The sequence below is a fragment of the Bradyrhizobium sp. Ses1 genome (assembly GCF_059512365.1).
On the sequence record NZ_JCAMOQ010000035.1, the window covers coordinates 1 to 57671 of the forward strand.

Sequence of the window (57671 nt, forward strand, 5' to 3'; positions counted from 1 at the left end):
CAAAGCAGCCCGATCATTCCGCCAGCTTAGGCGATTCCATTACATCATCAACTCGGATGAGGTTTTCGGTACACACAACTGCCGCAACCAGGGCATTCCATTCTTCGCCTACATGGTGTTCGAACAGGGCGCGCTGAGCGGCAAGTACAGCCCCGACAACCCGCTACCGGAAGGCACCAACAGGGCGCAGGCTTACAATGGCATGCTGCCTCAGCTGAAGGCCCTGACGGACAAGCTCGCCTCGATAGGCCAGAAGCAGGGTGCAGCAGTTCCCGATGTCGCGACGGCTTGGGCTATCGCGAAGGGCACATCGGCGTCACCAGGCCTAGCTATATCTATGGGCTCGTCCGGGCCAACCACAAGGCTCTCCGGCGACGACATTGCAGAGCTGGAAGCGCTCGCTGACGCGGCTGGCGTGAACACCCGCGGTTGGTGGGAATAAGAAATGTAGTTCGAAGGGGCGATTCCGGGAAGGATGACATTGCCGGTGAGCGCGCCTGAATGTCGCCGATCTGCAAAGCCTGAACGACTCAGGCCGAGCCGGCATCATCAAGTCATGCGAAGCAGACATCGTGCCAGCCGACTTCATGGACAACGAATGCGAGCAACAAGATCGCCCGCTTCGTCACCGCCGAGCAGAACGCGGTAGCCCTGTCCGACCTCGGGCCGCGTCGAGAGCGCTCGCGCGGCTCCGTAGTTTCGCGGGAGGGAATCCGCTGTGGGAAGCACCGCATGTTCATGGCGAACTGCTCAAGCTTGGGTTCGAGATCGCGCAATCAAGCATTGCCAAGTACATGGTCAAGCGGCGAGGACCGCCCAGCCAGGGTTGGCAGACCTTTTTGCATAATCACGCCCCAGACAAACGATGCGGCGATGAGCGCCAAACTTATCAGGACAGTATTTCGGCCTCTGGAGGACAACCGGACAAAACCTTTGCAGCCACCAATTCCGAGTCTGGCCTGGCCCTGGCTATGTGAAAACGCTGTGCGGCTGTTATGCCTCTCCCGTAATTCTGGGTGGGGAATTGATGAGGCCCTTCGAAGAAGCGGATCGTGGGCAATGGCCGTTATTGCCCGCATGCCTCGATGATTTCATTGACGAGAGCAACGCTGCTCGCGTGATCGACGTGCTTGCCTAACCACATTTTGCTTCGTCACTGGTCGACTTCTGCCATAACATCTATTTTCGGAGTTGAGATTTCTACCTGCTGCTTCTGTGGCTGGAGGGAAAGCATCTCTAGATTGACTCACCGCACTGCTTCTAAGCCCGACGCGGACATTCCGCTTTCCGGCGTGCCAAATGCCGGAGCTGTCCGACAGCATCATTTTTATTTTCAGTGGCCAGTGGGGACGCTTCGGCCTGATCTGCATCTGCTTGACCGATTTCGCCTTTCGCCCGCCATGCCGTTGCTCGATTCGTATAGGCTGGAGCGTAGCAGCCGCGCCTTGTTTGGAGCGAAATGTGCGGCTCGTCTCGGCCAGATGGTCGGCCCGCGCTAAACCTCGATCTTGGCTATCTGACGCCGCTCCGATCGCAATTCTCTCGAAGCTTATTTGGCAAAGGCAAGGTCAGGCCCGATCGGAAATCCTGGCGTGCTTTAGACGAGTCTTGGTTAAGCAAAACTTAAATTATTCCTCGCCGAAGCCAGCACCCGACTGGAATATCGTTAAAAAAAGGTTAATCTACAACTCTTAGGTGCCATGTGACAGTTCGCGATGTACCTCTCTCGCCGAAACTTTGTGCAAGGAATCATTTTGGGCGGAGCGGCGTTGGGCGCGGTCGGCGCGGCTCAAAGCGGGCGTCCGTTGTTGCCGCTTCCCCATATGGCCGATGTTTCAGGTTTGGCGCCGCCGCCTGCGGTATTGAACTCGCAATTTTTGGCTTTGGCCAAGCTGTTTCCCTCCTTGGTAGATCCCGACGCCGAAGAGGGGCCTCTCATCATCAACACGCGCGCCCGTAAAGACTCTTTCGCCGGATACAAGCGCCTAGGCGATCCGGGCAATTCCATTTTCCTGAAGGATGCCGAGGCCCGCGCTATCATTCCCTGGACCCCCATATTTGCGCGGGAAAACCACCTCTTACAGTTGCCACCGTCGGTGACGCGACAAATCGATTGCGCTGAACTCTTGGTGGTAAATGAGAGCAGTGCGCACTATCCCGTTTTTGGTAACAAGGCCCGCAAGTACGAATTTCTGTTGCCAAACTTGAAGTGGTCCGGCTCTCAGCACCTTGGGACCATCGGTGCGGTTTCCAGCAATCACGCGTTGCAATTTGCTCTCGCCAACCGCATGGCTGATTTGACCGGCGACGGAGAGCCGCTGAACTGCGCCCTTGATTTGGTGCTTTTTGAGGTACCGGGAGCCGCCACGGACATGGCGAGGCTGGCCATTTTGCAGAGCCTTGTTCAGCGCGTTGCCATAACCAAGAATGACGTCGAATTGGTGGGCGAGGCGGCTTACGAATTTGCAAGGCACTGGCTGCATCCGGACACGGATTCCGTTGTTCCGCCAGGCGGTTCGAACGAATTAAGCGTGTTGGGGCATATGAATGCGGTCGCCGAGCTGGCGCAGTGGCTCGACGCCGCTCAGGCATGGGAAACGCCGCCCGATGTGATCTTTGTTCCCATGGGCAGCGGTTCGACTGTGCTCGGCCTGCTCTTCGGCGTCCACCTGATGGGATGGCAAACCAAGGTGGTAGGGGTGGCCGATCAGGACAGACCTTATTTGACGCGATGGTTGGTCAATCGGCAGCCCTCTCTGCCCTTTGTGGAGGGAAACGTCACCCAGCTCGCCCGCAGCACGGCGGCTTGGCTGCAAAAGATCCGCTTTCCAGGCATTTCGCCCAACACTCTTCGTCGTGTGCGGGAGGAAATTTTTGTCCCGGATTCTAACAGCTGGGGTCCTGGCTACGGTTTGGTCGAAAGCGTCGATACCTCGTGGGCGGAGGAATTGAAGGAGGCAGGGCTCAATCTCGATCCGGTATTTACGTTGAAGGCTTGGCGGTCGCTGCTCGCCTTGTCTCGAACTGGGACACTGAATAACAAGAAGGTCTTGTTCTGGAACACCTACAACAGCTTTGAATATACGCCGCCTCTCTTATCCGGTTTAGGCTAGTGTTATGCGTAGTCACAAAGCGGTAATCTTCTATTTGTCGGCTGTTCTCCTTCTGTCGTTGGCGTATTTTGCGTCACCCATGTCGAGAGAGGGAGCCTCGCAGCTGTTCCCAGGCTTGTCGACAATGGTGGAAGCGAATCCACTCCTGACAGCTTTGACGTTTCTGCTTGCATCAGCCGCGCTTGCCTTTCTGGCGTTTCCTTCCATGCCCATGGTTTATCTGGCGGCAGGCTTTTACATGAACGGATTCGCCGGAGGTGCAACGGTGTTGCTCGGCAGTACCTTTGGTGGCTTGAGCGCGTTCTTGTTTTACCGGAAACAGATTCAGCAACGCCTCAGCGCTCGCTTGGATCACTATTCCGCTGTCAAGATTTGGCTGACTTTGCTCGGATTGCGCCTCTCGCCCCTCGTGCCAGCGCCGTTGGCGAACTTCTTTGCTGCAGTCTTTCGTGTCTCACCCCTCCAATACCTGACAACGAGTGTGTTAGGCAGTGCGCCGCTCGTGCTGCTTTATGCGCAGATAGGACAGCAAGGGCACCAATACTTGTCTCGCGTAACTCCTCATTGGCACGAATTTTCAGGATACGTCGTCATATTAACCTTAAGTACGTTATTGAGCGCGATCGGTCCTTGGAGGTCGGTGCTGAACGAACTCAAGAACCTGAGGGATTCGCTTCCACTACAGCCAGCGACGAGCCCGTAATCCATCGCCGCCAAGCCAGCTTTTGGTGGCCAAATTGGATTGCACTTAACTGTTTTTCGCTATCTTTTCTTAATGCCGGACTTTTACGGTGCATTTTTATCGCTGTAAAAGCAAAGTGCACCTTCATGTTCTCGAAGCGTTTCGTGCTTGGGCCGCTCAGCGGCGCAATGGCTTGTTTGTTTGTGGCCTCTAGCTGGGCAGCTGATCTCGCGGAGATCAAGAAGCGCGGCGAAATTCGCCATATCGGTATCCGCTACGCTAATTTCGTTACCGGCGCTGGTGACGGTTTCGACGTGGAATTGATGCAGGGCTTCGCTAAACGGATCGGCGTATCTTACAAGCTTGTCTACTCAGATTTTTATTCGGTGATCCGCGATCTGCTCGGCAAAGATGCGGTGCGCAAAAATGGCCAGGTGGCGCTGACAGGCGACTATCCCATCAAGGGGGACGTGATTTCGAGCGGTTTCACCATACTGCCATGGCGAGAGGCCGTTCTCCTATATTCCGAACCGACCCTTCCCTCCCAGGTTTTGTTAGTGGCGCCAGCCGAGTCTGATCTAAAGCCAATCGAGGGTAGCGCCGATCTCGAGGCAGATATCGCTGAGACGCGCAAAGCCATCGGTTCCAGGAGCGTGCTCGTCATGGAGCGCACCTGCTTGGACCCAGCCAATTACGACCTGGTCAATGTCGGTATCGACCTGAAGGCCTACAATAAGAGTTCGAACCTCAACGAGATGGTGCCGGCTATGCTCAACAGGGAAGCTGAGCTGACGCTGCTTGACGTGCCGGACGCCATTCTCGATTTGCGAAAATGGGCTGGCAGGATCAAGATTCTAGGGCCGATCTCCGGCCCGCAGCTGTTGGCAACTGCCTTTCCAAAAGATGCGCCGGCTTTGCGCGACGAATTCAATGCCTATTTGAGAGACCTCAAAGTTTCCGGCGCCTATGACCGGCTCGTGAACAAATACTATCCTGGCATCCGCCGCTTCTTTCCGGAATTCTATACAAAGACGAATTGATGCAGCCTTGGCTGGCCAATTTTAATCGATACCTGGCTCCGCGGTGGCCATTGATAGCAGCCGCAGCCTTTCTGCTGCCCATGCTATTTCTGATTGTCAATCTCTACACATCGCAAGTGGAATTGCGTCAAAACGCCGATGCGCGTTTTCTATCAATCGGTGAAGCGCGCACCAGCGAGATTGGCGAGTTTTTGATCGAGCGCCGGCAGGCCGTCGCGCGGCTCGCCGCCAGTGAGGACATCTCCAACTATTTCAGCAACCTCGATCTCGGAATGTCCGTCAAGTATGGACTCTTTGCTAATTTGGCTGCAATCGAAGGTCGTTTGCAGGTCACCTTGGATGAAGATAAATATCGGGGCCAGCCCTCCTATTTGCGCCTGACTTTCTTCGACAACGACGGCGTGCCGCAAGCTGATGTCGGCGCATCCGGCGTGCCAACGCTCTCGCCAATTGGGCACCTAGTCGAGCCGAACATTCAGATCGACGAGAAGCGCCGCCTGCTCGTAGCCAGCGCGCCGGTGTTGCAGAAGGGCGGGGTACGGGGAACGGTGCAGAGTATAAGCGATCTCAATCTGCTTGCATCATTGGTACCCAGCAACGACCTCGGACAGCCCCATGAATTCCTGTTGGCCGATGACGGCGAGGTGTTGTTCCCGATCGAGCGGGGACACTCGCCTGTTGCTGCCAGCGGCCCCGCGCTTGCCGCTCTGCCGGCTGGCCGCATTCAGGCCCTATCAGTTGTCCCGGCTCCCGAGCTGAAGGGATATCTTGCGCTACGCTCGCCGGTTCCGGGCACACGGCTTTCCGTCCTGCGTCTGGCGAGCGAGGAAGAACTTTACGGCACTACGCTTTCGCCGACCTCTGTGTTTTGTCTGGGTCTCCTCGCTATCGCGCTGTTCGTGTTGGCCATCGGCTTCGAACGAATGCGTCAGAATTCAGTGCGGCTGCAAATCAAGTTCGTCGAATCCGATCGTCACAGAGCCGAGTTGGCCGAACATAACCTTGCACTTTCGCAAGAGATCAAACGTCGCGAAGCTATTGAGATCGACCTGCAACGGCAAAGCGATGCGCTTGACAAGTCAAATGCTGAATTGCGCATCGCCGCTGCCGCCTTCAATGCTCAAGAGGGAATGATCGTCACCGATACCAAAGGCGCGATCTTGAGTGCCAACCGCGCTTTCGTCGCCTTGACTGGTTATGCGATGGAAGAGTTGGTTGGACAAACGGCGCGCCTATTCCGGTCGCATCGTCGCGCGCCTGGGTTTTACCAGAGCTTGTGGAACTCCCTTCAGAGTACCGGTGGCTGGCAGGGCGATATGAGCATCAGGACGAAGAGCGGAGAACATTGCGCGCGCTGGCTGACGATATCCGCCGTGAAAAACGAGGCCGGGGAAGTTACCAATTACATTGGCTCTTACTATGACATTTCCAAACTCAAGCACGCTGAGGAAAAGATCCGGGAATTAGCTTTTTTCGATCAACTTACAGGCTTGCCGAACCGTGTCTTATTGATCGACCGGGTGCGTCAGGCGCTCAATGCCAATACGCGTCATAAATCCTACGGCGCTGTGCTCTTCATTGACCTCGATAATTTTAAGACTCTGAACGACTCGCTCGGCCATGACATGGGCGATCTCCTGCTGAAAGAGGCGGCTCAGCGCATCGCTCGATGTGTAAGGGCAGAAGATACAGTTGCCCGCTTCGGCGGCGATGAATTTGTGGTTCTTCTTGCCAATCTCGGTACCCAAAAGGCAAAAACCGCTGCTTTGCAAGCAGAGGCAATCGGAGAAAAGATTGTTGCCGCCTTCACTGATGCCTTTCGCCTTCACGCATATGAATATCCATGCACGCCCAGCATCGGTGTGACTCTATTTTCTCCCAAGGATAACAATGTCGACGAACTGCTAAAAAGGGCAGATTTAGCGATGTATGACGCAAAAACCGCTGGCCGGAATGGTCTCCGGTTCTTTGACCCCGTTATGCAGACCATGATTTCGGCGCGAGCTGCCCTTGAGACAGATCTGCGAGAAGATCTCAAAAGGGAAGCGTTTCTGCTGCATTATCAGCCGCAGGTCGATCATGGAGGAAGGCTATTGGGCGCGGAGGCGCTGGCACGCTGGCCACATACGCAGAAAGGCATGGTTTCTCCAAGCGAATTCATTCCGGCGGCGGAGAGCGCAGGTCTTATCCTGCCGCTCGGCGCTTTGATGCTCAAAATCGCTTGCCGGCAGCTAGCTAGTTGGTCGTCAGATCCCGCAACCGAGCATTTAAGTGTTGCGATAAATGTCAGCGCACTGCAGCTGCGCCAGAAGAACTTCGTCGAACAAGTTCGTACGATCATCGAGCAAACCGGCGCCAATCCTCGTCGCCTAAAAATTGAACTTACCGAAAGCACACTAGTCAGCAATGTCGACGACGTAATAGCCAAGATGGATAAGTTGAAAGCAATCGGTATCAGCTTTAGCCTCGATGATTTCGGAACTGGCTATTCCTCCCTCTCATACCTAAAGCGTCTTCCTATCGATCAGCTCAAGATTGATCGCAGCTTTGTCAAGGATGTCGTAGTCGATCCTAATAGTGCCGCGATAGCCAAGATGATCATCGCACTTAGCAGAAGTCTTGGTCTTTCCGTCATCGCCGAGGGCGTGGAAACGGAAGAGCAATATACCTTCTTAGCGCGGTATGGGCGGCTCAATTACCAAGGCTATTTGTTTGGCCGCCCTCTTCCGCCGGAGGATTTCGAAACGCTCGCGCGAGCTTTCTCGCCGCGTCAAGCTCCGAATCAGAAACCCGCTTCTGCCAATCGAACGTACGCATAGCCTATCACCTGCGCAAGCGTTCGATCTTCGTGATAGCTTACCTGATGTCTTCGCATCAGCTACCGCAATCGGCACCGAGGAACTAGCAACCCCTCAATATCCCTAGCAGCGCCGATGCGAACCTGGGTGGTTCCGACAACTTGGCCCTGCTAGATCCCGGAATGTACGATCGGCCATTTGCCTTCGGGACTACCCCAGGCGATACCGTCGACAGACGCGGCGATGAATTTCAGATTTTCCGATGCAGACGCGGGGCAAGTTAGCGCCAACGGCAACGGCAAAGATAACTATCCTCGCGGAGGATGAGGGTCCATCAACGCTCTAATCGATCATAGCGGTTTCAGAGCGGCAACCGCAACCGACGCGTCCACGCATGGCGAGCATGGCACGATACAGGCGAGCGCGGGTAACGATTCCAATCGTGGGCAATCGCAACCTGATTTGCACGCCTGTGTGTACCGAAAACTTAAGCTCGGGCGTAGTGGTGATGAAGTCCGCCCAGGATGGCGCGTGAGCTGATCGCACCGGTTCGCTGAACCGGGCGAGAAATCGGCGCGTCCTTATCCAAGGATCGATGCGTTCTGACGTTATTGTAATAGTCGGCGTAGGATTGCAGGACCCGACGCAGATGCGCCTCGCCCAAAACAATGACGTGGTCCAAACACTCACGCCGGATCGATCCGATCAGCCGTTCGGCAAACCCATTCTGCCAAGGCGAGGCTGGTGCGGTAGGCTTGTCCCGGATACCCATGGCGCGCAATCGGCGCGTGACGACGCTGCCATAGATCCGGTCGCGATCGCGGATGAGGTAGTGCGGAGCCTCATCCCAAGGAAATGCCTCCTGATTTGACGTGCAACCCATTCCGCCGTCGGATTTGCTGTGACGTTGATCCAGACGAGGTCGCTGCGGTCGAGCCGGACGATCACAAAAGCATAGAGCAGATCGAAACCGACGGTGGGAACAACGAACAAGTCCATGGCGGCAATGTCCGGCGCGTGATTACGCAAGAAGGTGCGCCATCCCTGGCTGGGTGGCCCGCGTCGCTTCACCATGTACTTGGCGACGCTGGACTGCGCGACCTCGAACCCGAGCTTGAGCAGTTCGCCGTGGATGCGTGGCGCGCCCCAAAGCGGATTTTCGACGCTGATCCGCCGGATCAACGCGCGCAGCCTCGTGTCGATCGGCGGCCGATCGGGCGCGACTTCCAACGCCAATAGCCGCGAAAGCCGGCCCAGTGCCAACGCACGACCGTCTCGGGCCGGATGATCGTGAGGACCTGCAAGATCGATGGATACCAGCGATACAGCTGAATGAAGAACCAGCGATCATCGTTGGTGAGCCGGACACGACAGCTTACGCTTCAAGACAATCAACTGATGTCTGAGCGCCGCATTCTCTGCTTCAAGTCGGCTCTTCGACTTGAGGGCGAAGCCAAGACGGCCAGTACGAAACAGAGCAGCCCGATCATTCCGCCAGCTTAGGCGATTCCATTACGTCATCAACCCGGATAAGGTTTTCGGTACACATAGGTCGTCGCCGGCTGCGGGGAGCCTTCTTTTGCGATGGAAGTCGGGGATCTCTCTCGATCCGATAAGCGGTCGACGCGCTGAATGACGCCTTGGCCGCCGCCACTGGCGGACTATCGGTCTGACGGTACTTCATGTATAGCCTCATCTGGTGATCTGTGATGTGTCGGCCGGGCAAGCGAGTGATTCCTCTTGGCGGAAGAACCACTTGCATAACCTGCCGGCCGCGATCACCAGTCGGCGCGGTCCCTCGCGGATCGCGCCGACGCCGGGCTCGTAACTCCGGTCGGGCTACGCCCTCCCTACGTCACGAGCCCGGCGAAACTCTCTCACCTTGATTGACGCGCTCTTCCATCCAGATCGCCGCGCGACACCATTCCGGACTTCAGGCCCCAAGAACTCCTTCCGGAACGGCAGGCTACCGTTCACGACGTCGGGGTTGCGAGGACGAGTCCAATTTTGCCTTTACACTCTCACCCTACAGGCAGGATACATTGAACGACTGTACCCGGGGCGGCAGTAGCAGAGGCCGATATTCGTCCCCCATGAGCTTCCACGATCGATCGGCAGATCGCTAGTCCCATGCCCATGCCACCGGGCTTGGTGGTGTAGAATGCGTCGAACAGGCGGTCAAAACTCTCCGGGTTCAGTCCCGGGCCCGAATCCCGCACGGCGACGAGCACCCCGCCCGATGCATCTTTTCCGGTGCTGATTAGCAACTCTCGCGCCCCTTCACCGACCTCACTCATCGCTTCGACGGCGTTGATGATCAAGTTGAGGATCACTTGTTGCAGTTGGACTCGATCTCCTTGAATGAGCGGTAAGCCCTCCGCGAGCTGTGTCTGCACCGAGACGCCGTTCTTCACAAGTTCGCCACGGGTCAGGGCAATGACCTCAAGGATTGCTCCGTTGATCTCCAAGGCATCCTTCCGTGGGGGCGCCTTCTTGATTAGGGCACGGATCCGGCCTATGACGTCGGTGGCTCGGTTGCCTGCCTTGACGGTGTTGCCGAGCGCCTGCCGGGCCCGCTCCAGATTTGGCGGCTGGGCGTTTAGCCAGCGCAAGCCAGCTTGGGCATTGGTAACTGTCGCCGCGATTGGCTGCATGACTTCATGGGCAATCGAGGCCGACAGCTCTCCCATCGTCGTGACGCGATTGACGTGCGCCAGCTGCGTCTGCGCCTCGCGCAATGCTTCCGACGCCAGCATCAGCTGGTTGGTCCGTTCTACGACACGTTGTTCGAGTTCCTCATTGAGCCCCTTGATTTCGGCCTTGGCTCGCTTGAGCGCGGCGGTTTCGACAATGTCCCAATTCCCGTGTCGCCTTGCGAGGACAAACTGGTGTGTACGCACCACGTCCAGGATTTCATGAGCTCCGCACGTCGCAAGCGGGTACGTGCACAGCAGGGCAAGGCTCTGATTGCCGATAACCTCGTTGAGACCATCTTCATAGTCGCAAAAGTGTCTCCAGAAGTCCTTCTTTGCGACCCAGGTGGTATCCGCGGTCGCTCTCATGCCGGCGTACCCTCTGCCCGATACGCGAGCGAATTTCTCATACAAAGCGTCTGTCACTCTCTTGCCATCAAACGTGCCGCCCTGGAGAAACCAATCGCGGGCCGACCCAATTTCCATCCTGGAGTCCGCCAGGTGTCGATCAAGGTCAGGCACCGCGGCTTTCAACGCAGCTGTCGCTTCTTCGATCGTCAAAGGCGCGGCAACAACCCACAGGCAGTACTCCTCCCTTCCCAAACCCGACTTGAAGTATTCGATCAACGTGTCGAGGAGATCCTCTCTCGTGTCATAGAAGAGGCAAAAGTGGGCACCCCAGGCCACCATGTCGCCAACGACGTCGATACCGGTCTTCCGCATCTCTGTTGTCATTGGGGGTCACCTCCAATTTCCAACGTTCCGGTTGCGCAACCAAAGTTCTACTGCGGCCGCAGCAGCGGTAGCGATTGGCGTTTTGATCATAATGGTGCTCTAGGTCAGTATCGAATTCCGACCGGAGCGATCAGGAAGGTTAAGCCGACTTCTTGTGGTCGGCCATGAATTTCCTCGACGAACCTTTTTGTTGCTGAGGCACGTCAGTGATGCTGACAGTAGATCCATCGTCTGAAACGAATCGGGGCTTTACCACAGGGCGCATCCTCGTCGGCTACGGTCGTGGGTTGCTCATCCCCGCATCCACCAATGATCGATTAGGCGACGACATCCGCTTGTGGCCCATGGCCGAAATCCGGATTGAAGATCGCCACGTCAACTCACCGGGGTAGACGAGACGCCGCTCAGCGCGAAGTCAAATGCCGCTTTTGACCCTGGCTGTGCAAAAACGCGAAATATCGAAACGCGACGAGAATTGCATTCTTCAGCTCGTTCTTTAAGTTCAGTGCCGTTGCGAGTTGGAGCGCTAAGAGGCTCTTGGACGAATAACTTGTTCTATGGCGCATCAAGTGCTGAGCGTTTTCACCAGCCAAGACCCGGAACGGACATTGACCCTGCCGTCCCGGAAACCGGTTCACTAGCGGTCTAGAGCAGCACGGTCGATGCGAATGATACAGGAGGCGGAGTTTCGGTGACCCACCCGGCCGCCATAGATGGCTCGGGTGCACCATGTCAATCTGGCAGGTCGTTTTCAGGATGAGTCCAGGCATCAAGAACTGTCATGCTCACCTGCAAGAAGGCAATGGAAATTAAGAAACCAAGACTGACCGGGTTAAGCGCAGCTTCCCACGAGCTTTCGCTCGGCGCTGGTTTCGCTCGCGCCGCCCGATCAATAACCAGAGGTCGGAAGCTGCGGCCGTGCCGCCGGTACTTTGCTCCCGGCCGGATACCGCTTGAGCAATGGATCAGTCGTAGACGTGGGTTCGACATGTCAATCATCCGTGAGCATTGCGCAACTTAGTGCCTTAGCGGAAATTTTGGCTAGGCCGCCCGTCGCGATCGCGCCTTCTATCTCTGGAGCGAGCGTGGCTTGTGTGGTGTGAACCTGGAGAAGATCGGCCCACTGCATGTCTCTATAGTTGAAGCCGAACGCGAGCGTGGGCTTCACCACCATGAAGTAGGGCGAAATATCGAAGTCGCGCGGCGCGTAGAGTGACGAGTGACGGGTCTCGGCGATTTCGCGCCGCGCCGTCTGGCTTTCGATGCGCGTGATCTTGGGCAGGATCGGATAACGCACGGCGTCGAATGCTTGCGCAATCAGCGACGAACAGATGATGCGGCTCGCATCGCCGGAGCCGAGTGCGATCGGTCGGCGACGCCAACGCGGCGCCACCGGCCATGGGAATAGATAGCGCATCAGGTCGATGACGTTCCTGAAATCGTAGCCGAGGCCAATGCGTTCAGAGGCGTAGCGGCAAACCTTTTCGCGGTCGGCTTCGCTCAGGCCAACCGGCCGGCAGATGCGGGTTTGACAATGCAGATATTTCGACAGGGGCGCCGACACGACACCTTCGTCGAGATTGGCTTCGACCAGGACGTGGGGCTCGCCCTCGGTTGCGGCGCCCGCTATCGGCCCGACGTACAACGCCGAATGCGACCAGGTCGATTGAGTGAGATATTTGATGCCGCCGGAAATACGACCTTTGCCTTCGACCAGCAAAACGTCACCGGGGCGAAGAGTGTCGCGTAAGGCCGCCGAATCCTTCGAGGTGAGCGGCTCACAGTGGTTGGCCGGCTTCTGCAGCCAAGCAATCAAACGTCCCACGTTCTCGAACATCCAGCCCATCACTCGTCGCTCGAATTTTTGGTGATTTCCCGCATGGCAGTTGCAAGTCAGCTTTGTCATTCGGTTACCCAAGTCACGCTCAGAGCGTAATCATAGAGAGATGGACTGGACAATTGGACGAGAGGGTTGATCCGTGCGTACATTTGTCTGAGACGCGTATACCGAGGTTTAGGATCGACCACCTTTGCGAGTGATGGGAACGTCGCACCTCGCTCGGCAGCTACCGAGCGACATCGGTCCATCAGACGGGTGACGCTGTTGTTCACCCAGTACGTTCGCGAGGTCGGCGCCGCCAAGCGACAAATCGAATCGTCCGCGCGCCCCAGAAGAAGCACGGCGCGTCTACCGGCTCGCCGTTGGTGCTGATTTCGGATTTTGGCCCGCAACCGTCCTTCCGACCGTCGTGTGGAGTGCCGGTTATCGGGGTAAGGCGGAGGTCGTCGGGTGATGCCGTGAAGTCGCAGTTTGACCCAAGGCGGAAATGTGCGGGACTACGGCTGAGGTCTTTAGACGTAAAACCGGAGTGGCAGAAGCTACGGGGTTGATCTCGGCTATTCGGGCGGCAACAATGGAGTAGGCCCCGAGGTTTCGCTCGATGACTGACTTCAAACTGCCCGAGACGAGATATGCCCAGAGCGGCGACGTTAGCATCGCCTATCAGGTGATGGGCGACGGGCCAATCGACCTGATTTTGGTTCCCGGCTTCATCTCACATATCGAATTCCAGCACGAACTCCCAGGATACACCGCTTTTCTGCGGCGGCTCGCGGGCTTCGCCCGGGTCGTGACCTTCGACAAGCGCGGACAAGGGATGTCGGACCGGATGTCGGGTGCGCCGTCGCTCGAGGTGCGTATGGACGATGTCCGTGCCGTCATGGATACCATCAGCTCCAAGCACGCGGCGCTGGTCGGTTTCTCCGAAGGTGGTTGCATGAGTGTGCTGTTCGCCGCGACATACCCTGAGCGCGTGTCGCACCTCATTCTAGCCGGCTGTTTCAGCCGATCCGCGGACCGTCTCTCGGATGAGGCATGGGAGGCACGTTTCGAGCAGATCCTGAGGCTGTGGGGTACCGGCGAACTGGCCAAAACTATCGCTCCGAGCGAGGCGGTCGATCCAGCCGTGATCGCGCAATATGCTAAGTGGGAGCGGTTGGCGAGTAGTCCCGGTGCACTGCGAACACTCTTACGACTCAACCGCCAGATCGACGTGACCGCGATCCTGCCGACGTTGCAGGTGCCGGCCCTCGTCTTGCACAGCAAAGCCGATCTCCAAGTGCCGGTCGATCTCGGCCGAAAGCTCGCAGCCGCGATCTCGGGCGTCAAATACATTGAATATCCAATTGGCGACCACGCGGTCTGGACCGCCAACAACGAGACCGTGCCCGGAGATATCGAGGAGTTCGTCACCGGTCGCCGCGATCATGGCGCGGTTGAGTTTGAGCGCGTGCTGTCGACCGTGCTATTCACCGATATCGTTGACTCCACGCGCAGCGCCACTGCGATGGGCGACGAGCGCTGGCTTCGGCTGCTCGACAATCACGATCAGATTGCAAGAGACATGGTCGGTAAGCACCGCGGCAATCTGGTGAAGAGCACTGGCGATGGCATTCTAGCAACCTTCTACGGTCCTGGACGAGCGGTGCGCTGCGCGCTCGCCTTTGGCTCGGCGGCGAAACAGATCGGACTCTCCGTTCGCGCCGGCCTGCACACCGGGGGAGATTGAGACTAGAGGCAATGACATTGCTGGCATCGCCGTACACGCGGCCGCGCGCGTGATGTCGCAATGCGTCTCCGATGACGTTTTGGTTTCGCGCGTCGTCACCGACCTCGTCGCCGGAGCCGGGTTGAAATTCGCCGAACGCGGTTCTTACGAACTCAAAGGACTGCCCGGGAAGTGGGATCTGTTTGCGGCGAGCGGATAGTCATCGAAACCGAAAACCATTGCGCTCCTTATTAGGCAGAAAGAGCTGAGTGCCGGAGACGTCAGCTTCTGGCCCCAACCGAGACATCGCAGGCAGCTCGGCGGTTGTCCGGTTATCAGGGTAGACGGAAGTCGCGGGCGGCAGGTCAGAGCGGCGCGATTGGCCCGAAACGAAGCCGGACCGCTCAGAAAAGGATGGCCGCTGCTGAGGGTTAGAGCGGACATCACCGTTCCGTAACATTTGATTTGCGTGCAGTCGCGGTCGTACCATCGCTTCCCCGCAACTTACGAGGCCATTGATCTCACGCGTACGTACGAGCCCGGCGCGTTTTCGATAGCCGGTAACTTGCCGCCGCCCGGTTCGCGGGCAGGAACCCGGCCTGCATCAAATTGCGTTACCCATTCGTCCCAAAGCGGCCACCAGGACCCTTGATGAGGCGTAGCGCCGGCGAGCCACTCGTCCGGACTGGGCGGCACGTTGTCGTTCGCCCAGTGGCCATATTTGCTGCTTGGCGGGCTGATCACGCCAGCCATATGGCCCGCAGCGGATAGAACGACTTTGACCGGCCCGGAATACAAGCATGTCGCCGCATAGGTCGACTTCCACGGCGCAATGTGGACTTCGCGCGTGGCCAAAATGAAGGCCGGGGTTCTGACTTTCGACAGATCGATCGGCGTATCCGCCAACGTGATGCCGCCGGGTTTTGTCAGCAGATTTCGCTGATACATCTTGCGCAAATAGAACGAATGCATCGCCGCCGGCATGCGCGTCGAATCGGAATTCCAAAACAAAAGATCAAAGGGCATTTGCTCTTTGCCGAGCAGGTAATTGTTGACAACGAAAGACCAGATCAGGTCATTCGCGCGCAGCATATTGAACGCCGTCGCCATATCTTGCGCTTCCAGATAGCCGCGCTCGCGCATCCGTCTTTCAAGAGACGCCAGTTGTTCCTCGTCGATGAAGACGGCCATATCACCGACTTCAGTAAAATCGACGAGCGTCACGAAATAGGTGGCGCTTGCAATCCGGTCGTCGCCCTTCGCGGCCAGAAAAGCCGTCGTCGAGGCAAGCAGGGTTCCGCCGAGGCAATAGCCTATCGCGTTGACGCTACGCTCTCCGGTCGCGGACTCGATCGTGTGCAGTGCCGCCAACGGTCCCTCGAGCATGTAATTTTCAAAGCTCATTTCAGCGAGCCTCTCATCGGGATTCACCCAGGAGATGACGAACACCGTGTGTCCTTGATCGACAGCCCATTTGACGAAAGAGTTCTTCGGCTGAAGATCGAAAACATAGAACTTATTGATCCACGGCGGCACGATGAGCAGTGGCCGCCTCCGACATTCGTTTGTCGACGGAGCATATTGGATCAATTGCATAAGCTCGTTCTGGTAGATGATTTTTCCTGGCGCCGTTGCGATGTTTTCGCCGAGGCGGAAAGCCTTTATGTCGGTCATTGTAATCGCAAGCGGACCATCGCCGCGCTCCAGATCGACGAGAAGGTTCTCCAAACCACGTAGCAGGTTTTGTCCGCCAGACTCCAGGGTCGCGGTGAGGACCTCCGGATTGGTCGCGACGAAATTGGAAGGCGACAAAGCATCAATGAATTGGCGCGTGTAGAAATCGACCTTACGAGCGCTGGCCTCATCCATGCCTTTAGTTTCGCTGATTGCAGAAAGAAGCGACTTCGCCGCAACGAGATAGCTGTCCTTCACAAAGTCGAAGATAACGTTCTCGCTCCAGTCCGGATGCTTGAAGCGTTTGTCTTTCGGGGGACCGGCCTCGCGTGCACGTAGCATGAGCATGCGTTCCGCAGTTTTCTGCCAGATACCTAGCGTGTCGTAGAATAGGTCGATCTGGGCGCGAGCGACTACCACCGGGTCGGCCATCATCTTTGTCATGAGCTCGAAAAAGTCGAACCCGAGCGTCGACGTGTCGCCCATGCCGAACTTAACCGCGTCCGGCTGATGTGACACAAAGCGCTGCATCAGCAGCTGGCTTTGTTTCGCGATGTTCTGCAGTTTGCGCCGCAAGGGCAATCGGATCCCAAGTGAGCTGCACCTGTTTCTCGAGATAGCTCTCTCCTGCCGTTGTCAGGCTTTACCAGAGCCGTTTGGATAGGTTCCAAAAGATTAGCACCTCACCGGATACGGTTGGAGAACGATGAATCTCGGATTCGCCGTCAGGCCGACCTCGGGTGATTGACCAGCGCAAACATCACGGGTGTCGGGAGACGATCGGGCGGGAGCCGCGGAGCCGTTGTTGCAATGCAGCTAAACGTTGTGCGTTGCGAGACCTCCTCCTTCTCTCATCGCTATTTTGCCCAATGCAGGAAGAGGGCCCGCGAAGCTTCTGTCTCCGCAATCCAAGGATGGAGCACGCAATTTGTCGCGAGTCGAGCTTGTTCTTCGCCGCTGCAATTCTCCAAACATCAGAATCACGCATTTGAGAATGTGAGACTATGACAGGAAAAACTGACTAAGCTCGCGCCGGAAGGCACTTCGAAGCCTGACCCAATGTATGGTCCGGCTGTGCGGTGCAAGAAGATTTCGACGATCCGGTAGATGCGGTCTTGCGTCAATGTATCCGGCCTCTGCTTGGAGCACAGTGCTCCGGGCCATCCTGGATATCAGCGCGCATGTGATCTGGTTAGCGGACAGGCCTCGACCGGGCCATTTGGGTCACCAGGGTTCGCATGCGCCGGGAAGACACCGCCAAACTCATCCTGATCAGTCTTGCGCTCGGCGTCCCCCCGGAGCTGCATGCGGCGGCGCTCGACACCGCCGACACGGCGGATGAGAAAGGCATGCGGGGGATTGACAGCGATGTCTTCCCGAAAGCTTTTCCGGATCATCTGTGGACGAACGACGGCGCCAGACGCAAAGCTCGAGCCCGCTGGCTCGGCGCCGACCCAAGAGGCTATGCCGCCGCATACCGCATGCTTGTCAGCGCCGAGACGCGCAAGGAGCTTGCTGACGTCGCCTGCCCGGTTCTGGCGCTCGCGGGAAAATACGTGGCTTTAGAGGGCGAGCGCATAAACCTTCGTATCGTATCCGGGACCCCTTTAGATGCCGCAGGGTTACCTACGTTCAATTGAGCCGCTGATCGCGATCGTCTTAGGTTGGATGCATTGGAAAGGTGCACAGGCTCATAAAGTGCGACAGTGGAAATGGAATAATGGACGAATAGCGAACGACATTGGGCGCGAGATGAACAATCACATTTGGCATGCAACACTGGTAGCATTCACGGTCATGCTGTCGGTTTCCACAATCGGTCACGCTCGCGCCCACGATCATCAACGCCCTGAGTTGAACAGTTGGTATGAGAGCTTGTCCAGTGGCAAGGGGCCCTGCTGCGATGGCAGTGATGCGAAGCGCGTTGATGACGCCGATTGGGAAACGAAAGACGGTCACTATCGCGCGCGCATTGATGGCGAGTGGGTTGATGTTCCGAACGACGCTGTCGTGGATGGACCGAACCGCGCTGGTCGCACGATGGTCTGGCCCTACTATCTGCACGGCGCTTTGGTTGGCGTCAGATGCTTCATGCCGGGGAGCATGGGTTGATGCGAGCGCAGGGCGATCACGCCTTGCACATAAGCGTGAGTGAGACATGTCCAATCCCGTCGCAAAGATTATCGATCGGCACCTGAAAATCTGGAACGCTCGACATGCCGCTGAGCGCATCACGGGCATCCCTTTAACCTATGCAGAAGACGTGGTCATCGGCGAGCCGGCCGCGTGGTTTTCTGGTTTTGCGGGCATTGAACTCGCGATTAAAACGGTACAGGCGCAGATGCCGGAAATGGAGCTCGCCGTCACCGGCCCGATCCAGACAACGGGGGAGATGTCTACGTACACTTGGGCGCTCGCGGGGAAAGACGGCAACCCGGTCGTCAAGGGCCGGGATGTAATCACGGTAAAGCACGAACGAATCATCAGTCGATACGTTTTTTTCGACACCTGACCTTTAGGACGCGCGCCGCCTTTCCTTTGTGTGCACCCCCTCGCTTCCGGGGCCTTTGGGGCACAGAGCAAAGTGCCGGTTGGCGCGGTGTCAAGATATTTGCAAATCATATCGCTGTAACGTTTGTACCAGCTCGTACAGAATAGGCGGCGGTGCGCGATGTGGCGCATGTCTAACGCTCAGGCGCTTGTCTTCGTCGCGACGGTCATTATGGTCGCGCTGGCGGTGTGGATGGCCCAGTAGCCAACTGAGGAAGGCAACGATGGCGCATTGATCAGAAAACCCGGCCTATGCGGCGCTGCCCCCAGAGCGCGCGCTGGGTGTTCGCGGCGATCGAGGCGGCCATCGGTGACGGCAGCAAGGCGAGCGTGAGCTACGTCGCGTTCCGGCTGCACAACGACACCGCACGGCCTGCGGTGTCGCGGTCGCCGAAGTTGCTCGACCGTCTCGGGATGATCGCGATTTCGCCGGGCCGCATCTGGTCAATGCGTTCCGGCTCCCGTACGGCTGGCGGTTTCCGCCAACCGTGGCAGCTCAACCCACCAGGAGCTGGCGTCTGGGTTCGCGGCTTATTTAATGACTTCCACGTGAAGGAGATTGCAATGACCAAAGCTAGCACCACTCCTCCGAACGTCACCAAAGCTAGCACCACTTCTCCTATCGTGACGAACGCTGAAAGACATTCACGCCTTGCGTACTCATTGTTTTTCCCGCGCTATTGCTGCGTGGTCTGTATGTAGCCTTCACCGCCGGACCAGCCGTGCCGACTTGGTCTCGCGATAGCAGAAGAAAATCGTGACCTCTGTGCGAAGTTTGGAATGCGCGCCGCGATCAGCGAGTTTCTCGCTTGCGTCAATGAGCTAACTGTTATCCGGCGAAAGCAGGTTGACCGCGACCGCGCGGCCGAGATTGGTTTGCTCTGGAGCACGGGTCCTTCATCACCATCCCCACTTCTTCGGGCATGATCAGCCCCGATGGCGGGTCGCGATGCTCTCAGGATCAGTCAGTTCGCGCCTTGCAGCAGGCGCAGAACTGTGTCTGCTTCCCCTAGGCAATCGTCGCAGCCTCGGGATCAGCGGGATCGCGTTACGCTGTCACGCCGCCGCGGTGCGTTACGGTCAAGCGTTACGATGCGTTACGTCGCGGGCCGTTACGAAAAAGCGTAAATGCGTCCGGCAAATTTGAGACAGGCTCCACCCTGTGGGGCGATCTTCTGATCGATACCAAAGAGCTTCCTGGTCTACACTGGCATCTATAGACGCCGTCCGAAGAAGCACACGATGAGCAGGGCTCATTCAAGATGAGACTGGATCACGACCTCTAACAGGATACGTAATCGCTCATCGCTCCGGTTCGCGGTCAGCAGCAATTTCGAGCGCGCCGAGATCCGGTCGCGCCGCTCCCGAACCTCAAGCGGCTTTCCTTTGAGTTTACAAATAAGTCGAAACGGGGATATCCAAAAGTCGCAGCCCTGCTCCGCCAAACGTCTAACCCGTTTCGCCCTTCCTGTCAGACGTGCAAACGCGAGTGCAATTGAGGACTTGCCTGTCGTAGGGCAGGATCACCTCGTATCGCTTGTAGCAGCTTTCGGGCGAAGGAAGCTGCCGCTGACGCGGGGCCTACTACCCCCAACACGGGCACCGCGATCGCGACAACGGAATGGATGAATGAAATCCTGAATAGGACCCGGAGTTCGTCTCCATGCGTCTAGCCGATGATGACCAGTTGACAGCACTCCAATTCAAGCGAACCCGAAAAGCGATAGCAGAAGGCCGCCCACCACATTCGCCCTCCACGCTGCGAGCCGAGATCCAGCAAGTCCGTTTAGGCGAGAATTTATCGAAACCACGCGATTCGCTGAACGGCACTGAAGATCTGCAACAACTTTCAAGATCACAAGTGTTGCTTCCGATAACTCGATCCCCGATCATTGCACGTGACCATGACTCGTCCAATTTCGATCCAGCTCGCCAATTGGATGGTTACGTCGCGGCGGACGGGATCCATCCTGTCGTTGAAATCTCTCCTTCCGAGGCTGTGACACGCCTCACTGTAGCGGGGCAAGGCATGGCGGCCGAATCTGTGCGATTCGCCAGCCGAAGCAAAATCCAACATCATTTTCGGGCTCCAATGCATATGCTCGTGATGTACGAGAAGGGAGAGCGCCGCAACGGAGAGACATTTGTGGAAGGTCTGCCGCGATCAGCGATCCGGAACCTCGAGCGGAAGCTGACATTCGTGCCGGCTGGCCGCGAATTTCATGATTGGCACGAGCCACGCGGGTCGCAGATGCGGCTCATGTACTTCTACTTCGAACCTGAGAAGCTGAAGGCTCTTTCCAAGCCTGGCATCACCGACCTACCGGACGCTCCACGCCTACTATTCGAAGACGAAACGCTATGGCACACCGCGCTCAAGCTGAAGACGTTCGTCGAGAGCTCTGCAGGAGACCCGATCTCCTTCGGGAGTCTCGGTACTCTGCTCATACATGAAGTCGCGCGTTTCACTTGTGGGATGCCCAGCATTCAACCTCAACTCCGAGGTGGCCTTGCACCGTGGCAGCAACGACTCGTCACTGCCTATATCCACGAACATCTCAATGAGCGGATACCGATTGGCACGTTGGCGCAGCTCGTTCGTCTGAGCCCGTATCACTTCTGCCGGGTATTCAAGCAATCTCTCGGAATGCCGCCACATCGGTACCAGACCAGCCGTCGTGTTGAGCACGCCAAGGTACTGCTGGCAAAACGCGCAGGCTCGATGGCGGAAATCGGTTTGGCGGTAGGCTTCAGAACTCCTAACGCGTTCGCCACGGCGTTCCGGAAGGCGACCGGAATTGCCCCCACGGATTATCGCCGAAGTGTGGCTCCTCCTATGACACATGAATGAGCTGCGTGCGTTGCGACCAATTTTGCTATTCGGAAAATGGAGGCATCTCGGCCTCACATTGCGATAAGGATGATCGGGCTTTCGGTGCCGCTAGAAAGCAGCTCACGAGCCTGAGGAAGACATGCGTCTACGAGTGATGGCCCTGGCAGCATCCGTTCTCGCGACCGTAGCGGCGAGCACGGTATCGCACTTAAACGGATCATTTCGTCTGAAGACGCCGAACCAGTTAACACGCAGCAAATCGGAGATCTGGCCGTACTCGATGCTCCCCATAGCCCATCGGCAACCGGCCAAGACTGCTTTGCCATCTTGGCTCCGCGAGCTGGAAGACTCTTGGCGAACAGGAAGCGGAAAGCCCGGAGCGGGAGTTCAGCAAAGCGACTGAAGGCTGAAGCGGCGCAAGGGGAACACCCTTGCCCAACGGCCACAGAGCGATGCGAGGGGCGTTCCGCAATCTGTCGCTGCTAACGGAGCGTGAGTTGAGCTGACATTTCATCGGTCGGCTTACACCAAGGGTCCTGATGACCATCGACCTGGTGAACTTCTCGTGGCCACGAACGATGGCGTTCTACACTGGAACTCTCGGGAGGCGTTGTGCGTTGAATGGCCCTCGTGAAGGTGATATTTTTACACTGCAAGTCGGCGCGTATCGGAAGAGTATCTCGTGGCGCAGCATTCTAATCAAAAGCGTGCCGTAGCCGAGGCACCAACTATCGTCATCGTTGACGATGACAAGGACTTCCGCGACTCTCTCGGAGATCTGTTCAACTCGGTCGGCTACAAAGTCAAATTGTTTGGGTCGGCCGCAGAGCTACTCGAAGGCGAGTTGTTACGCGAGGTGGCGAGCTGCCTCGTGCTTGACGTCAGATTGCCCGGCTTGGGCGGTCTCGCTTTTCAAGCCGAGCTGTCGAAAGTGAACGCTTCCATTCCCATCATCTTCATGACCGGCCACGGCGACATTCCGATGTCGGTCAAGGCGATGAAGGCAGGAGCTGTGGATTTTCTGACCAAGCCGTTCCGCGATCAAGATATGCTGGATGCAGTGACGATCGCGCTGGAGCGCGATCGAACGCGGCGGAAAGCCGAGCAGCGGCTCACGGAGCTGAAATCGCGTCTCGAGCGTTTGAGCCGGCGCGAGCGAGAGGTGCTGGCTCTCGTGACTACCGGCTTGAGGAACAAGCAGATCGCTTTCCAGCTAGACGTAGCTGAGATCACTGTGAAGGCGCACCGCAGCCACGTGATGCAGAAGATGGGTGCGCAATCGCTGGCTGAGCTTGTGAAAATGGCGGAGGCGCTTGGCATAAAGTCGCCGCGCTCCTAATCGCTTCATGATGGCACGTGGCTCCATCCGCAAAGACGTTCTTGTTTGCGTAAGCCAATTCATGCTTTTAATCGGCTGCCGAAAGGGTGCTGCGGCCGCGTCAAGCGCATCGACGTGGCATCAGCGTACGCGTTCGGACGTGGCCCAAACCGGGCTGAACTATTCAGAAGTTCTGCATTGATTGTTCCAGAGTATAGCATCGATTATTCCGAAGTGTGGCATCGCCCGTCCACAATATAATCGCCAAGTCGAGGCCCTTGTCGTTACACTTTCACTGCTGGGGATGCGGTCCGCCGCGCGATGATTGGATAGCCGCGCAGTGTGCTTCTTGAAATGGACGCGGAACGCGAGATGCGGGATATGCCCAGCAAGAGTCAAATTTCGATCATCGATGATGATGAGCAGTTTCGCGCGGCGTTAGCGGATCTCATGCGAGCAATGGGTTTCACGATTGAGGCCTTTTCGTCCGCAGTGGATTTTTTGGCGTCTCCCAACGTACGCCATACGTCCTGTTTGATCGTTGATGTCCACATGCCGGGCATGACTGGGACTGAGTTGCATAGCAACTTGGCAGGATCTGGCTATAACATACCAACAATTCTGATCACCGCTTACCCCGATGACCGCACGCGAGCTTGGGCTCTAGGTCATGGCGTCGTTGGCTACCTGACCAAACCCATCGACGAGGAGGTTCTGCTCGGATGCGTCGAATCGGCTCTGCAGCGCGCCAAATCGGATGAAGATCCGTCATGACCGCTCAATCACCTGCCGGCGCGCGACCAGGAGTTCGGTCATATTGTGGTTTGCGCTCGGGCCGACGATCGTGAACTATACCGCCTTCGGACAGCTGGAAATCGCATCTGCCTTCGCTAGGCTCCACGAGCGCCGCAAGCAAATTCGAATTTCAGCAATAATGATCAAGCAATCGAGCGCAAAAACGGCAAATGGGCTAGGACGACTGGAAATCGGACATGTGGAACTGGGGATGATTTCTTATCTGGCTCTCGCGGCCTGACGGCGAGATATTTGGAACAATTTGCGCCGGAGCAATCCTCGAGGTCGTCGCCGTGACCCATGGCGAAGTCAAGAAAAATGGCATTTCGGTGCAGACGGTACTCGCGGGCGGCTTGCCGTCCGTTCAAGGGATCGAGTTCACCTGCAGCAGGTGATCCTCAGCTTAATTGGACGGCACCTAAGCAGACAGGACGAATGAACCGGTCTAGCGATGCCCGGACTGACCTTTATGCACTCGTTCATCCTTATGTTGTTGTTCTGATGAAGTCGTACCTGTAGGTGAAATAGTCTAACGATTGGCTTCGAGCAGCCGTACTTGAGAGCGACCCATATCTCCAGCGTCCCGATGTTCAGCTCGAAGATCGCTGCTCTTTGAACGGGTCGCCGTAGACGTGATATCCGTTAAATTCCCATAAGCCCGGCGATTCGCGATCCAATAACTCGATCCCGCGCACCCACTTCACGCTCTTATACGCATAGAGGTTTGGTGCCACGAGGCGCAGCGGGTAGCCATGCTCAGCAGTAAGCGGTTCGCCGTTATGCCGCAGCGCGAAAATCGTCGTCGGGCGCAGAAAATCCGAGAGTGGCAGGTTTGCCGTGTAGTTGTTCTCGCCATGGACCATCACATGCCGCGCCTCTGGCCGCAACTTCACTCGCTTCATCAATTCTGTGGCGAGCAATCCTCCCCAATGGTTGTCGAACCGGCTCCAGCCGTTGACGCAGTGCATGTCCAAAAATACCTCGCTCTGCGGCAGATTGGAGAGCTCTTCCCACGAAAGCCGCAGCTGCTCCTCTACCAGGCCGAATACGCGAAAATCCCACGTCCTGGGACGAAAGAGCGGCACCGAGCCCACATGCAGCACCGGCCACTTGAGCGTCAGCGACTGTCCTGGGGGCAGCCGCCCAGCGTCACGCATCTCACGCTCCCGTTCACGTCGCTCGTTCGATCGCACAGCTAGCTCCATCGCAAATGTATGGCGCGCGCAAAAGCACCGCGCGCCCTAGTTAGCGTACTTGTAATTTCCAGGGCCCGAAAACGCGGTCAGCCGGGTGCGGCGGACAAACATTGAGCTTCTGGTACGCCACATGCCGAGAAGGTCCCTATGAAGAACTACGGAACCAGAAGCGGCGAAGGGAGCCTCACTGCTCCTCCCCCTCACCGATCTCGGAATCGGAATTATTTGCAGACTCGGAGAGTAAGCCAGGGACAGTCTTGCTGGTATTGTGACGGAAAATGTTGACGGCTCCGATCACCTCGTCCTCGTTGTCACGAATTGGAAAGACATTAACGAGCGCCAGAAGACGATTGCCGTTCGGATGCTCGCAAATCACATCGGCGTTGCGAACGGTGGCGCCGTTGTTGATCACCACGGATGGTGGTGCAACTTCGTGCGGCATCACTTCTCCTGAAGGGTAACGCAGAAGGTGTGACCCGCAATACTTTTCCGAGGTTCCCAGAGACGGCGTGCGTCCCCAACCCGCGATTGCAGCTTTGTTGCACTTGACGACAGTGGCATCCTTTTCGAGAACGTATATCCCTACTGGGATAGAATCCATTGCCGCTTGGTCTGCAAGAATTCCTTTTGTGACGAGGTGCCCGTCGACGACTTCTCCTCGGAAGTCGATTTTGTCGAAGTCGCCATCCAAAATCATCGTGCTCGTTGCGTTGGTTGCCATTTTCAACCTCCTTTGCGTACTCACATTGTTCATAGGATCTATTCGGCCTTACACTCGAATTTGAGTAAGCATAGTCTCGCAGGTCACTACCGTCGTCTCACCGTGCGCCGCACGATGTCTCATTTTGCGCCGATCGCCATTCGGTTGTTGTTCAGTTAAGGCCGCGGAGAGGCGGGTGCGGTGATCAGCTCGCCCGCTGGAATCGAGACGCAAAGGAACTCTCCACATCCGCTTTAAAAAGTGGCAGCCCCAAAGTCTGGCACCCTCGCTTTGCCCATGTAACCGGTCTAAGGTTAGGTTTCCAAGGCATTTGGTCGGCCCACGGGATGGTCATGCAAGTCCATTTTTCCACGGACCATATTGCGCCGCGCGACCGCGTGAGGTTCTGGTGCGACTATTTCGCGAAGCAGGCCCATAGCATCACGCCGGGCGAGATTCCGGATCCCGCTGCCTTTCGCGCGGAAGCGAATGGATCGATTGCAGGCGAATTTGCGCTGCTGGAGATAAGTTCGGGACTTGAGAGGGTCCAACGGACGGCGGCCGACGTTGCCAGGGACAAGATCGAAGCGTTCTTCGTCCGCCGATTTCGCGCGCCGGTCATCTGGAGGGCCGCGGCACGCAGCACGCCAGTCGACCTGATTCATGAGCCGGGTGATTTCTGCATAAGCTCGACCGAATGGCAATTCAACGCGGAATGGAAAGGCCCAGCGTCGTTCGACATGCTGATCATCCCGCGGGCTGCACTCTCGCCGATTATAACCGGGGGCCGACTGGAACGCCCGTTTCGGTTGGCCGGTGCCTCGCCGCTCGGCTCGCTGCTCGGCGCAGCTATTGATGCGGCGAAGGCGCAAGCCCCGCTGCTCTCCAACGAACACGGTGAAGCCGTGCTGCGCAATCTCTGCGGTCTCGTGGCACTGAGCTGTAACATCTCCAACGAAGGCATCAATCGGGGGCGGGATTCGCTACAATCGGCGCGGCTCGCGGCCGCCAAGCGTTACGTCGACCTGCATCTCGCCGATCCTTCCCTGACCGCCGCCAGCGCCGCGGCCGCACTCGGCATCTCGGCGCGCCAGTTGCATCGCCTGTTCGAGGCAAACAATGTCAGTTTCGCCCGATACGTTTCGCGCGAGCGACTGCTCCGGTGCCGCGACGCCGTCGCCGACGCGACGGGAACCGGCCGATCGGTGATCGATATAGCTTTTGGCTGGGGGTTCAACAGTATGGCGACGTTTTATCGCGCGTTCGCAAGCGAGTTCGGTAGCCCGCCCACCATGCTGCGTGCGGCATCGCAAGGACGAGTGAATGGCCAGCGCACGACAGGAAAGGACACATCGTGAATTGCTCGGGGCGATCTCCCGCTTGGCGCTAAATGAGACGTTGCTTGGCGCTAAATGAGGCGACATCGCAACTGCTTCCGTGTGAATGACCCACGGAAATCGCGCGCCAATGAGATGCATCAGGTTGCACGACGCTTCTATGCGCCTGAGCTGTCGCATCCGATTGCTATCATGTGTCGCGCGCAGCCGAGTGAGCCGCGCCCGCGCGCAAAGGAAATGACATCGTGGATGCTGTGCAGCAGGAGCTTGTTCAGACCACCTTCGCCCGGCTCGCGGCGATGCCTGAGGTCGCCGGGGCGTTGTTCTACGAGCGGCTATTCGCCACCAATCCGAATTTCCGGCCGCTATTCAGAAACAACATGCGTATTCAGGGCGTCAAGCTAATGACCATGCTCGCTATGGTCGTCTACAATCTACCCGCGCTGGATCACCTTTCGCCCGCGATCCATGACCTTGCCCTCCGCCATGTCGAGTACGGGGTTAAGCTCGCGGACTATGACGCGGTGCGGGAAGCGTTGCTCTGGACCCTCGAACAGGCGCTTGGAGAGGATCTCACGCCCGCCGTTCGTGAGGCGTGGACGGTCTGCTACGATGAACTCGCGGGTGAAATGAAGGCGGCGGCCGGCGTCTGATTTACGATCTCCCGCCTGGCACTAAGCGCCTTTTTTCCTCTCTGGAAGCGGTGATCCCGATATGTCCGTTCCGGGTCTTGGTTGTGTGCAAACGGATAGGATCGGCGCGCGGCCGTTGTCGGCCGACGTTTATGACCTCGTGCGTAACAATCAGATGGTGTCGCGGTGTCCACCGCGACCTGGACATTATAGCCGACGACACCCGATCCGCGTCCGCTGGTGGCCATCGAACGGGCATCCGGATCGGTCAGCGATATCTGTTGATCCGGCGTATTGCGCATCGTACGCATACGACGAAGACCGCCTGATTGACGCATGCGCGCGAGAGCCGGGTAGCGCTATGATAGCGCTGCGTGAAGGTTAGGCAGCTTGCTGAACTGGTGATGCTGTGGCAACAAGAATGTCACCTATCCCGGGGCTCTCGGGGTACGTGCTGGTGCCCCTGCGGGAAAGCGCGGACTTTGCCCTTTACCGCGGCCGAAAGCACGACGACCCCTCGCCAGTCCTGGCGATCGCACTCTTTGAACAGGCGCCGCCTCACAGTATCAGGCGGCTCATGCACGAATACTCGTTCGCAGCCGAACTCGATCCCGCGTGGGCTGCCAAGCCTCTGGCCATTACTCGTCACGAAGGGCGGACGATCCTCTTACTCAAGGACCCCGGCGGTCAGCCGCTGGATCGGATTCTTGAGCGTGACCAGGGGCAACCGCTCGACCTGACTCGCTTCCTTCGTAATGCCATTGGGTTGGCAAGAACACTCGGTCAAGTCCATCAGCAGGGCCTCATACATAAGGATATCAAGCCTGCGAATGTCCTCGTCGACGACTCCGGCAACGCATGGCTCACCGGATTCGGGATTGCGTCCCGACTTCCGCGCGAGCGCCAGTCGCCCGAACCTCCCGAGTTCATCGCGGGAACGCTCGCCTACATGGCACCCGAGCAGACGGGACGAATGAACCGTTCCATCGATTCTCGGAGCGACCTTTACTCGCTTGGAGTGACGTTTTACGAAATGCTGACCGGCAGTCTTCCATTCACGGCCTCCGAGCCGATGGAATGGGTGCACTGTCACATCGCGAAACAACCAGCCGCACCCAGAGAGCGGGTGGAAACCGTCCCGGCTTCGGTCTCCGCGATCACGATGAAGTTGCTCTCCAAGACGGCGGAGGAGAGGTATCAGACAGCGGTGGGAGTTGAAGGCGATCTTCGGCGCTGCCTGTCCCAATGGGAGTCCCAGGGGTGGATCGATGATTTCACTCCTGGCTCTCGCGACACCCCGGATCGCCTCATGATTCCCGAGAAGCTGTACGGAAGGGACCGCGAGGTTGACACTCTGCTCACCGCCTTCGACCGCATCGTTGGCGGTGGCCGAGCGGAACTGGTGCTGGTCTCCGGATACTCCGGCATCGGCAAATCCGCAGTCGTCAATGAGCTCCACAAACCGCTCGTGCCGCCACGCGGCTTGTTTGCGTCGGGCAAATCCGACCAGTACAAGCGCGACATTCCGCATGCCTCGCTGGCCCAGGCGTTTCAGAGCCTCATCCGGCGGCTCCTCAGCCAGAACGAGGAAGACGTGCGCAAATGGCGGGACGCACTTCGTGAGGCGCTGGGTCCGAACGGACTGCTCCTCGTCGATCTCGTTCCGGAACTGAGGCATGTCATTGGCGAGCAGCCGCCGGTGTCCGAATTGCCGCCGCAGGAAGCGCAGAGACGTTTTCAGATTGTGGTTCGACGGTTCATCGGCGTATTTGCGCGACGTGAACACCCGCTCGCGCTCTTCCTTGATGACATGCAATGGCTGGATGCCGCCACACTCGACCTTCTTGAAGATCTGTTGACCCGCAACGATTTGCAGCACTTACTGCTCATTGGTGCGTATCGGGACAACGAGATCAATGCCACCCACCCGCTGGTACGTAAGCTAGAAGCGATCCGTCAGGCCGGAGCGGCAGTGCAGGACATCGTTCTCACACCACTCAGTCGCGACGATCTGGGTAAACTGCTTGCGGACTCGCTTCATTGCCAATTGGAGCGCGCCGCCCCACTGGCAGACTTGATTCACGAAAAGACCACGGGCAACCCGTTCTTCGCAATCCAGTTCATTTCTACTCTGGCGGACGATCGCCTGCTGACATTCGATTACCGCGCGCGGCGTTGGGTATGGGACCTGCTCCGCATTCGTGCCAAAGGCTTCACGGACAATGTTGTAGAGCTGATGGTCGAGAAGTTGAAGCGCCTTCCGCCAGAAACCCAGAAGGTACTCCAGCAGTTCGCCTGCATGGGCAACAGTGCAGAGTTTGAGATGCTGCGGATTGGGTATCAGGGCTCGGTCGAGGACCTGCACGCCCATCTCTGGGAAGCCGTGCGATCGGGCCTCATCTTCCGTGCGGACAATTCCTACGGCTTCCTGCACGACCGCGTGCAGGAAGCCGCCTACTCGATGATCCCGAAGGAGCTGCGTGCCGAGGCTCACCTGCACATCGGAGTGCTCCTCGCCGTGCACACGCCCGCTGAAAAACGTGAAGAGGCGATATTTGAGATCGTCAATCAACTCAACCGGGGCTCCCATCTCATCACCTCTGTCGAGGATCGTGAGCGCGTCGCAGAACTGAATCTGATCGCAGGCCGGCGCGCGAAACTCTCGACGGCATACGACTCGGCGCTCAAGTATCTCAGGGCCGGCAGAGCCCTTCTTGCAGAAGAGACTTGGGAACGTAATCACCAGCTCATCTTCTCGATCGAGTATCTGACAGCCGAGTGCGAGCTACTGACCGTCACGGTTTGCCTGGCCGCCGGGGATCCACTCGCGGAAGTGCAAAAGGAATGCGAGAACGGCCTGGCATTTGCTAGGCGGGTGGGTTTCGGCCCGCTCGTCGAGCGCTGCGGAGCACAACTCGGTTTGATTCTGACCTTGCGCGGGCTGACTGCGACGTTCGGGTGCCTGGATCATGAGGGATACAGCGAACTCGATACCGAACGCCGCTTGGCCAACAGCCCCGATCTGGTGCTCGCCGAGTTCTATTACTGGACGCGAAAGCTGCAGGCGCACTTTTTTGCCGGGGACCTTGCGTCGGCGGTCGACGCCTCGCTGCACGCGGAACCGCTGCTTTGGACGTCGGCGGCAATGTTCGAGTCAGCGGTGTATCGATTTTATGGCGCGCTGGCGCACGCGGCGGTCTGGGATCACGCCACACCGGAGCAGAGACCGACGCATTTCGATTTTGTGCTGGACCAACACCGGCAGCTCCAAATGTGGGCGGAGGTCAACCCCGAAACCTTCGAAGACTGCGCTGCCTTGGTCGGTGCCGAGATCGCCCGCATTGAGGGCCGGCTACTGAACGCTCAGGAGCTGTACGACAAGGCCATCCGCGACGCTCACAAATACGGGTTCGTGCACAACCAGGCAATTGCCAACGAGATTGCCGGGCGTTTCTACGCAGAGCGCGGTTACGAGAAGATCGCGGCGACCTATTTGCGGGCCGCGCGGGCCTGCTACCTGCGCTGGGGAGCCGACGGAAAGGTTCGCCAACTCGAGGAGCTTTATCCGCACCTCAAGGTGGACAAGTCGATCCCGGATTCCACCGCGACAATAGTGGCACCCAACGAGCAGCTCGATTTGGCTACCGTAATCAGAGTCTCGGAAGCCGTGTCAGGCGAGATCGTTTTCGAGAAGTTAATCAACACGCTCATGAGTTCGGCAATCGAACACGCGGGCGCCGATCGAGGTCTCTTGATCCTTCCGCGAGGCGACAAATATCAAATTGAAGCGGAGGCCACAACCAGCAGTGACAACGTGAACGTGGTCCTGAAACAGGCACGCGTCACGGCCGCAGATCTACCGAAGTCTGTGTTTCGCTACGTCCTTCGGACAAAAGAAAGCGTTCTCCTGCACGATGCGTCCAGTCAGAGCGCGTTTTCAGAGGATGGCTATATTCGCGACCACCGCTCACGGTCAGTGCTCTGCCTGCCGATACTTAAGCAGACCAGGTTGATCGGGATGCTGTACTTGGAGAACAACCTTACGACTGCCGCGTTTACTCCTGCTCGAATGGTAGTCCTCACACTGCTCGCTTCCCAGGCGGCTATCTCAATAGAGAACGCCAGCCTGTACCGCGATCTAGCTGAGCGGGAGGCCAGGATCCGACGGCTAGTGGATGCTAACATCATCGGCATCTTCGTCTGGGATCCGGACGGTCGAATCATCGATGCCAACGAAGCGTTTCTCCGCATCGTCGGATACGGCCGCGACGATCTCGTCTCCGGTCGACTGCGCTGGCGGGATCTGACGCCCGCCGAATGGCGAGATGCCGACGACCGACGTGTGGCGGATCTGGAGGCGACCGGAACCACGCAACCCTACGAGAAGGAGTACTTCCTGAAAAGCGGCGGCCGCGTGCCGGTGCTGGTCGGGGCAGCGACGTTCGGCGGGCGACACGACCAGGGCGTGGCCTTCGTGGTCGACTTAACCGAGCGCAAGCGGGCGGAGAAGGAAATTCGCGAAAGCGAGCGGCGTTACGGCGAGGTGCAGATGGAGCTCGTGCACGCGAATCGAGTCGCAACAATGGGGCAGCTCTCGGCTTCGATTGCCCATGAAGTCAACCAGCCGATTGGGGCGACGCTCAACAATGCCTCTGCGGCGTTGCACTGGCTGAGCAAAGAACCGGCAGATCTGGAGAAGGCTCGGCAGGCTCTCGACCGGATTTTTGCAAACGGCAATCGCGTCAGCGAGGTCATCGGCCGCATGCGCGCGCTTTTCAAAAAGGCACCTCTCCGGAAAGAAGACGTGGACATCAACGGAGCAATCCTCGAGGTCATCGCCCTGACCCGTGGCGAGGTCGTGAAGAATGGCATTTCGGTGCAGTCACACCTCGTGGAGGGCTTGCCGCTCATTCAAGGAGATCGGGTTCAGCTGCAACAAGTGATCATGAACCTGATCATCAACGCTATTGAAGCATTAAGCTCGGTCAGCGAGCGGTCGCGAGAGTTAGTGATCACCACTGGTAAGGTCGAGCCGGACGGCGTGCTCGTCGTAGTGCGGGATTCGGGTCCAGGTCTGAGTTCACCGGGTCTCGAGCACATCTTTGACGCCTTCAACACGACAAAGCCCGGCGGCTTGGGGATGGGTCTATCGATCTGCCGCACCATCGTTGAAGCGCATGGGGGACGACTATGGGCTACCGCCGCCCAACCTCAGGGCGCGACTTTTCAGTTCACCCTGCCTGCACAGTCAAGTCAGGCGATGTAAACTGAACATCCTGCAGCTGGCCATGTGTGGACCGCTCCGGGTGGGCAAGGAGAATCTTCATTTTACAGCATTGCACGCAGCAGGCATGTGTTCGGCCTGTTTGCGCGCTGCACATAACCGCTGGCCATAATGCCCTACGCGGATCAAGTCCCGATCAACAGCACGCATTCGAAAATGCCGTGGCCCATGTGAGTCGTCCTGATCGCCGGATCGACTGGCACTGCATTAAGTGCTGTTCGCCCTCCCAACCGTTACGTCACGCTGGGTGTCCGGTGCATCTCGTCTCGATCACGCCACGAGCGGCGGGTGCGTTGTATCGTTCGTTCTTGGCCATCATAGCCCAAGCGGTTCTGGCGAGTTTGTTGACGAGCGCGATGGCAACGACCTTGGTGGGTCGCCGGGCCAACAGTCTAGCGAGCCAAGGCCGATGCCGCGTGCCATGCACCTTGACATGGCGGATCACGGCGAGTGAGCCAGCCGTGAACAAGCTGCGACCCGGTGGTCCAGATCACTGAGGCGTGGGACACGCTACAGATGCAAGCCCCATGAAATACTCGCTCAACAAACTATGCAAGAATGAGAACGCCGTAACAAGAACTGCGCTTAACGCCGCGATCGAGCCGCCGCTCTATCTCTAGTCCGCGCAACAACATCAGGCACAGCAGCGTCACAGAGAACAAGAATGCGCGCCATATTCCCAGCGTCAACTGCATCGCCTAATGGCGCCGAGGTGACCGTCAAGGACACCAAGCGTGGCAACGCATGATTTGGACGATCGGACATGTGTTTCGGACCCTCGGATTGAGCTTGTCCTAGTCTTGGGGACACGACGATAATTATCGCGGGTCTCGCGGCTACGATTTTCTACGCAACCGCGACGTTAAAAGGAATCAACATCGGTCAGAACACTTTACCGCAAGATCAGAAACATTTTCGCAAGGCGCGGGTCGACAATTCCGAGCCGGCAGGCAATATCTGTTTCCGCGGAAGCTCCGCGACAAACCGCTTGACCATCGCCCTGCCTACAATGGCAACGAACCTGGAAAGAGTCCGAACCATAGCAAAACTTTCGAGTATGAGTATGCGGCTGCAGCTTTATCAGGTGCGATATTTCTTAGCCCTAGCAAAGACGCTCAATTTTACGCAGGCTGCGAAGCAATGCAATGTGACGCAGCCGGCGCTGACAAAGGCCATACAAAAGCTGGAGGAAGAACTCGGTGGCACGTTGATTCACCGTGAACGTCACCTCACCCAGCTGACCGAGCTGGGCAAGATGATTTTGCCCACGCTGGAAAAAATATTTGCCGCCGCGGAGGCGGTGCGGCTTCAGGCGCGAGGCTATCAAAAGAAGACAATAGCTCCGCTTAAGATCGGGCTGGTGCCGTCGGTCTCCGCCGCACTCATCACGGAATTGCTGTTGGAGCTCGCCAGGATCATCCCTGACCTTCGACTCGATCTGCGGGAGGCGGATGCCAACGGGCTCGTTGCGATGCTTTTGGATGGCGAGATCAATGCCGCGCTCGTCGGTGACGCCGTGGAGCTACCTGAGCGTATCGATCGCTGGCCACTGTTCGAGGAGCGATACGTGCTCGTCCTGTCGCGGAAACATCCGATGGCGAGGCAAACCGTTATCCCGCTCCAAGACTTGCATGAGGCGGTATTTCTCGAAAGGGTCGGATGCGACGTCGCAGGCCGATTCAAGCAGGCTTGTTTTGTCGACCATCCAGGCCCTAAAGTTGTGCACAGGAGCGCCCAGGAAAGGCATCTTCAGCAAATGGCATCCGCTGGTTTTGGAGCCATCCTGGCGCCAGAGCACGCTCCCAGGCTGCCGTCGCTCGCCGCTATTCCAATTGAAGGCGACCCTGTCCGGCGCGAGGTGCAGCTTTTGGCCGTGGCGGGGAGGCAGTATTCGCCGGCGCTTGACGCCTTTATCAAGGTCGCTCGCGTTCGCGACTGGACGAGTGCGCTGGACAAACTCCGCCGCGTATCTGCCCCTGCCTCAAACAGAGACAATGTTGGCAAGGCTGAAGCACAAGGTGCGGGCGCCTTGGTCCAAATCACAGGCTCCGGTCCCGCCTCCTCATGCCCGAGCTTGTCGCGGGCATCCAGCCGCCGTTGCTGAAGTGACGCGAAGTCGTGGATGGTGGGAACAAGCCCGGCCATGACGCTGTTGCAGTCGCCACGCGTAGCCTTACATCATCGGGGTGCTGTAGGGCGCTGGCGGGTCGCCTGCCACGTCCAAAAGCCTCAGGCCCATATCAGCTCGGCTTCGGCACAGCGGGGCAATGCCATCTCGCGTAGACATCCAGCCTGCGGGTGAAGGGCCCTTCCGTGCTCACCTGATCTGGCTCTTGATCGGTTCGATCTTCGTTGCCTTCGATTGAAGACGCTGAACAAATATCCAGTTGCGGCCGACCGAGTAGTGGTTGCGGCCGAACTAGGTATATTCACGCGGTGCCGTATGAGATCCACACTGCGCTCACCGACGACGGCATTCAGTTCGCCGATCTACTGCCCAGAAACCGGCGAGGGACCTACCGCCAGATGGCGTGGCCATCCCTTTGATCGCGCCTGCCGGAGCCATGGCATTGAACATCGGCTGAGCCAGCCTAATTCTCCCCGGAGCAATGGTCAGGTCGAGCGAATGAACCGCACCCTCAAGGAGGCGACCGTCCGACGCTATCACTAAGAGGATCCAGCTCCGCGATCACCTCGCGGCATTCCTCGTTTCCTACAACTTCGCCAACCGATTGAAGACTTACAGGGCTTCACACCCTATGAGCGAACAGCAAAGCTTGGACCGACAATCCCGGGCGATTCAGATACGATCCAATCCACCTCACATCGGGACTGAACAACTAGTTGCGGTGACTCGGCTTGTCCCCGTGCGCCCTCGCTGTGTTGTCAGGCCCATCGCGACTTTCGAACAGGATTCGTTCGGCGGCGCCCGCAAGATCGTCATATTGGCCGCTTCGCAGCGACCACATGAACGCGCCGAGCGCTATGGCGCCGAGCGCGAGCGCAACGGGAATCAGGAAGAAATAATCTGTCATCGGGCTTTCTCCATCGCAAGTGCCCGGCCGGAGATATCGCCAGCGGGCGCGCGCCCGCGCGGCTCTTTGCGCGAGCGCCAGCCCTGCAGTCGCAGGGCATTGGCGATCACGAGCAGTGACGAGGTCGACATCGCCACCGCCGCCACCAGCGGTGTCACATGGCCGAGGATCGCGATGGGCACTGCAATGGCATTGTAGCCGATGGCGAGGATGAGATTCTGGCGCACGAGCTGCCGCGCATTGCGCGCAACCGCAATGGCCTGCGCCACGGCGAGAAGACTGTCGTGCAGGAAGACGAGGTCGGCGGCATTGCGTCCGACATCGGCGGCGGTGGCCGGAGCCATGGATGCATGGGCGGCGGCGAGGGCAGGCGCGTCGTTGAGACCGTCGCCGACCATCAGCACGCGGTGTCCTGCCTCCGTCAGATCAGCGATGTGTTTCGCTTTGTCCGCGGGCGAGACGCCGGCGCGGTAGGCAAGTCCGAGGTCCGATGCAAGATGGCGTACCGGTTCGTCTCGGTCGCCAGACATGATCTCGACGCGGCATGCTTGATTGGACATGGCAAGCACGGCCTCGCGGACGTCCGGGCGAAGATCGCTATCGAAACGGAAGGTCGCGCGCAGCCGCCCGTTCTCGGAGAGGACAACGCCGGTGGTGGCCGACTGTTCGGCTGCCGCCGTCAGCGCCCAGTCCGCCCGGCCCAGCCTGTAGGTCGTCGTGCCGATGGTGGCCTGCATTCCAGCGCCCGGCTGCTCTGAAAGATCGTTCAGCGCCACAGGCGTGACGGCATTGTCGCGTCCCGCGGCGACCAGCGCGCGCGAGTAGGGATGACGTGAATGGGCCGCGATCGAAGCGGCGATCGCCAGCGCCGCGAGATCGATGTCATTGCGATTCATGAGCCGGAGCCGATCCATGGTCAGCGTTCCAGTCTTGTCAAAGATTACGGTGTCGACTTTGGCGATGCGCTCCAACGCGCCGCCGTCCTTGACTATGACGCCGCTCTCGAACAAATGCCGCGCGGCAACGACCTGCACCATGGGCACGGCAAGGCCGAGCGCGCAGGGGCAGGTGATGATCAGCACCGCGATGGCGATGGTTGCCGCGCGATGCAGGTCGCCTTCCACGATCATCCAGCCGATGAATGTCAGGAGTGCGGTGACATGCACGACCGGCGCATAAAGCCGCGAGGCGCTGTCCGCAACGCGCCGGTAGACCGAGCGCCCGGCTTCGGCCGCTTCCATCATTCGTACCATTTCGGCGAGAAATGAATCTTTCGCGGCAGCCGTCGCGACGATGGTGAGCGGGCCGGTCAGGTTCAGCGTACCCGCGGACAGCGCCGCGCCCGGTGCAACCGGCTGCGGCAGGCTCTCGCCGGAGACCAGCGAGCAGTCGATCTCCGATTGTCCTGTTTCGACGCGGGCATCGACCGGCACGCGCTCGCCCGCCGCCAGCAGGATGTGCATATTCGGCCGGATCTCGTTCACCGGCAGATAGGCGTGGGTGCCGTCGTCCTGCACCACGAGCGCGCCCCGCGAGGACAGGCGGGCCAAGCCTCGGACAGCGGTCCGTGCGCGCTCGCGCATCATGTGATCGAGCGTGCGGCCGATCAGGAGAAAGAACAACAGTGATATTGCGGCGTCGAAATAGGCGTGCGCTTCATGATGGAACGTTTCGTAGAGGCTCATGCCCAAGGCAAGCAGCACGCCGATGGAAATCGGAACGTCCATATTGGTCTGGCCATGGCGCAACGCGCGCCAAGCGGAAGAAAAGAATACGCGGCCCGAATAGATCAGCGCGGGGAAAGCGATCAGCGCGGAGATCCAATGAAACATGTCGCGGATCGGGGCGTCCGCGCCGGACCATACCGACACTGACAGCAGCATGATGTTGCTGGCGGCGAAACCTGCCACCGCAAGCGCGCGGATCAATTCTTTCAGTGTCTCCTCGGTCTTGTCCGTGCCCGCATCGTGAAGGTATGCGTCGTAACCGATTTTGTTGAGTGTCTCGATGAACGGTGCGGGCGGTTTGTCCGCCTGCCAGCGAATTGCGACCCGCTTGGAGGAGAGATTGACCCGCGCTTTTTCCACGCCGGGAAGCGCGCCGAGGGCCACTTCGACCTTCTGGATGCAGCCGCCGCAGTGAATGCCCGGCACCGAGAGGTCAGTCTGGCGGACGCCGTCGCCGATGATACGGCTCGCGAGCAACACTTCCTCATTCGCGGTGTGGGGATCGGCCATCGCGAGAGCGAGTTCAGCGCTGGGCGCACAACAACTCATCGGCACTCCGTTTCTGCACTTCGCCGGCATTCCGCCGGCGGCGTGTCGTTATATTGCGGCTTCGACCGCCATCGCGCTATAGGCGTGCCAGGTGCCGTGCCCGAGCAGGGGAAACACGATGATCAGGCCCAGCATTCCAGTGGCAAGGGAGAGCAGGAACAGTGCAAGCGCAATGGCACCCCAGGTCAGCATCACGGTCAGGTTGTTCCAGACCAGCGCCATACTCGAGCCCATGGCGGTGAGGGCGTCAACGCGCTTGTCGAACATCATGGGAATTGAAAACGCGCTGATGGCAAACGAGAAGGCCGCGAACAGTCCGCCGACGGCGCTTCCGACAATGAGCATCGCCCAGCCGACCGGCGTGGTGAATAGCATCGGTGCGATATACTCGAGGCCGGTAAACGGCACCAGGCCGAAAAACAACGCGTAGATGATCACCGCCGCGCGCATCCATGTGATCATCAAAAGGCACAACAGGACGCCCACGAACAGGATCTGTCCGCCGCATCGCGGCCTGACGAAGATCATGTTCGCGAGATTGACGGGCAGGCCGGCGGCGAGGCGGCGGCTTTTTTCATACAGGCCGATTGCGAGGATCGGGCCCACCACCATAAAGCCGGCGAACGCAGGAAATAGGATGTAATCCCACTCTAGGCGAAACAGGCCGTCGACAATCGCAACGGACGCGAGAAAGATCATCAGGCCGTAGCTCAGGCTCGTCATCGGCTGCACGGTCAGGTCGTGCCAGCCTTTCGTAAGCCATGTGAAGGCATCGGCGGGAACAAGTAAGCGATGCCAGCGGTTTTTTGTGGGAAGCGGAGGCAAGACGGTCGGGATCATGGTCATGTCGATCATTCCACCTGCGCTTTGGTTGTCATGGAGGGTTTAGATGAACACGACGAGGTCGCCGCGCTGAAGCTCTTGGTGCCGTTGCCTTCGCCGTGCGAGAGATGAGCGACGCAGTCCGGCTGTGAGGATACAGCCACGTAAAGCAGATGCGCATTGGCGGCGGCAAACACGATCAGTCCGATGCCGATCGACAGCCAGACGATGGACTTCGCCTTCCACCCACCATGGGATGCCGCCGCGCTGCTCATGGGGCGGGCATCCTCTCATCGAAAAGGTAGAGCGCCAGGATCTTGCGATCGAGCGGTGTCAGGCGGCCCTCCCATGACGGCATGTGGCCCTGCCGCCCATTCCACAGCGTGTTCGTGATCGTCTGCACGTCGCCGCCGTAGATCCAGAACTTATCGGTCAGGTTCGGTGCGCCCACGTCGCTGTTGCCCTTAGCATCCTCGCCATGACATGCGGCGCAATTGGCAGCGAATATCTCCTTGCCAGCGTCCACATCGCCGGGCTTTGCCGTCTTAGCGGTGGATGGATCGGAGAGCGAGCGCACGAAGGCCACCACCTTGTCGATATCAGCTGGCTGGAGAATCTGATCATGGCCGAAAGCCGGCATCTGCGAGGTGCGGCTGTCAGGATGCGGCGAGTTGATGCCGACGCGGATGGTCTCGGTAATGGCGTCCGGAGCGCCGCCCCACAGCCATGAGGTGGTGGTCAGGTTCGGGAAGCCGTGGCCACCCTGCGCGTTGAGCCCATGGCACGCGGCGCAATTGTCGCCGAACACGGTGCGGCCGGTCTGACGCACGATGTTCATCAGCGCAGGATCGGCTTGAATCTCCTGAAAGCTTTTGGCCTCGATCTGCTTAGTCCATGCGCTGCGGCCGAAGGCCGCTCGCTTCAGCGAGTCCTGTACGATGTTGCGTTGGTCGAGGCCGAGCAGTCCTTTGGTGTAGCTGACGCCGAGTGGCCACGCGGGCATCAACACCCAGTAGCCGACCGAAAAGACAAAAGCAATCAACAGGAAAAAGTACACCGCTCGCGGAACGGGTGTGTTCAATTCCTTGATGCCGTTCCACTCGTGCCCGGTCGTGAGATAACCGGTGTAGTAGTCGCGTTCTTCTACCGCCATGGTCCATCCTCGTTGTGCAGGACCGACTTCGCGGCGCGATCAAACGCCTTTTTGTTCGACGGCCAATAGGCGTAGACGACGGTGATGATCGAGAGTGCGATCAGATAGAACAAGCCGAACGACTTCGAGAACCACACCAGCGTACCGTGTCCGAGATCCATGATCACCTCGCAGCTTTTGCGACGGATTTGTGCGCCGCGTCGGTCAGGTGGCCGAGCACCTGGAGATAGGCGACCAGGGCGTCCATCTCGGTGAGTTCGCCAGGCCTGCCGTCGAACGCGCGGACGTTGGTGGCCTTGCCGTAGCGTTGGGTGACGCCATCGGCGTAGGGTGATTCCGGCGCGGCCTGGCCGTAGGCGTCCTTGCTCGCATTCGCGATCATGTCGTCGGTGTAGGGCACGCCGATGGCGCGCTGGGCCTTCAGGTGCGCGCCGAGATCATCGGTGCGCAGCGTCGTTTTCAGCAACCACGAATAGGCGGGCATGACGGAAACGGAAAGCACATCGCGCGGGTTGTTGAGGTGCGCGACGTGCCATTCGTCGGAATATTTGCTGCCAATGCGTGCGAGGTCCGGTCCCGTGCGCTTCGAGCCCCACAGCATCGGATGGTCGTATTTCGATTCAACCGCGAGCGAGTAGGGGCCGTAGCGTTCGACCTCATCGCGCAGGGCGCGGATCATCTGGGAATGACAGGCGTAGCAGCCTTCGCGGATGTAGATGTTGCGGCCCGCCAGTTCGAGCGGCGTGTAGACGCGCATGTCGGGCGCGTCTTCCACCGTCTGGTGGATGGTGAAGAGCGGCGCGATTTCTACGAGGCCGCCGATGCTGGCCACAAGGATGATGCCGAGAGTGAGGCCGATGGCTTTGCGTTCGAGCCGATAGTGCAGTCCGAACACGGCTTACTCTCCCGGTTGAAGGACGGTCCCGCCGAGGACCGGCGATGGCATGTCGGTTGCAGATTCATGCACCTTGCGAATGCCGGTTCTGATCGTCATCCAGATGTTGTAGGCGCCAACGATCGCGCCGATCAGGAACAGCAGACCGCCGATGGCGCGCGCGATGTAGTAGGGATGCATCGCAATCAGCGAGTCGACGAAAGTATAAGCGAGGGTGCCGCTCTCATTGTAGGTCCGCCACATCAGCCCCTGGATGATGCCGGAATTCCACATGGCGAAGACGTAAACAACGGCGCCGGCAAGGGCGAGCCAGAAATGCACCTCGACGAGCCGCGGCGAATACATGCGGTCGCGTTTCCAGAGCCACGGCACGATGGCATAGATCGATCCGAACGTGATCATGGCCACCCATCCGAGCGCGCCGGCATGGACGTGGCCGACGGTCCAGTCGGTGTAGTGGGAAAGCGAGTTGACGGGTCGGATGGCGAGGAATGATCCTTCGAAGGTGGTGATACCATAGAACACCGCCGCCACCATCATGAAGCGCAGCGTCGCATCGTCCCGCACCTTGTCCCATGCGCCGTTCAGCGTCAGCAGCGCGTTAGCGGCGGACGCCCACGACGGAATCAGCAGCATTAGCGAGAACGTCATGCCCAGCGTCTGCACCCATTGCGGTAACGCCGTGTAGTGCAGGTGATGCGAGCCCGCCCACATGTAAAAGAAGGTGATGCCCCAAAAGCTGATGATCGACATCCGGTAGGAATAAATCGGCCGTCTGGCGCGTACCGGCACGAAGTAGTACATCATGCCGAGGAAGCCGGCGGTGAGGAAGAAGGCGACGGCATTGTGACCGTACCACCATTCGGTCATGGCATCCTGCACTCCGGAGAACAGCGAGTAGCTCTTGGCGCTGCCGAACGAGACGGGGACGGCGAGGTTGTTGACGATGTGCAGGATCGCGATCACCAGGATGAAGGCCATGTAGTACCAATTGGCCACATAGATGTGCGGTTCCTTGCGTCGTGCGAGCGTGCGCAGATAGATGGCGAAGTATACGACCCACACCACCAGCAGCCAGATATCCGCGTACCATTCTGGCTCCGCGTACTCCTTGGACTGGGTGATACCCATCATGTAGCCAGTAACGGCGAGCACACAGAACAGATTGTAGCCGAGCAGAACGAACCACGGGCTGAGCTGATCGGGCAGGCGCGCGCGCGAGGTCCGCTGTAGTACGTAGTAGGATGTGGCGATCAGTGCGTTGCCGCCGAAGCCGAAGAGCACGCTGGTGGTGTGAACGGGACGCAGCCGCCCGAAGCTGGCCCAACCGGCATCAAAAGTGAAGTCGGGCTTCACCAAGAGCCACGCCACCCAGTCACCTATAAAGAGGCCGAACACGGCCCATATCATCGCGAGAATAATGCCGAATCTCGTCGGATCGTCGTAATAGCGGTTGAGGCGTTCGTCGCCGGGTTCAGGATCGTAGTAAACCGAAATGACTTTGAATATCCCGGCAAGCGCTGCGACCCCGATGAGCGCGCCGTGAATGCCGAGCGGATCGTCCTTGCCTGCTATGCCAAATATCAATCCACACAGCGCGAGCGCGAGCAGGATCAATAGCGCGTATCGACGTTCAGCCTTGGTCAGTTGTCCGATCATTGTCTTCCTGCCTTCCAAAACCGGAATTCCGATTTGGTCTGCATTGAAAACTCAAAGGTCAGGTCAAATCGCCTGGTGGGTCCGGTCGCCTGCGTCGGCCGCAGCTGCGTAGCGACGTAACGTCCAAATGGATGACATCTTGCTGACGCCTCGCTCAACGAGTCGCTACTTCAACGTAGCAAGATAAGTAACGAGGTCCGTCCGGTCCGTCGGGTTCTTCAGCCCTGTGTAGGCCATTCTATTTCCGGGAACCACCTTCTGTGGCGATTCCAGATACGCATCGAGGGTCTTCGCATCCCACACAATGCCGGACTGCTTCATCGCGCTACTGTAGCTGAAGCCAGGAGCCGTGGCCGCCTTCCTGCCAATGATTCCTTCCAGGCCCGGCCCGACGCGATTGGCATGATCCGTCGCATGGCATGCTGCGCAAGCTTTGAAGATGGTTTGTCCATGCTCGGCGTCCTGTGCGTAGCTGAGATTCGTGGTTACTCCCGTAAGTACGAGCACCGCGATAAACACTCCGCCTTTCATTGGAACATCCTTTTTTAGATCGGGATCAGCGGTGGCGCAGCCGCGCAACCTAACTGTTGAGGTCGTCGTCGACGCGCGCGCATGCCTCTAACGGCTTATCGGGTAAGGACGGATGCACCGACAACAAAGAGGTTCTCTACATTCCTCCCTCGAAATCGGTGAAGGAAAGCGCAGGCGGGACTGCGGTCTAGACCGACAACCGGTACCGCTGTCGAATTTGTCGGCGCACGCGAATAATGGCTCGCCCGACACCACCTCGGCGTAGAGTTCCGGCTCTTTGTTGTCCCAGTACTCGTTCCGAAACGAGTCCCTGCTTGCCGTCTTGATGCGTGATCCGGCACTAAGCGTTAGCGGCGGTACCGCCTCGAGGTTTTTGTACGCCTTCATCCTTCGATCTCCTCGCAAACAAACAAAAAATAGGACGGCGAAAGTCGACGGTCCAATGACTTGTGGCTATGGAATCGATGCCATCGACGTTGTGCAGGAAAATAGACGGTGCAGTACAAACATATGCTTCCCGCTGATCGGGCTTAGAGGTCTCTGTAAATAGAAACGTCGATTTCGAGGAGCCATGCGGGGCTGGTGGCAGTCCTCCCTACAGCAGCACGCGGCGCGGCGCGCGGGCCGCTGACGGAGCTGTTGGCGAAAATCTCGCGGGGAGGCGTCGCATCGATCCCTACAACGCCTCAATCGCGGCGACAGAAGCTCCCGTTGTCTCGCCGGGCGCCTGCCGTCGGCGCTCAGGACCCGGCACCAGCTTCCACCTCCTGATCAATCGAAGCGAGGAGGGCTGCGATTGACGCGCGCTTGTTGCCGGGCCGCGATTGAAACCGCAGTGGGTTTGTCGTGTGCTTTAGCGTAGTTGTCGCCTCCGGCGTCGGTCGCCGACAAGGGTGGGCAATGGCCTAAGCGCGTCTTCCGTCGTCGCGTTAGGCGCCTTCGGATTCAAAATAGGCCGATCAGCGCGCGTTTGATCCGGCAGCGACCTCACCTCAGCCTCCGCAGTCGGCCTTGGCTCAGCCTTTGGCAGAGATGGAGGGGAGGCGGAAACGCCGTCATCCGCGTTCGACCTAAACTCTATAGGAGCCGCTCCGGCGACAGGGTGCCGCGTCCGTGCTCGGCGCCGCCCATCTCGCAGGCGGTATGGCGTCCGCATAAGCAGTATCGACAGAAGTCTGCGCTTCGACAGTATCGGGTTCGCCCAACTCGAGTAGCACGGCTGGGGTAGCGTTTGCCGCGGCGTCGACCTCTACCATGGAGGGTGGGGGGATCGTGCCATCGGGAGAGAGGCGGAGTCCGCCGAGCGCCGGTTTCGAAATTCTTCATAGGTCGCCTTATTCGGAGCATCCTTATAGTAGGTGATCTTCCGCACCATGAAGCCCGGCCCTATGTCTGCCTTTCCAACTCTGTTGCGTTCCTGGCCCGGCACTGGCGCGCTGTTTGATTGCCAATGGGTATCCTACACTGGGACCCTCTCCGGCCTCGAAGCGTCCAAATTCATTGAAGAACGTGTACACCACGACAACATCGCCTACCGGACGGATTCAGCTTGTCGGCGTCGCGGCCGCGATCGTTGCGGGTCTGGGCGTCTGTTACCTCCGCCGCATGCTTGGTGATGTCACACCAGGTCTTATACGTGTTGAGGCAGTGGAGCTAGCGGTCAACGATGAGCTGCGGTTGCTGATCCATCCGGATATCCGCAAGTCAGGACGAATATACGCATTCATGACGCACTGCGTGAAGTCGATCAAAAAGCTACGCGATTGATCGAGGGCTTTGGGGAACGACTTTGGCTCCGCCGATGTGGCGGAGATCACCGCGGCTTCGCTTCTACCCCGACAGCGCAGCCTTGAAGGTGATTTCGATGAGCTGTTCAGGAAAGGCCAGTCTCGTCACGCCGATCAGGTTACTGGCGCACTGAGGTCGTGCCGCGCCGTAGGCCTCCTTGTGCGCCTTGCCCGCGGCGGCGAATGCGGCGTCGACATCGAGGACATAGAGCGTCTCCTCGACGACATTGTCCAGCGTTGCCCCGAAGCGCGCCAAAAGCTTGACGGCATTGGCGTAGATCGCACGCATCTGCTGTTCCATCATCGAGAACTCGGCCGGCTTGCCGGATTCATCGAGAGAACCAGGCGCGATCAGGTTCCCCTTCTCGTTGTGGCTGAGCTGGCCAAAGACATGGAGCTCTCTCAACTTGTTCAGCTTATCGGTGTGATTGTGGAGGGTATCGTCCAGGGCTTCGGAAAGATCACTGGCAATTTCGGCCCGGGCCTGCTCATCGCTTTCGATCGGTTCGCTTCGGTCAAGGCTAGCATCAGCAATATAGTCGAAGTACTTTTCGCGAGCGCTTTGAAGGGCCGCGCCCTCAAGCGTGGCATTCCTCGCAACCGGATCACGCGGCACGGCGAGCGGCAATAACCATCGTCTATCGACTCTATGGCGAAAGGTGATTTCCCTCGCCGGCCTTGCAAAGTCATTCTCCAACGCATCGTCGTACCGAAACGTCCAGTGCGGCGACCGAGACGCGATGCCGGATTGAGAAGCCGGGAGACTCGAGATGCAAAGCAACGACGTAATTGAAGTCGTCGCGCTCTCGGGGGGCAGCGAAGTTACCTTGTTCCTGGATGTAACTCCCGTTCTTGCGGGCAACTGCGGGTGTATTGGTGGAATTGGGCGGCCGTCCGGCACCTATCAATCGGTGAGAGCCACGTTGTCCTGTACGTGAGGAGGGTTGAGATCCCAGTGGTTGGCGAAGGGAGCGAAAGTGGCGATCAGCGGACGCCGCAGGGAAGTCGTCGCCAAAGTCATTCGACCGATGCAAACCCGGGAGCGCCGAGATGCACGGCATAGCGTCTGATGTCGCGACGGCCGACGGCTGCGCCGCGACGCTCGAACAGGCTCTTGCCGCTCTCGCCGGCCTTGATGTCCTTGTGAACAACGCCAGCGCGGTGCGGGTCGGTCGTCGGGAGAACACGGACGGAGCCCGAGCTGCAGGCCCTAATCGACGTGACCGCACCGATCCTGCTGACGCGGGCGGCACCGCTAGTGATCCGCAACAGCGGCGACGCCATGATGGTGAATGTTTCCTCCGGTATCGCGCCGGTCGGCGCGCCGTTCTACGAGACCTATGCCACGCTAAAGGCTCGGCTTGCCTATTTCGGCGAACCGCCGCGGCGCGAGTTGAAAAGGGAGGGCATCCATGTCCTCTCTATCCCGGCGAGACGGATATGCAAATGATGAAGTCAAACCCGGCCGGGCCCGAACTTGGCTTTACGCGCCAACCGGCCTCCGCCGTTGCCGACGCCATCGCAGAAGGCATCGAAATCGGCGTCCGAGGTGATCCGTAGCGGCCGGGTCCCGGCTCGGATGATCGCGCTCAATCGCGAGAACCCGGTTGCGGTCGATGAGCGCTTGCTCGGTTTGAAGCCGGCGCTAGAGGAAGCGATAAAAGATCATTCGGCGCCTTGAGCGCCAAATAGTTCAAACATGGAGTGCAATTGTGATGCTGCAAAATGGCGATGTCTTTCCCTCTCTTACCTTTGCTCGCGTCGGTGGCGGCGAAATCCATTTGCCTGCCGATCTCGCCGGTTGGTTCGGTGTGGTCCTATTCCACCGCGGTTCCTGGTGTCCGTACTGCAATGCTCAGCTTGCCGCTTTTGCGAGAGCGGCGGACAAATTCGCTGGGGAACGCCTCAAGGTCGTCTCTGTATCGGTAGACGATCGGGAAAAGTCGGAGATGCTCGTCGAAAAGCACAAGCTCAATTTCCCGGTCGCTTACGGCGCCAACGCGCGAGCGGTTTCCGCAGTCACCGGCGCCTTCGTCAATGACGATCCCGTCTGTCTCCAGGCAACTGGCTTCGTCCTCAATCCCGAAGGCCGGGTGGTGACGGCCGTGTATTCGACCCGCGCGATCGGCCGTCTGATGCCCGACGATGTGCTCGGATTTGTCCGCCACCTCAAATCTTTGGCAAAGAACTGACGAGCAGCGGCCGATTAGCGGGAGCTCGATGAATGGCACAGCCGATTCTAGAGCCGCGCAGCCGCGTTATCGATGCGGAATCGTGCCCGGGAGAGTTCGGCGGGGGAAAGCCGGGTCGGCACCGGGGCACGGTGCTGGCCGCCTGCGATCGCCGCGCCCTGCGGGAGTGAGGCCCGCGGGCCTTGAATGGGATACGTATGCTATCGGATCGATTGCGGATCGGCACGCGCAAAAGCGCAATGGCGATCACCCAGACTGAGGAGATCGCACGACGCCTGAAAGCCGTCGGCACCGAGGTCGAAATCGTCAAGTTCGAGACCACGGGCGATATCGACCAGGTTGGCAAGCTCTTGCCGCATGGCGGCAAAGGTGGGGCCTTCGTGGCGCAGATTCGCGAGGCGGTGCTTAGCGGAAGGCTCCACGCCGCGATGCATTCGCTTAAGGACGTGCCGGGCAATGAGGACACGCCCGGGCTTGTGATCGGCGCGACGCTCTCGCGCGATCCGCCCGGCGACGTCCTGGTGCTGCGGCCGGGCACCTCGGTCGACGAGCTCAAACGCACGCGTGGCAAGGGATTCGAGATCGGCACCAACTCCGTCCGCCGCGCGGCCTATGTGCGGCGGCTGTTTCCGGAGATCGAGGTCATCCATTTCCGCGGCGCCGCCGACAGCCGCGTGCGCAAGCTTGACCAGGGCGCAAAGCAGAAGCTGCCAGATGGCGGTGAGATGGGGCCTGCGGATGCGTTGATCATGGCGCGCTCAGGCGTTGAGCGCGTCAGGCTTACGAGCCGGATAGCGTACGAATTTTCGATTGCCGAGATGCTGCCGGCAGTGGGGCAGGGGATAATCGCAGTCGAATGCGCCGCGCGCGATTTCGAGACGCGCCGTATCCTGTCAGCGATCGACGACGCGACGACCCACGCGTGCGCCGACGCCGAGCGCGAGGTGCTGTGGGTGCTCAATGGCCATTGTAACTCGCCGATCGCGGGATTTGCGGAAGTCACGGGCGCGGAGATGCAGCTCGCCGCATCCGTGCTCGATCATGCGGGCGGTCGGATCATCGAGGCCTCGCGTGTTGGTCGAGCAAGCCGCCCGCGCGAACTCGGCCGCGCAGTGGGAATGGAGCTGCTCGCCAGAGGTGCTGCCGAGATTATCGAGCGCGGCCGGCCGGTGTGATGGAGCGCCATTGCGGGAACGAAGCCACGAAGCAATCCGGAGTCACAGGTGAGGCTCGGGATTGCTTCGCTTCGCTCGCAATTACGGCCGGACAACGACGAGCGCCAACCGCAGCTTGTGACGGAACTTGCTTGGCTAATTCCCAACGAATTGGTTTGGCGCTTTGCCTTCTCAGGTTGCCCGAAGGACGTAAGAGAGCAGATAGATGCTTCGAGGAGACTCGACATCGATGAAGTCATCCTTGCCATTTCATCCGCAGATCTGTTCGCGTTCCGCTGTTAAGCAATCGTACCATTTCGAGGCCTGCTGATCGATGCCGGGTATAAAGATCCGCAGAGTGGCGCGACGCTGGCAGGAGCGAAAGAGAGTCTCAACCTTCTACGAGCAACGTGATTTCCGTTAGCCTCAACCACAGGAACGGTGAAATCTGCGTCGCAGCCAATCCCCGCCTGACGCGAGCGGCTTTTCGGGGGCAGCACGTCAAAGTCTCATATTCGAGCGCAACGAACTGGAAAGCGAGTCGCAAAGCCATCCCGCATTGTTGGTCTTGCTCGAACATCCGACCTGGCCGGGCGCTCGGCAACGGCAATGGAGCGCACCTCGAGACCCTCGCGCCCCATTTGCGAGGCCACGCGGCATGGGAGGGCTTCTCCGCATCCGACCGCGGCAAGAAGCGGGGCCCATTGCGGGCGGCGCTGGACGAGATTGCAGACCGCACACGCGGCCTAGAAGGTGGCATAGGCTGCACCATCGAAGACTAATAGCGGGCTTGTGGGGTTAAGCCGTCCCAAGGAACTACCGTTCCTTGAAGGGCGGCGCGACATGAGACCGAGTGATTCTGCCGGGACTCTCGGCGGATTCAGACGAAAAACGCCTCGCGGCAGTAGCTCGAACTAATCTTACTGCGTTATGATTTTTCTGGGCGTGCATGATGCTGCGACGGCGCCGCAACAAGGGCATCGTATGACCGTTTTGCTGAGGGCCCGGCTCAGCCGCACGCGCATGGTTGCGATCGAGTTCGGGACGTGGCGTTCAGGCCGCAAGGGCAGATCCTCTGGGTCGATAATTGTCGGGTAAGGGAGAGACCTGGATTGGCGCGGCAGAACGAGGTCCTGAGGGGTGAATCGTCGCCTGTTCGGCGATGAGAAAGCCGTACGCCGCGATGCACAGGGTGGCGTGATGATGGAAGCCACGCCAGCCGCGCCCTTCGTAGTGACCGAGCCCGACCTCCTGCTTGAGTTCCTGATAGTCGCGCTCGATGCGCCAGCGCAGCTTGGCCAGATCGACGAGCTGCGTGAAGCTGACGTTCTCCGGCAGCGTGGAGAGCCAGTATTTGGTTGGCTCTGCTTCGCCCTCCGGCCATTCGATCAACAGCCACTCAGGCGACAGCTTCTCGGGGATCAGTTTGTTGTACCCGACGCGGACACGCACACGCGCGAAGCGCGAGGATAGCTGGTCGGCCGAGCCTTCCCGCCACGTCACCGTGCGCCAGGCCTGCTTCGGTAAACCGAGTGCCACTTTTTTGGCCGAGACCAGTTCGGGCTCGTCGCGGCGGCCGGTGTTGTTCATCGGCCTGTCCATCCGCCGTGGGCCACTGCCAGGGGCCCACATCAAGATGGTCGGCACGATGCCGACCACGTAAGGTACGCCCAACTCCGTCATGCCTGCACGCAGCCGCGCGTCCCTGCCGTAGGCCGCATCCATCAACGCGACGCCGCGTGGCAGACCACTCTCGCAGGCCCAGCGGATTTGCTCCAGCGCGATCTGCGGCTTGGTCCTGAACTTGATCTGCTTCGGCACGCCTGCCTTCTTCCGCCGGGCACGATCCTTCGTCCAGGCTTCCGGCAGGTACAGCCGATAGGCCACCGGAAGGCTGGCGGCAAGATTGGCAACCGACAGCGACACCGCGACACCGCGACCTGGCAATTGGCCTGCTTGCCGAGCTGCCCGCAATATTGGTGGTGCACGCCGACCGAATGCTTGCCTTGCTTGGGGAACGAGGTGTCATCGATGATCCAGGCCTCGATCGTTCCGCTCTTCTCGGTCGCCGGCAGCACCATCTCGCGCACCTTGGCCAGCACGCCCTCGTCCGACCAAGCCGCGTTGGCGACAAAATGCAGCAACGACTGGTGCTGTGCCGCCGTCCGCGCTGGAGCCGTCCGCGCCGCCATCGGCTCAACGCTCTTGCGTTCCCCAGGCAGCATCAGGCCCGTGCAATAGTCGCGCAGCGGTCTCGTCCGCTCCACGTGGCCGATCACGCTTCCAAGACCGGCTACATACTCCCCAAACCGCGTTTCGCTATCTCCACCCTGATCGAGATTCATCTGGCCCTCCGCGCGCCAAATATTGAATCTCCTCAATTACTTGATTCTCAGCCTCAATGACTGCGACCGTCTGACTCAGTACGACTAATCATTCATCCGCCCGGAGACATCGACTGAAATACTTCGTCGCGCAGATAGAAGTGGTGGAAGAGAGCCGCGGCTGCATGCACGCCGGCAACCCAGAGGATGGCGTTGCCGAGGGTGGTGTGTAGTTCCATGATCAGCTGCCCTAGTCGATGCGCCTTCGCGATCTGGGGAGCTATGTCGAATCCGGGAAGGGTGACGGGAATCCCCAAGAGCCAGGTACCAAGCACCGCCGTTATTGGAATCGCGGTGAGGAGCGCATAAAGCGCGAACTGGACGAGTTTTGCGGCCGCAGCCATCCATCGCGGCATCGGCTGCTTCATGGGCGTGCTGTCGATCAGCCGCCATAGCAGCCGCAGCACGACGACAATGAACACGAGCACCCCAAGCGTCTCGTGAATCCGGCGGAGCCCGTCCGCGCCGGCGGAATAGAGCGAATCGGGGTCGCCCTTGCTCACCACATAAGCGGCGAGAACCAGCATGACGGTCAGCCAATGGAAGGCCTGGGCACCGGCGCCGTAGCGAGAGGAAGTGCTGCGCAAAGCGATTACTCCGATCTTGAGCCCGCCGCAGCGGTTGATGAACAGTGGCGGCGCGTCGCCAGAGATTTGAATGCTTGGTAAGCTGGCTGATGGTCTCCCCGGCGCCCAACTTTAAATTATGACAAACCCATCGCCCAAGCGTACACCATCGGTGTCCGAGCGTCCGGCACTCTTCAACCCGGACTGCAAGAGGAGATGATCATCGCAGTGGCCGCGGAGATTGTGCGCAGCAGCTTCAATTCGCTTGCAATGGTGTTCCGCTCGCCTTCATCTTCGCAGAAAAGTTCGCAGAGAACTTGTCATCGAGCCGGACGGCGCAGCGGCCCGACCTGAAAGATCGCTCGAAACCCAGCCGTCCGGGTTTTCCGTGACGGCGGCGCCATCTTCTTGCACAGTTGTAGCCGGGATAAGCGAGCAGCTCATGCTGGCTGTTCTTCAGGACGGGCATTGGATTGCCTGTTCAGTCGTGTAGTGGGCTGATACTGAGCTTTGTGACTGGGGCGCGTACTAAAGGCGTAGATGTCAGTTTCTAATGGCCAAGCGGACAGATCGCGATCACTCTGAACTTTACCGCTCGTGACCAAGGGCGACGTGCGCACCGAGGAACGCTAAAATCTCTCAAATACATGTTGGCGAGCGGCGGCTCGAGGGAGCCGCACGCTGCCAAGCTTTGACGTCACCACCGGTTGTAGTCACCCCAGCCGTAAGAGAAGTCGGGGTAGTAATAGGTCGGATAGCGCCAATATGAATTATAGGTCGGATAGCGCCAGTACGAATTATAGGTGGGATAGTCCAAGTACGAAGGGTAGGGATAATCATTCGGCGTGCGTTGCACTCCGCGTGTGCCCCGATCCCGCCGCACCCGATAGCGCACGTCCGTCTTTACGGCGGCTATTGCCGCCTTGATCGACGTGCCATTGATCGGCGCAGCAGACGATTTGGCCGTGGTGGTAACTGCGATAGGAACGGCAATTGCGAGCGCAATCGCAAGGCTGCGGACTTCAATCTTCATGGTAGCTCCTGTTCGTGTAAAAGATGACTCCCATCACCCAACGAGAATGACCTTGCAACGCCGACGAGGGAAATCATCTCTCGCCATAGAGTCGATAGATGATCGTTATTGCCACCGAGCCGCGTGATGCCGTAGCGAGGTTATGCCACCAGCCGTATCTGCAGAAACTTTTAAACCCGTTGCCGCCCTTGGACCAATCGAGGTTGCGCGTGCCAACGCGCCGCCGTCCTTGACCATGACGCCGCTCCTACAACGGATTTGTCGTGCGCCATGTCGCCGACCGGATGCCGGACCGAGGTAAGAGAGGGAAAGACATCGCCATTTTGCAGATAGGGCAAGATGCCTACAGAGAAAATTTCAGAAGATCCGGAACTGTATGGGTAACGACCAAGCTGTTCTTGCACACTCAGGTCTGGTGGCGGCACGAAGCCAAGTCCCCCGACTCGCCACTCGATCCGAGCTGACCCGGACGCGTTACGTCGCCTCTTGGCCCTTCAGAGATCTGACAACAGCCGGTCACTACGTCTGCTGTTCAGCGTAGACCGGAAGTGACGGCTTGGCCGCCAAAAACGGCGCTCATGACCCGTTGCGGAAGCGGTCGGCTTGAGGGGCGCGCTCCCAACACCTTCGTACTATTCCCTGGCCCCTTTGGATGGCCGGCGCATTACCCACGTACAATTGAGCGGCTGACCGCGCTCGTCCTAGGCTGCACGCGTAGGAAAAGCGGACAGGCCCATGCAGTGCCACGGTGGAAAAGGATGATCGACGAACGGCGACGATAGTACCAACAGGAGACTACGATGCCCCATTGCTCCGATAACCTTAGATCTGGCAGTGCCGCGCGATGCGCAGTGTGTGATGGCAAGTTTGGTCTCGTCCGGCACTACGCGTGGCGAACCCCGAGAAGTGCGTCGATCGCTTCAGAACCCGCAGGCAAAGTGATCGCAATTGGGTGAGCCGGCTCCAAATCACCTTCGACCAGCCGCCCGAGAACCGCGCGAGGGCTTTATGACGGTCCAGATCTCACAAGGAGACAAGGAATATTTAGAAACAGCAAAGAGTTTGCTCCGCGCCGCCAAAACCATGAGCGACTCAGCGATTGCGGGTCAGCTCAAGGCCTTGGCCGCTAGCATGTCACGTTTTGAAGTGGTGTCAGCTCGCGAGAAAGACGCATGCCTCTCGAATTCTGCACCATTGAAGCGCTGAACCTGCGCCCCGGCTCCAAGGATCTGGAAGCATTCAACGTCGAGCGTGTGCGCGGCTACCTCGAGTGCAATCTCGGCTGCACAAAGAAGGAAGTGATCCACGCGCTAGGCCTGAATCCGCGCACGGTGGCCAAGGCCATCAAGATCATCCGCGCACGATCATGAAGTTATGGCCCCAGCGCGGCCAGTCACGAGCTTTTTATTCCGTCGTTACCGCCTGCAGAGCTTCAAAGTTGGGGCTGAGATACTAATTCAAGGTGGAATGATTATCATCATCTAATAGCGGGCATGTTCTCTAACTAATGTTTGGAGCGAATATGGGCGAAGTTGTTCGATTTGTCCGAAAGTCTGAGCGAGAGCGGGCCCGTCTAGTTGGAGAAGCCCGCGCGATATATGACAGCATCTTTCCGCCGGCTGATCCAGCCAGCAAGCAGCAGGACAACGCACCGATAAGTCATAAGGTCAGCGGCCCCATTGCCCATCGTAGCGACGGGGTTCTCCTGTCGTGATCAAGATCATCGCCTTGCTCTGCAGTCTCTCCTCTCCGGAAAATTGCCACGAGCAGACCGTCACCACCTCGGACTTCGCTGACGTCTCGATGCAGTCCTGCCTGATGGGCGCGCCGCAGCTCGCCGAGTGGATGAAGCAGCATCCCGCCGAGCGCCTAGCGGCATGGCACTGCGTGATTGGCAAACAGGATGGCACGGGAGCTTAGGGAGGAAAGCCGCTTCCACGGGTGCTTTGAAATCGCTTAATCACAATGGCTGCGATTTCAGGCCATCATGTCACAACGTGCAAAATGTGGTGCCGATTATTCGGAACCGCTAGGGGTGGCACGTTGTGACCGGCGAGATGTCCAGTCATGGCCCAACTCGGACTTCTGGAGAGGTCTGCTATTGCGCCGCTATCAGGGGCGCGGCGGACCTACTATGCACTTGGTCTGCATCGGTCCGGGCTGCCGTTGTGGCCGTTGTCCGGGTTCAGCGAGGCGTCCAGCTCATCAACTTCGCAGCCCTCGCCGCCGGGTAAAGGGAAATGCCCTGTGACTATCTATCCGATAACCGTTTATCATGGGCCTTGATTCAGACGCGATCGCATGCCGGCAGGCCTTGCCTGCTGCGGCTGCGAGCCAGCTCGCCGTATCTTCAATCGAAGTTCTATCCATCACCCTCGGATTTCGCCGGGACGCATCCATGTACTTGGCGAAAGGCACGGAGAAAGCTGCTGCAGCTTCTATAACCGATCACCCATGCGATCTGCTCAACTGAGGATGTCTTGGCGGCGAGCATATCGGCTGCTGCAGGCTTCATCCGAATTACCACCCGATAACCAGTCATTATCGGTAGCATTCCCAATCTTCATTTCAGCATGTGCTTGCACTCTGGGATGGTGACATCCTGGATGCGAGACAGTTTGCTCTCAACGAAAAGTCCGACGAGATCGCCCGATCACCCGGAAGCTTCTCGTGACTCATCTTCAGCAATGATGTGTTCCGCAAAACCTGCGAGACCGAGTTGGCGATGTCGATAAGTGTTCAGGGCGAAAGAGGTGAGGAAGAGCAAAACGCGACCTTGGCTCTTCTCGAGGCGAGAAGCCAAGAAGGACTTGCGAAAGCGCGCTTCGGGATAGTTCTTCAGCGGTCACGAGCGTTAGCCGGGGCTGTGCTATTTATAGAAAGGAAGGCCGCCGAAAGGGTGTTTGACGCAACTCCGCCTGAGCGTTCGACCGCTTCGCGGCTGGCGGCTTTGGGCGAGCTTGCCGGTTTGATCGTGCACGAGGTGAATCAACCACGGACTGCGCTGATAACCAGCGCGGAGGCCCACAGCTGTTGGCTATCAAGATGTCGAATGGAGATATCGAAGGCGGTCGAAGCTGCTAACCAGGTCTGTAGACAAAGGAAAGCGCTATGTTGCGATCGAGTGTGGATTGGAAGTGCTGGCCAACGGTGGCTCAGGCGAGCCTCAGCTTCATCAGGATCGACGGCGTCATTTTGGAAGTATTAGGCATGTTTCGTGACGAGCTCGAGAAGTCATCCATTTCCGTGCGTGCCGACATCGATGAACGGTTGCCGGAGTTGAGGGGAGATCGCTTGCAGCTACAGCAGGTTGTTTTCAACCTGCTGCGAAACGGCATCGATGAGATGAAGGATGTGCACGGCCGGCCGCGAAGGCTGGAAATATCGTGCCGTGCTGATGAAGTCGAAATGTTGGCGACATTTCGACATTGCGGTGTTGGCTCCGGAACAAACACAAACGATATGAATCACGTGTTCGATCCATTCTTCACCACAAGGGATTCTGGAATGAGTTCAGGCCTACTCATAAGCCGGCGCATTATAGAGGCTCATCGTGGACGGATCTCGGCAGAAACGAATGAGGATTGCGGCCTGACTATCCGGTTAGCGCTGCCGCTATGAGGAAGACCAGGAGCGCTCAGGGCGGGTTACAGCATTTCAACTTGCTTACGAAGCAGGCAGCTTTGGCGTCCCAGTTGCGAACAACGTCACCGTCTGCCGTTCAGGATAGTTCAGTCGAAATGAACCAATCCAATCACGGCGATTATGAGTGTACTCACCTCAAGTGCGGACCCCGAGCATAATCGGTTCGCCTCCAATGTATAAGCGTCGCCTGAGGCTAGGTGGGAGCGGCAGCTGGGTTCACTAGAGTTCTCGGGTGCGCAGCCCCTCGATTCATCGGCCGAGTAACCTCGGTCGTTATCATCGATGACAACGATGGCATCGTGCAGTACGCGGAGCGAGCCCCGCGGAAAAGCGGATCGCCAGGCGATCAATCAACTCCGATCATCTCGATCGCCCGTTCCGCAAAGCCGTTGTCGCAAGGCATTTATCCGCTTCACCTCGCGAGGTGTAAGTATCGGACGTTTAGAAGAGATTAGCTCATCTTCATCGCTCCAGACTTTGCCCTCTCCCAACGACATTGAGCACAAGCGACCTGTCACATGGAAGAGAGCCGGGCGAAGACGACCTACAAGAGGCAATTCGTCTTTCCGCGCCTTGCGCGTCGTGAATGGCTCGGCGGTGCAGCTTCGCGGCGCAACTCCAAGCTATCGCGATCCTCTATAGTTTCAATAACTTTACTTAAGGCGCCGCAGAAATAGAACTGGTCCATGGAGTCGGCATTGCTTCGGCGAAACGCCGTCGTCGGAATGCGCATGGTGGGAACGTGGAAAGATGCACGTAGTGAAGATATCGCAGGTATTGCTGGCTGAAGTGGCGATTGTATCGCGCAGCGCAGCCGACATCAATATCTTTCGACTGCCAACGAAGGGTCGCGAGTTACTCAACACATCAATCTTGCATCGGACAAGGACTATGTCATGTCACGCGCATGTATCGGAATAGTGGAATGAGTGAGAAAAACGACAAAGAGAACCAGCAAATGACATCGCCCCAAGACGGCTTGATGAGCAAGATTGCTCAAGAACTTGCTTTCGCAAGCACGAATACAGAGGACTTCTACGCCGACCTGAAGCCATTCGCCAACTTCGAGCAACTGACGAATTTCGATCGCTATCTTCCTCTGCCGGACGACTGGTTCATCGGGGTAGCCGATGTTGTCCAATCGACTCGGGCGATAGAGATCGGTCGATACAAGGCAGTCAACACCGTAGCTGCTGCGGTGCTGGTCGCGATAACTAACGCGTTACCTAGACTCGGCTTTCCTTATGTTTTCGGCGGCGACGGAGCGACCGTAGCCCTTCCGGGTAAGTATCTCGATGACGTGCGGTATGAATTGGCGCGAACTGCGGCTTGGGCCGAAGATTCTCTCGGTCTTGTGCTTCGAGTCACGATCGTTCCCGTTTCGGAGATCCGCGCGGCCGGTCACGATGTCCGTGTCGCGCGATATGCCGCATCCGAGAATGTCTCGTATGCCATGTTCACCGGGGGTGGCGTTGCCTGGGCGGAAACGCAGCTAAAGAAAGGAGAATTCGCGATACATCGCGCACCGTTGGATGCCAAGCCTAATCTATCAGGGCTCTATTGCGGGTTCGGTCCAATCCCTACCGAGCAGGGGGTCATCCTGTCTATTAT

The 57671-nt window shown here is 58.6% G+C and carries 50 protein-coding genes and 4 pseudogenes (1 of these 54 running past the window's edge); 28 read left to right on the top strand and 26 right to left on the bottom strand.

Annotated elements, in window-relative coordinates; translation table 11 throughout:
- The 6 genes from AC5ZG5_RS30435 to AC5ZG5_RS30460 form a co-directional block, all read left to right on the top strand.
- The coding region (locus AC5ZG5_RS30435) for an aldo/keto reductase (protein WP_496165479.1) at positions 1-442 on the top strand (442 nt) is incomplete at its 5' end.
- A 130-nt stretch (positions 443-572) separates the two neighbouring features.
- Positions 573-977, top strand: a complete 405-nt coding sequence (locus AC5ZG5_RS30440; protein WP_456645644.1) for a hypothetical protein — start codon at positions 573-575, stop codon at positions 975-977.
- A gap of 792 nt (positions 978-1769) precedes the next feature.
- Positions 1770-3113, top strand: coding sequence for a pyridoxal-phosphate dependent enzyme (locus AC5ZG5_RS30445; RefSeq protein WP_456645645.1), 1344 nt, complete (start codon positions 1770-1772; stop codon positions 3111-3113).
- Positions 3114-3237: 124 nt separating this feature from the next.
- Positions 3238-3816: a VTT domain-containing protein gene (locus AC5ZG5_RS30450; RefSeq protein ID WP_456645646.1), complete on the top strand. Its 579-nt coding sequence runs from the start codon at positions 3238-3240 to the stop codon at positions 3814-3816.
- Positions 3817-3941: 125 nt separating this feature from the next.
- Complete coding sequence (locus AC5ZG5_RS30455) at positions 3942-4835, top strand: transporter substrate-binding domain-containing protein (RefSeq protein ID WP_456645647.1); 894 nt, start codon at positions 3942-3944, stop codon at positions 4833-4835.
- A gap of 50 nt (positions 4836-4885) precedes the next feature.
- Positions 4886-7654 carry a putative bifunctional diguanylate cyclase/phosphodiesterase gene (locus tag AC5ZG5_RS30460; RefSeq protein ID WP_456645648.1) on the top strand — a complete coding sequence of 923 codons (2769 nt, stop codon included), beginning with the start codon at positions 4886-4888 and terminating at the stop codon, positions 7652-7654.
- Positions 7655-8120: 466 nt separating this feature from the next.
- On the opposite strand, the gene AC5ZG5_RS30465 is transcribed toward AC5ZG5_RS30460, so the two are convergent.
- The 6 genes and pseudogenes from AC5ZG5_RS30465 to AC5ZG5_RS30490 form a co-directional block, all read right to left on the bottom strand.
- Entirely contained in the window at positions 8121-8405 is a 285-nt protein-coding gene (locus tag AC5ZG5_RS30465) for an integrase core domain-containing protein (protein WP_456645649.1), read from the bottom strand.
- Entirely contained in the window at positions 8339-8896 is a 558-nt protein-coding gene (locus AC5ZG5_RS30470; RefSeq protein WP_456645683.1) for a hypothetical protein, read from the bottom strand. Before AC5ZG5_RS30470 ends, AC5ZG5_RS30465 begins: the two co-directional genes overlap by 67 nt.
- A 232-nt stretch (positions 8897-9128) precedes the next feature.
- Positions 9129-9359, bottom strand: a pseudogene (locus AC5ZG5_RS30475) (IS21 family transposase); the annotation flags it as partial.
- 295 nt (positions 9360-9654) lie between these two features.
- Positions 9655-11061, bottom strand: a complete 1407-nt coding sequence (locus AC5ZG5_RS30480; protein ID WP_456645650.1) for an MEDS domain-containing protein — start codon at positions 11059-11061, stop codon at positions 9655-9657.
- A 732-nt stretch (positions 11062-11793) separates the two neighbouring features.
- Complete coding sequence (locus AC5ZG5_RS30485) at positions 11794-12051, bottom strand: hypothetical protein (RefSeq protein WP_456645651.1); 258 nt, start codon at positions 12049-12051, stop codon at positions 11794-11796.
- Between the two features lies 1 nt (position 12052).
- On the bottom strand, positions 12053-12907 hold the full coding sequence (locus AC5ZG5_RS30490; protein WP_456645652.1) for a YiiX/YebB-like N1pC/P60 family cysteine hydrolase: 855 nt from the start codon (positions 12905-12907) through the stop codon (positions 12053-12055).
- A gap of 595 nt (positions 12908-13502) precedes the next feature.
- Between AC5ZG5_RS30490 and AC5ZG5_RS30495 the strand changes: the two genes are divergently transcribed.
- Positions 13503-14630: an alpha/beta fold hydrolase gene (locus AC5ZG5_RS30495; RefSeq protein WP_456645653.1), complete on the top strand. Its 1128-nt coding sequence runs from the start codon at positions 13503-13505 to the stop codon at positions 14628-14630.
- A gap of 483 nt (positions 14631-15113) precedes the next feature.
- Here the strand turns inward: AC5ZG5_RS30495 and AC5ZG5_RS30500 are convergent, their stop codons facing one another.
- The gene (locus tag AC5ZG5_RS30500) at positions 15114-16859 is read right to left on the bottom strand and encodes a PHA/PHB synthase family protein (protein WP_456645654.1); all 1746 of its coding nucleotides are present in this window, start codon (positions 16857-16859) and stop codon (positions 15114-15116) included.
- Between the two features lie 662 nt (positions 16860-17521).
- Here AC5ZG5_RS30500 and AC5ZG5_RS30505 point away from each other — a divergent pair.
- The 8 genes from AC5ZG5_RS30505 (at position 17522) to AC5ZG5_RS30540 (ending at position 24020) form a co-directional block, all read left to right on the top strand.
- On the top strand, positions 17522-17923 hold the full coding sequence (locus tag AC5ZG5_RS30505) for a hypothetical protein (protein ID WP_130224803.1): 402 nt from the start codon (positions 17522-17524) through the stop codon (positions 17921-17923).
- Positions 17895-18395, top strand: a complete 501-nt coding sequence (locus AC5ZG5_RS30510) for a hypothetical protein (RefSeq protein WP_456645655.1) — start codon at positions 17895-17897, stop codon at positions 18393-18395. The genes AC5ZG5_RS30505 and AC5ZG5_RS30510 overlap by 29 nt, the downstream gene beginning before the upstream one ends.
- Before the next feature lie 46 nt (positions 18396-18441).
- A complete protein-coding gene (locus tag AC5ZG5_RS30515) occupies positions 18442-18795 on the top strand; it encodes a hypothetical protein (RefSeq protein WP_456645656.1) in 354 nt (117 codons plus the stop codon).
- A 320-nt stretch (positions 18796-19115) separates the two neighbouring features.
- Positions 19116-19535: a hypothetical protein gene (locus AC5ZG5_RS30520; RefSeq protein ID WP_456645657.1), complete on the top strand. Its 420-nt coding sequence runs from the start codon at positions 19116-19118 to the stop codon at positions 19533-19535.
- 961 nt (positions 19536-20496) lie between these two features.
- Positions 20497-21684 carry a helix-turn-helix domain-containing protein gene (locus AC5ZG5_RS30525; protein ID WP_456645658.1) on the top strand — a complete coding sequence of 396 codons (1188 nt, stop codon included), beginning with the start codon at positions 20497-20499 and terminating at the stop codon, positions 21682-21684.
- A gap of 664 nt (positions 21685-22348) precedes the next feature.
- Positions 22349-23005, top strand: a complete 657-nt coding sequence (locus AC5ZG5_RS30530) for a response regulator transcription factor (protein WP_456645659.1) — start codon at positions 22349-22351, stop codon at positions 23003-23005.
- Between the two features lie 360 nt (positions 23006-23365).
- Positions 23366-23758: a response regulator transcription factor gene (locus tag AC5ZG5_RS30535; RefSeq protein ID WP_028164516.1), complete on the top strand. Its 393-nt coding sequence runs from the start codon at positions 23366-23368 to the stop codon at positions 23756-23758.
- 43 nt (positions 23759-23801) lie between these two features.
- Positions 23802-24020 carry a hypothetical protein gene (locus AC5ZG5_RS30540; RefSeq protein ID WP_456645660.1) on the top strand — a complete coding sequence of 73 codons (219 nt, stop codon included), beginning with the start codon at positions 23802-23804 and terminating at the stop codon, positions 24018-24020.
- Between the two features lie 349 nt (positions 24021-24369).
- On the opposite strand, the gene AC5ZG5_RS30545 is transcribed toward AC5ZG5_RS30540, so the two are convergent.
- Positions 24370-24936 (bottom strand): sulfite oxidase-like oxidoreductase, encoded by a 567-nt coding sequence (locus AC5ZG5_RS30545; RefSeq protein WP_456645661.1) that lies wholly within the window; start codon positions 24934-24936, stop codon positions 24370-24372.
- Between the two features lie 223 nt (positions 24937-25159).
- Positions 25160-25696, bottom strand: coding sequence for a PAS domain-containing protein (locus tag AC5ZG5_RS30550; protein ID WP_130224815.1), 537 nt, complete (start codon positions 25694-25696; stop codon positions 25160-25162).
- 332 nt (positions 25697-26028) lie between these two features.
- On the opposite strand from AC5ZG5_RS30550, the gene AC5ZG5_RS30555 reads away from it, so the two are divergent.
- Positions 26029-27033, top strand: a complete 1005-nt coding sequence (locus AC5ZG5_RS30555) for a helix-turn-helix domain-containing protein (protein ID WP_456645662.1) — start codon at positions 26029-26031, stop codon at positions 27031-27033.
- A 224-nt stretch (positions 27034-27257) separates the two neighbouring features.
- Complete coding sequence (locus tag AC5ZG5_RS30560; RefSeq protein WP_245474606.1) at positions 27258-27665, top strand: globin domain-containing protein; 408 nt, start codon at positions 27258-27260, stop codon at positions 27663-27665.
- A 112-nt stretch (positions 27666-27777) separates the two neighbouring features.
- Here AC5ZG5_RS30560 and AC5ZG5_RS30565 read toward each other — a convergent pair.
- Positions 27778-27934: pseudogene (locus AC5ZG5_RS30565) on the bottom strand (IS5/IS1182 family transposase); the annotation flags it as partial.
- Between the two features lie 167 nt (positions 27935-28101).
- Here AC5ZG5_RS30565 and AC5ZG5_RS30570 point away from each other — a divergent pair.
- Both AC5ZG5_RS30570 and AC5ZG5_RS30575 read left to right on the top strand, forming a co-directional pair.
- A complete protein-coding gene (locus tag AC5ZG5_RS30570) occupies positions 28102-32910 on the top strand; it encodes a trifunctional serine/threonine-protein kinase/ATP-binding protein/sensor histidine kinase (protein WP_456645681.1) in 4809 nt (1602 codons plus the stop codon).
- Positions 32911-33991: 1081 nt separating this feature from the next.
- Positions 33992-35032 carry a LysR family transcriptional regulator gene (locus AC5ZG5_RS30575; RefSeq protein ID WP_207230979.1) on the top strand — a complete coding sequence of 347 codons (1041 nt, stop codon included), beginning with the start codon at positions 33992-33994 and terminating at the stop codon, positions 35030-35032.
- Positions 35033-35768: 736 nt separating this feature from the next.
- Here the strand turns inward: AC5ZG5_RS30575 and ccoS are convergent.
- The 10 genes and pseudogenes from ccoS to AC5ZG5_RS30625 all read right to left on the bottom strand — a co-directional run.
- Entirely contained in the window at positions 35769-35963 is a 195-nt protein-coding gene (ccoS, locus tag AC5ZG5_RS30580; protein WP_035690432.1) for a cbb3-type cytochrome oxidase assembly protein CcoS, read from the bottom strand.
- A complete protein-coding gene (locus tag AC5ZG5_RS30585) occupies positions 35960-38239 on the bottom strand; it encodes a heavy metal translocating P-type ATPase (protein WP_456645663.1) in 2280 nt (759 codons plus the stop codon). Before AC5ZG5_RS30585 ends, ccoS begins: the two co-directional genes overlap by 4 nt.
- A 48-nt stretch (positions 38240-38287) precedes the next feature.
- Positions 38288-39085, bottom strand: a complete 798-nt coding sequence (locus AC5ZG5_RS30590; protein ID WP_456645682.1) for a DUF2189 domain-containing protein — start codon at positions 39083-39085, stop codon at positions 38288-38290.
- 5 nt (positions 39086-39090) lie between these two features.
- Positions 39091-39336, bottom strand: coding sequence for a hypothetical protein (locus AC5ZG5_RS30595; RefSeq protein ID WP_130224825.1), 246 nt, complete (start codon positions 39334-39336; stop codon positions 39091-39093).
- Positions 39333-40214, bottom strand: coding sequence for a cytochrome-c oxidase, cbb3-type subunit III (ccoP, locus tag AC5ZG5_RS30600; protein ID WP_456645664.1), 882 nt, complete (start codon positions 40212-40214; stop codon positions 39333-39335). The genes AC5ZG5_RS30595 and ccoP overlap by 4 nt, the downstream gene beginning before the upstream one ends.
- Positions 40205-40375, bottom strand: coding sequence for a CcoQ/FixQ family Cbb3-type cytochrome c oxidase assembly chaperone (locus AC5ZG5_RS30605; RefSeq protein WP_028164533.1), 171 nt, complete (start codon positions 40373-40375; stop codon positions 40205-40207). The genes ccoP and AC5ZG5_RS30605 overlap by 10 nt, the downstream gene beginning before the upstream one ends.
- Positions 40376-40377: 2 nt before the next feature.
- A complete protein-coding gene (gene ccoO / locus AC5ZG5_RS30610; RefSeq protein WP_456645665.1) occupies positions 40378-41109 on the bottom strand; it encodes a cytochrome-c oxidase, cbb3-type subunit II in 732 nt (243 codons plus the stop codon).
- Between the two features lie 3 nt (positions 41110-41112).
- Positions 41113-42768, bottom strand: a complete 1656-nt coding sequence (ccoN, locus tag AC5ZG5_RS30615) for a cytochrome-c oxidase, cbb3-type subunit I (protein ID WP_456645666.1) — start codon at positions 42766-42768, stop codon at positions 41113-41115.
- A 165-nt stretch (positions 42769-42933) separates the two neighbouring features.
- Positions 42934-43299, bottom strand: a complete 366-nt coding sequence (locus AC5ZG5_RS30620) for a c-type cytochrome (RefSeq protein ID WP_028164535.1) — start codon at positions 43297-43299, stop codon at positions 42934-42936.
- 198 nt (positions 43300-43497) lie between these two features.
- Positions 43498-43602 (bottom strand): annotated as a pseudogene (locus tag AC5ZG5_RS30625) (peptide-methionine (R)-S-oxide reductase); the annotation flags it as partial.
- 1197 nt (positions 43603-44799) lie between these two features.
- Between AC5ZG5_RS30625 and AC5ZG5_RS30630 the strand changes: the two are divergent.
- Positions 44800-45066, top strand: a complete 267-nt coding sequence (locus AC5ZG5_RS30630) for a hypothetical protein (RefSeq protein ID WP_456645667.1) — start codon at positions 44800-44802, stop codon at positions 45064-45066.
- 63 nt (positions 45067-45129) lie between these two features.
- On the opposite strand, the gene AC5ZG5_RS30635 is transcribed toward AC5ZG5_RS30630, so the two are convergent.
- Both AC5ZG5_RS30635 and AC5ZG5_RS30640 read right to left on the bottom strand, forming a co-directional pair.
- On the bottom strand, positions 45130-45714 hold the full coding sequence (locus AC5ZG5_RS30635; protein ID WP_456645668.1) for a Rid family hydrolase: 585 nt from the start codon (positions 45712-45714) through the stop codon (positions 45130-45132).
- Positions 45715-46103: 389 nt separating this feature from the next.
- Positions 46104-46370: a hypothetical protein gene (locus tag AC5ZG5_RS30640; RefSeq protein ID WP_456645669.1), complete on the bottom strand. Its 267-nt coding sequence runs from the start codon at positions 46368-46370 to the stop codon at positions 46104-46106.
- Here AC5ZG5_RS30640 and AC5ZG5_RS30645 point away from each other — a divergent pair.
- The 3 genes from AC5ZG5_RS30645 (at position 46369) to hemC (ending at position 48453) form a co-directional block, all read left to right on the top strand.
- Positions 46369-46536, top strand: a complete 168-nt coding sequence (locus AC5ZG5_RS30645) for a hypothetical protein (RefSeq protein ID WP_456645670.1) — start codon at positions 46369-46371, stop codon at positions 46534-46536. The two genes, AC5ZG5_RS30640 and AC5ZG5_RS30645, sit on opposite strands and share 2 nt — an antisense overlap.
- A 265-nt stretch (positions 46537-46801) precedes the next feature.
- Entirely contained in the window at positions 46802-47278 is a 477-nt protein-coding gene (locus AC5ZG5_RS30650; protein ID WP_028164538.1) for a redoxin domain-containing protein, read from the top strand.
- A gap of 197 nt (positions 47279-47475) precedes the next feature.
- Positions 47476-48453, top strand: coding sequence for a hydroxymethylbilane synthase (gene hemC / locus AC5ZG5_RS30655; RefSeq protein WP_456645671.1), 978 nt, complete (start codon positions 47476-47478; stop codon positions 48451-48453).
- A 1032-nt stretch (positions 48454-49485) separates the two neighbouring features.
- On the opposite strand, the pseudogene AC5ZG5_RS30660 reads toward hemC, so the two are convergent.
- The 3 genes and pseudogenes from AC5ZG5_RS30660 to AC5ZG5_RS30670 all read right to left on the bottom strand — a co-directional run bounded on the left by AC5ZG5_RS30660 (position 49486) and on the right by AC5ZG5_RS30670 (position 52415).
- Positions 49486-50777 (bottom strand): annotated as a pseudogene (locus AC5ZG5_RS30660) (IS701 family transposase).
- 92 nt (positions 50778-50869) lie between these two features.
- On the bottom strand, positions 50870-51403 hold the full coding sequence (locus AC5ZG5_RS30665; RefSeq protein ID WP_245474607.1) for a cytochrome b: 534 nt from the start codon (positions 51401-51403) through the stop codon (positions 50870-50872).
- A 676-nt stretch (positions 51404-52079) separates the two neighbouring features.
- Complete coding sequence (locus AC5ZG5_RS30670) at positions 52080-52415, bottom strand: hypothetical protein (RefSeq protein WP_130224845.1); 336 nt, start codon at positions 52413-52415, stop codon at positions 52080-52082.
- Positions 52416-53587: 1172 nt separating this feature from the next.
- On the opposite strand from AC5ZG5_RS30670, the gene AC5ZG5_RS30675 reads away from it, so the two are divergent.
- From AC5ZG5_RS30675 to AC5ZG5_RS30685, 3 genes are all read left to right on the top strand, one after another.
- Positions 53588-53785, top strand: a complete 198-nt coding sequence (locus AC5ZG5_RS30675; protein ID WP_130224847.1) for a hypothetical protein — start codon at positions 53588-53590, stop codon at positions 53783-53785.
- 152 nt (positions 53786-53937) lie between these two features.
- Positions 53938-54129 (top strand): hypothetical protein, encoded by a 192-nt coding sequence (locus AC5ZG5_RS30680; protein WP_130224919.1) that lies wholly within the window; start codon positions 53938-53940, stop codon positions 54127-54129.
- Positions 54126-54335 (top strand): hypothetical protein, encoded by a 210-nt coding sequence (locus tag AC5ZG5_RS30685; protein WP_130224849.1) that lies wholly within the window; start codon positions 54126-54128, stop codon positions 54333-54335. Before AC5ZG5_RS30680 ends, AC5ZG5_RS30685 begins: the two co-directional genes overlap by 4 nt.
- Before the next feature lie 442 nt (positions 54336-54777).
- Here the strand turns inward: AC5ZG5_RS30685 and AC5ZG5_RS30690 are convergent, their stop codons facing one another.
- Positions 54778-54969: a helix-turn-helix domain-containing protein gene (locus AC5ZG5_RS30690; RefSeq protein WP_130224851.1), complete on the bottom strand. Its 192-nt coding sequence runs from the start codon at positions 54967-54969 to the stop codon at positions 54778-54780.
- Between the two features lie 557 nt (positions 54970-55526).
- On the opposite strand from AC5ZG5_RS30690, the gene AC5ZG5_RS30695 reads away from it, so the two are divergent.
- Both AC5ZG5_RS30695 and AC5ZG5_RS30700 read left to right on the top strand, forming a co-directional pair.
- Complete coding sequence (locus AC5ZG5_RS30695; RefSeq protein ID WP_456645672.1) at positions 55527-56036, top strand: sensor histidine kinase; 510 nt, start codon at positions 55527-55529, stop codon at positions 56034-56036.
- Between the two features lie 949 nt (positions 56037-56985).
- On the top strand, positions 56986-57671 hold the 5' portion of the coding sequence (locus tag AC5ZG5_RS30700) for a DUF3095 domain-containing protein (protein ID WP_456645673.1). 616 nt of this gene lie beyond the right edge of the window; 686 of the gene's 1302 nt are visible here — the first part of the coding sequence; the start codon lies at positions 56986-56988; its stop codon lies beyond the right edge, outside the window.

What these genes read in the sequence shown, in the direction of transcription:
- hemC (WP_456645671.1), top strand. Translation starts at nt 47,476, where the DNA reads ATGCTATCGGATCGATTGCGGATCGGCACGCGCAAAAGCGCAATGGCG.
- AC5ZG5_RS30605 (WP_028164533.1), bottom strand. Translation starts at nt 40,375, where the DNA reads ATGGATCTCGGACACGGTACGCTGGTGTGGTTCTCGAAGTCGTTCGGC.
- AC5ZG5_RS30525 (WP_456645658.1), top strand. Translation starts at nt 20,497, where the DNA reads ATGCGTCTAGCCGATGATGACCAGTTGACAGCACTCCAATTCAAGCGA.
- AC5ZG5_RS30675 (WP_130224847.1), top strand. Translation starts at nt 53,588, where the DNA reads ATGCCTCTCGAATTCTGCACCATTGAAGCGCTGAACCTGCGCCCCGGC.
- AC5ZG5_RS30690 (WP_130224851.1), bottom strand. Translation starts at nt 54,969, where the DNA reads ATGCTACCGATAATGACTGGTTATCGGGTGGTAATTCGGATGAAGCCT.
- AC5ZG5_RS30490 (WP_456645652.1), bottom strand. Translation starts at nt 12,907, where the DNA reads ATGGGCTGGATGTTCGAGAACGTGGGACGTTTGATTGCTTGGCTGCAG.
- AC5ZG5_RS30545 (WP_456645661.1), bottom strand. Translation starts at nt 24,936, where the DNA reads ATGCGTGACGCTGGGCGGCTGCCCCCAGGACAGTCGCTGACGCTCAAG.
- AC5ZG5_RS30550 (WP_130224815.1), bottom strand. Translation starts at nt 25,696, where the DNA reads ATGGCAACCAACGCAACGAGCACGATGATTTTGGATGGCGACTTCGAC.
- AC5ZG5_RS30510 (WP_456645655.1), top strand. Translation starts at nt 17,895, where the DNA reads ATGCCGCAGGGTTACCTACGTTCAATTGAGCCGCTGATCGCGATCGTC.
- AC5ZG5_RS30650 (WP_028164538.1), top strand. Translation starts at nt 46,802, where the DNA reads ATGCTGCAAAATGGCGATGTCTTTCCCTCTCTTACCTTTGCTCGCGTC.
- AC5ZG5_RS30455 (WP_456645647.1), top strand. Translation starts at nt 3,942, where the DNA reads ATGTTCTCGAAGCGTTTCGTGCTTGGGCCGCTCAGCGGCGCAATGGCT.
- AC5ZG5_RS30680 (WP_130224919.1), top strand. Translation starts at nt 53,938, where the DNA reads ATGGGCGAAGTTGTTCGATTTGTCCGAAAGTCTGAGCGAGAGCGGGCC.
- AC5ZG5_RS30485 (WP_456645651.1), bottom strand. Translation starts at nt 12,051, where the DNA reads ATGTCGAACCCACGTCTACGACTGATCCATTGCTCAAGCGGTATCCGG.
- AC5ZG5_RS30495 (WP_456645653.1), top strand. Translation starts at nt 13,503, where the DNA reads ATGACTGACTTCAAACTGCCCGAGACGAGATATGCCCAGAGCGGCGAC.
- AC5ZG5_RS30465 (WP_456645649.1), bottom strand. Translation starts at nt 8,405, where the DNA reads ATGGGTATCCGGGACAAGCCTACCGCACCAGCCTCGCCTTGGCAGAAT.
- AC5ZG5_RS30535 (WP_028164516.1), top strand. Translation starts at nt 23,366, where the DNA reads ATGCCCAGCAAGAGTCAAATTTCGATCATCGATGATGATGAGCAGTTT.
- AC5ZG5_RS30450 (WP_456645646.1), top strand. Translation starts at nt 3,238, where the DNA reads ATGGTGGAAGCGAATCCACTCCTGACAGCTTTGACGTTTCTGCTTGCA.
- ccoP (WP_456645664.1), bottom strand. Translation starts at nt 40,214, where the DNA reads ATGGCGGTAGAAGAACGCGACTACTACACCGGTTATCTCACGACCGGG.
- AC5ZG5_RS30670 (WP_130224845.1), bottom strand. Translation starts at nt 52,415, where the DNA reads ATGAAGATTGAAGTCCGCAGCCTTGCGATTGCGCTCGCAATTGCCGTT.
- AC5ZG5_RS30640 (WP_456645669.1), bottom strand. Translation starts at nt 46,370, where the DNA reads ATGGCGTCGCCGCTGTTGCGGATCACTAGCGGTGCCGCCCGCGTCAGC.
- AC5ZG5_RS30590 (WP_456645682.1), bottom strand. Translation starts at nt 39,085, where the DNA reads ATGACCATGATCCCGACCGTCTTGCCTCCGCTTCCCACAAAAAACCGC.
- AC5ZG5_RS30595 (WP_130224825.1), bottom strand. Translation starts at nt 39,336, where the DNA reads ATGAGCAGCGCGGCGGCATCCCATGGTGGGTGGAAGGCGAAGTCCATC.
- AC5ZG5_RS30620 (WP_028164535.1), bottom strand. Translation starts at nt 43,299, where the DNA reads ATGAAAGGCGGAGTGTTTATCGCGGTGCTCGTACTTACGGGAGTAACC.
- AC5ZG5_RS30575 (WP_207230979.1), top strand. Translation starts at nt 33,992, where the DNA reads ATGCGGCTGCAGCTTTATCAGGTGCGATATTTCTTAGCCCTAGCAAAG.
- AC5ZG5_RS30480 (WP_456645650.1), bottom strand. Translation starts at nt 11,061, where the DNA reads ATGACAACAGAGATGCGGAAGACCGGTATCGACGTCGTTGGCGACATG.
- AC5ZG5_RS30555 (WP_456645662.1), top strand. Translation starts at nt 26,029, where the DNA reads ATGCAAGTCCATTTTTCCACGGACCATATTGCGCCGCGCGACCGCGTG.
- AC5ZG5_RS30585 (WP_456645663.1), bottom strand. Translation starts at nt 38,239, where the DNA reads ATGAGTTGTTGTGCGCCCAGCGCTGAACTCGCTCTCGCGATGGCCGAT.
- ccoN (WP_456645666.1), bottom strand. Translation starts at nt 42,768, where the DNA reads ATGATCGGACAACTGACCAAGGCTGAACGTCGATACGCGCTATTGATC.
- AC5ZG5_RS30515 (WP_456645656.1), top strand. Translation starts at nt 18,442, where the DNA reads ATGTCCAATCCCGTCGCAAAGATTATCGATCGGCACCTGAAAATCTGG.
- ccoS (WP_035690432.1), bottom strand. Translation starts at nt 35,963, where the DNA reads ATGACAGATTATTTCTTCCTGATTCCCGTTGCGCTCGCGCTCGGCGCC.
- AC5ZG5_RS30695 (WP_456645672.1), top strand. Translation starts at nt 55,527, where the DNA reads ATGTTGCGATCGAGTGTGGATTGGAAGTGCTGGCCAACGGTGGCTCAG.
- AC5ZG5_RS30505 (WP_130224803.1), top strand. Translation starts at nt 17,522, where the DNA reads ATGCGCCGGGAAGACACCGCCAAACTCATCCTGATCAGTCTTGCGCTC.
- AC5ZG5_RS30645 (WP_456645670.1), top strand. Translation starts at nt 46,369, where the DNA reads ATGATGGTGAATGTTTCCTCCGGTATCGCGCCGGTCGGCGCGCCGTTC.